Origin of the sequence: Cyanobacterium sp. T60_A2020_053, from assembly GCA_015272165.1 — a bacterium.
GTDB lineage: Bacteria > Cyanobacteriota > Cyanobacteriia > Cyanobacteriales > Cyanobacteriaceae > Cyanobacterium.
In genome coordinates this window covers 1-57,671 of sequence record JACYMF010000037.1, presented here as the reverse complement: position 1 = coordinate 57,671, position 57,671 = coordinate 1, and the positions used below count along the sequence as shown (strand labels likewise).

Sequence of the window (57,671 nt, the reverse complement as noted above, 5' to 3'; positions counted from 1 at the left end):
CTGGGGGGCGCTGAGGGCGTAAAATCTCCTGACTGCAATAGCATTAAATCAGCCACATTTGAGACGACATAATAAGTGGCTTTGATTTCCAGACCAAACTTAATGGTATCCTCATGTTTTAGCTCTTTAACTAAGCATCTCTCATCATTGATAAAAATGCCATTGGTGCTACGATTTCCCTGCAAATCACCATCTAACAACCAATAAGAAAAGGTACTATTTTTAGTGTCCGTACGTTTTAAAACAGTGGCGTGAAAACGAGAGACTTTTTTAGAACTAATAGGAATTGTATTGCGAGGGTCTCTGCCTACAGAATATTTCCCCTCGTCTAGTACAATGGTTTGACGAGACCTTTCATCTTCAATGACTAAAACATGGGTTAAACCTTTCAAGTTGTTATTTATGATCGTTCTGGTATTATCGCCATTCATGGGTATTTTTCGTCAATTAATCTAGGGTTTTTTCTATATTAGTCTGAAATTAAAGAGTGATTGTCTTGTTTTAAGAAATCGATAATTTCTTGGGTTGGTAAAGGGCGAGAAAATAAATTGCCCTGAATTTGCCCACAGCCAAAATCTCGAAGCAGGTCAATTTGTTCTAATTTTTCTACTCCCACAGCTACCACCCTTAAATTATAACCTTGAGCGAATGTAACCAGCGCCCTCACCAGAGTATTTTCCCGTAAAGAATGTTGATCCATTTTAGTAATAATACTCGGACTAATTTTCACCGCTCGGAAAGGATACTGTTGTAAATAACCGAGGGAGGAATTACCTACCCCAAAGTTATCCAAACACAAACCCACATTTAACTGAGATAATCGATTAATAGTACGGGTGGCAAATTCAGGGTTCTGTGACAAACAAGCCTCATTAATTTCTAATTCTAACTGTTGTGGGAGCAATCCTGTTTGTTCTAAAACTTTCTCTACGATTTCAGGGAAATTAGACTGATTAAACTGACGACCAGATATATTAACGCCAATAATCAATTTTGGCAATCCCTCTTCATTCCATTTTTGCATTTGAGCGGTGGCAGTTTGTAATATCCAGATACCGAGAGGCAACATAAAATCTGTTTCTTCCGCTAACCGTAAGAAATGTTGTGGTGTTACCTTCCCTAATTCAGGATGATTCCAGCGTAATAGGGCTTCTAAACCTTGTAATTTTTGATCCTGTGCATTTACTTGAGGTTGATAACAAAGGAAGAACTGTTGTTCTTGGATGGCACTACCGATTAAGTTTTCTAATTTTAGTAAACTAGCAGTTTTGGGGCTAATGGTGAAGCCCGTTAAGCCGTAACTTTGTGGCGTAGCGCCCCTCCCCTCATCCAAAGAATTAAGGGTATTTTTGATTAGAGTATCCGTATCATCACCATCAAGGGGATATACCACCATACCCACTGTTAATTTTAAATCAATATTACCTTTTTGTTCTTGTAAATATTGTTCTAAAACATTAGACATACGCTTGGCAATTTTAGCAGGGTCTCTAGGTCCTCTAATTCTGGAAAATAAAGCCATAAAAGTGTTATCATTCCAGCGCGCGGCTAAATCCCCGGCGCGTAAACAGGATTGGAAAGTTTGGGCAAAATTGCGGATAAATCGTTCTGTTTCTTTTTCTCCTCTTAAATCTCTAAACTCAGCAAGATTATGGATTTCTACCACAATCAAACTCATTAAATATTGGTATCTTTTGGCATTAGCTAAAGCGATGCTAAGTTGTTCTCGAAATAGTTTTTCATTGGGTAATTTAGTCAAGACATCATGAAAGTTGTCATAAATACTATATTCCGACTCTTGGTTGAGGGCGCTGGTTTTTTTCAGCACAATGCAGAAAATTTCTTTATTTTGGTAACTATTAACGCTGATACTACACTCTAAATTTAATAATGAGCCATCTTTACAGCGATGGAGATATTGAGTAACATAGTCCTGCTTTGTGTCGGTAATATTAGTTAAATCTTGGTTTAGTTTCTGTAAATCCGTGGCGATGATATTATAAAGGGTGAATTGTTGTAATTCGGCACTGGTGTAACCCACCATGCGACAATAAGTATCGTTAACCTCGATAATGCGTTTGTTGTTGGCATAAGCTAGAATTATGCCCTCAGAAGTTTGACGAATGATGGCGCGATACCTAGCCTCACTTTCTCGCAATTGTGCTTCCACTTGTTTTCTCTTGGTAAAATCAAAAACATAGGACCTAATTAATTTTTTTTCTGAGAGATAATGGACATATTGTTCAAATACTTCTGCGCCAATTTTTACTTCTCTGAGGAATAAATTACCCTGACGATTGTTATATTCTGACAATAAATCAGCTAGGATGGGGTGCGCTAGTTTATCATCTTGGATAGTTTCAAACTTGATACTGGCCGCTGGATTGAGATAAGTTATATTTCCTTCCCAATCTAACTCAATGATGGGATTGGGGCTTAACTCTGGAAAAGATGCTAACCTAATTAATTCTTCTTGGTCTTCTGCACTTCCTTCGTGGGTTTCCTCTTCTTTAGAAATTAAGGTTTGAGTCGCCGAATTAGTTAAAGTGCTACGGGCGCTGTTCATATTACCCAAATCATCAGGATTAAATAAATCTATACCCGACTCCGTAGCGATAATGTAGTAGTTTGCTTTCGCTTCATTAGCAAAACGAATACTATCCCCATGCTTTAACTCATGGGAAATTTTAGAATGTCCATTAATCAATAAACCATTGGTGCTTCTCTTGCCCTGCAAATCTCCGTCAATGATACGATAAGAATAACCTCCCGTTTCATCATCAATTTTCCTGATTAAAGTGCCATGGGTGCGAGACACTTGATAATCGTAGATAACGATGGGGTTATTAGAATCTCGACCCAAAGTATAGTTACTATCTTCTAAAGAGACGATTCTTCTGCCTTTACGGTCTTCAATAACTAATATGTGACGAAATTCTTGAGTTTCACTCATCGATATACACCTAGATAGTTTATGCTTAGGTTATTCTAGCTCACTTTTTGGCTGTCATTATTCCTTATCATTCATCATATTTGTTTTCTGATACGTTTATGCAGAATAAAACGGCATATACCGTAATAAACTGCAATAGCATTTGAGTAAAATACTCAAAAGGAGGTATCCCTCAAAGCCTTAAAAAATATTTTTAAGACACTTATGTTATCTGATTTAACAGACTGCTTCACCCACGGAAGCGTTAATAGTATTACTATCCTATTTTTGTAAGGTACTTCCCCAAAAGGGGCAACCAAAATCTCCCTTTATCGTACATCAAATATTACTTTTCTGAAACCGAAATCGAATACTTTCACAAACTTTTTATTTATTTGTCATTTTATATCCGTTTATATAGAAAATCTAAGATTTAGTAAATCTCTTCTTGTTTATGTGAAGAAATATTATTAATTTTGGCTCTCTTACTTTGAATATGTCAATTATTAGTTTAGTTAGGGAAAAGGGATGGGGAAAATTATGAATTATTAGTTATGAAGTTTTAATACTTGATCATTGGTGTGTAAATTCTAAAATATCCATTATCCATTATTCATTGTCAATTGTCCATTAGAGTTGTCCATTATTCGCCCTGTGATACAATCGAAACAATTATTATTAGCAATTTTTGATAAAAAATACATTACCAGAGAGTAAATCATGACATCATCTTCCATTGCCGTTAGAGAATTACCCCTATTTCCTCTTCCCGAAGTAGTTTTGTTTCCCGGGCGCCCTCTACCGTTACATATATTTGAGTTTCGTTATCGTATGATGATGAATACCATCCTAGAATATGATCGCCGTTTTGGGGTACTGATGATCGACTCTAGCAGTGGGGAAATTGCACCCGTGGGATGTTGTGCAGAAATTATCCATTTCGAGAAATTACCTGATGATCGCATGAAAGTGCTAACTCTGGGACAACAACGCTTCAGATTGTTGGAATATGTGAGAGAAAAACCCTATCGAGTGGGTTTAGTGGAATGGATTGAAGATTTATCTTCCCCTCATGATTTAAGAGGGAAAGCCTTAGAAGTGAAAAGTTTATTAAAAGATGTAGTCAAATTATCTGCTAAATTAACGGATCAAAAAATAGAATTACCCGAAAATTTACCCACTTCTCCTTCTGAGTTATCCTATTGGGTAGCCAGTAATTTGTATGGCGTGGCCTCTGAACAACAAGTATTATTGGAAATGAGAGATACGGCGGAGCGTCTTGACAGAGAAGCCGATATTTTGAATACTACTCGCAGTAATTTGGCAGCGCGCACCGCCCTTAAAGATGCTTTTAATTAGGGGTTGCTGAAAAAGTTAACTCTTGGGAGCAAATTAAAAGTACAAAGTAGATAATTATGAGATTTTAGCATCTAAATTTGTCAAATAAATCCCAGTTTTTGTTAAATAAAGAGGTTAAAATCAGTGGGTTGAATAAGTATTCAACCCCTACAAATTCTAATGAGCAAATATGAATATTAAGCAACGGTTAAAGCTTTTATTACAAGCGTCTTTTTTTAGTTTATTTGTTGTAATTAATGCTTTTAGTCCATCACAAATTAAAGCACAAACTGAAACATCTTTCTGTCGCCAAGATTTACCTAAAACTATCGATAATATTATTAATCAACCAGAGTTAAAAAAGGCAAATTGGGGAATTATTGTAAAAAATGGGGATAATGATGAAACTTTTTATCAACTCAATAGCGATAAATATTTTCTTCCCGCTTCTAATGCAAAGTTATTAATTACCGCCAGTAGCTTAATTAAATTTGGCAAAAATTATCAAGTAACCACCCCTGTTTATATACGGGGGAGTGCGCCGGTTTTAGATACTTTAATTATAATGGGTTCAAGCGATCCTACTTTAACCCATAACAGTTTAAAAAACATCGCTCAAAAGTTAAAAAAAGATGGCATTAAATCTATTAATAAAGTAATTGTTGTTGGTGATAACCAAACTGATAATTTAGTGAATGGCACTTGGGAAGTTTCTGATTTGCCTTTTGCTTATGCCCCACCAATTAGTAAACTTAATTTAGTAGAAAATGTAGTTTCTTTTAATGTAATTAGTAGAGAAAATAATCAATTACCAATCATTAATTGGTCAGATAATTTAGGGGGAAAGCAGTGGCGTGTTAATAATCAAATTTTAGTTAATAATAATATTAAAGATAGTCAAATAAAGTTAACAGTTAATTGGCAAAATTACCAAATTAATTTGACGGGGGAAATGCCTCCTAATTCAGAATCTCGTGATTGGCGTTTAACTATTCCTAATCCTAGTCAATATTTCCTTGATTCTCTGGTGAATATTTTACAAACTAATAATATTCTAGTCAATACTTCTCAGGTGAATGATAGTTATAATTTGTCAGATTATCAGTTATATCAAGAAATTAAATCACCAATTTTAAAAGAAATAATTGCCACAACCAATAAGGATAGTAATAATTTATACGCAGAATTTTTATATGATAATTTAGCTAATAATCAAGATAGTAAAATTGAAAGTTTAACCAAAATATTAACAGATTTAGGATTAGAAAATGGTAGTTTCTTCTTAAATGATGGCTCTGGTTTATCTCGTCAAAATTTAGTTACCCCCAGCGCCCTCCACACCGTTTTAAAATTGATGCAAAATGAACCAAGTTTTGTTAATTCCCTTAGTATTGCTGGAATTGACGGCACATTAAGCAATCGTTTTAAAGATACTATTGTTGAGGGAAAATTAAGGGGGAAAACTGGTACGCTGACGGGCGCTGTCGCTCTTGCTGGTTATTTAGACGGGGAAAATTTTGATAATTTAATCGTGACTATTATTGTTAATAATTCAAATCAGAGTGTCAGTATTTTAAGAGAAAATATTGATAAAATTATTTTGCACTTAGCTAAGTTAAAAGATTGTTAATCATTAACTAACATAAACAAGCGGTTAAAACATCCATAGTTTGTCCAGAAACGCTATATACCAGCGCTTCTCGATAAAGACGATTGGCAGGGTGACATGACAAATTAGCGCCCCCCTTACTACTCATTACCGCTTTTTCTGCACATTCATAAGCTAATTTAATCGCTTTTACTCTGAGTTGCAATTTTTCATGATAACTTAATTCATGGTGGAGGGCGCTGAACATTTCTTCTTCTAAATTAACCACTTTTGCAGTTAATTTCTCATCATAATTAATCCCTAATTTTCGGCAATTTTCTTTAATCAATTTCATAGTTGCAAGAGTATTACCTAGGGCAAAAAAACCATGATGTAGAATATTTTGTTGATCTTGCTGATGAATATTATTAGGGGGTTTAATACTAACTAAATTCTCTTGAGGAATAAACCAGTTAACCATTTTTCCTGTCACTGTATTAGTGCTAGACAGCGCCCCTAACCTCATAATTTCACTAAAATTAAGACTACTATCACCATGATTATGAGACGAAAAAGGCGTAATTGCCTTCAATTCTGAGCCATCAGGTAAAGTTGCACCCACAATAAAATAATCAAAAAAATTATAACCAGTAATCCAACTAATATCCCCCGTTAATTGATACCCATTGTTAACAGGTTTTGCACTTAACATTACCTTATCTCTACGGCGCAAATGAGAAAAACCCACACCACATAATATCTTCCCTGAGATGGAGGGCGCTAAATACTTTTCCCTTAAATAATAATTATCACTATTGGCAATTTGGTGGAGGGCGCTTTGATGTTGAGTTTGTAAAAAACTTAGAGCCCCTGAATATTGACTTATCAAGGTTTGCCAACGATAAAAAGCAGTGTTACTAAACTCCAAACCTCCTAAATTTTTAGGTACTTTTAAATTAAACCAAAGTGGATTAATAGTTTTTATTTCATTAACAATATTAGCTAATAAATAGCTATCAAAATCAATAATTTCTGCTTGTGATTTAACTTTTTCTTCCAAAAAAATCTCTAATTCTTGTAAAACACTTTCTTCTTTACTATCGATAATAAAATAACTTTTATTAGTAACTGAAACTAGCTTAATGTTTGCTCGAAAACTACCTTTATCAATTCTTTTTTGTACTTGAATATCTTTAATTTTTTCTTGATTTAAACCAAAAATATCAATTAAACTATCCAGTACTTCGTAAATATCAGCGATTTCTTCTTCTATTTCTTGACTATTTTTAGATATTAATAACTCTTGCACTTCTTCTAAAAGTTTATCTTTTAGAGCTTGTTGATATTCATGATCGCTAAAATTATCTATATTATATTGAAGATTATTTTTACTTAAAATATCAGGTATTTTATCTCTAATTAATTTATTGTAAATCATCATAATCACCCCAAAAATTTCTATAAAAAAGGGCTGAATATTATTCAGCCCCTACAATCAAACGTATTTCGGGCTTCTAGCCCGAAGACAAAAGAAAAGATTACATAAAACGAGGTTGATGCTGAATCAAATTAAGAAACTCCTCACGAGTTTTAGTCTCATCCTGAAACACCCCAATCATAGCACTGGTAACAGTCCAAGAACCCGGTTTCTGCACCCCGCGCATAGACATACACATATGAGCGCCCTCCATCACCACAGCCACCCCTTGAGGGTCTAAAATAGTTTGTACCGCTTCAGCAATTTGACGAGTTAATCTTTCCTGCACCTGTAAACGACGAGAATACATCTCCACAATACGAGCTAACTTACTTAAACCCACAACCTTTTGATTAGGAATATAAGCCACATGGGCGCGCCCCATAAAAGGCAACATATGATGTTCACAAAGACTAAAAAAGTCAATATCTCGCACTAACACCATCTCGTTATGACCTTCATCAAAAATTGCCCCGTTAACAAGTTGTTCAAGGGATTGACTATAACCTTGAGTGAGAAACTGCATCGCTTCAGCTACCCTTTTAGGCGTTTTTAAAAGTCCTTCCCGTTGCGGATCCTCCCCGATCGATTCCAGCATCTTATATACTGAATCCATCATCTGCTGTTTATTTTCTTCCTTCGCTTCCTGAATTTTAGCTTCCTGCCCATTATGGGTATTACGATCTGGGCGACTACTAACATTATTAAAAACTTCAGTAGTGATAGATTGAGAAGTAAGAGGATTTTGTTGAGAAGGGTCAGAACCGTTGGCAAATACTGTCATAATAAAAGAAATAAAATTACTAAATATGTGAGTTAGGAAATATCAGCTACTTGAAAATAGTTGATATGTAGTCTCAAGGACTTAAAAATTAATCAAAGCAACCTAAAGCGCTCCCAAACTAGGAGTAACGGTTAGATTTTCTATTACTGCTGACTGAGGTAATAAAACCGCCTGTAATATTGTTTCTGCAACCATTTCAGCAGTTAACATAGCACTGCGGTTTAACTCCACTTTCACCGTGTCAGTATCCCAAATAGGAGTATCAACAGCGCCCGGTGAAATAGTAGTCACTCGGATACCGTTACCTCTTTCCTCCGCCGATAAACACTGACTGAGGGTAACTAAAGCAGATTTACTGACAGAATAAGCACCCCAGCCGGGGAAGGGATTACTTGCAGCGATCGAAGCTACATTAATAATTGTGCCTTGCTGTTGTTTTTTCATGGTAGGTAACACCCCCATGATACATTGAAATACACTGGTTAAATTGAGATTGATCACCTGTTGCCAATCTGCAAGAGTAGTTTCTTGCAGAAAATTGGTATAACCAATCCCAGCGTTATTGACGAGAATATCAACGCCTCCCCACTGAATAACAATATTTTCTACTTCTGCTTGAACTTTTGTAACCTCCTCTAAGTCCAAAGCATGGGTTTTGACTTGTACTCCATAATCACTGACTATTTGAGCAACTTCCGCTAGTTTACTGCTAGAACGTGCAATCAAACTAACATTTATTCCTGCTTGAGCGAATTTTATGGCGGTGGCTTTACCGATTCCGCTACTTGCCCCGGTAATTATAGCGTGTTTCTGACTGGGGGAATTTTCCATAATAACGTTTATTTTTGGTCAATTTAAGGAATTTTTTGCTAATTTTTTTAGTCTCCAATTCCCTCACAGGATGTCAACACCCTGAATATTTCATGAAGTTTTGTAACAAAATTCACTTTTTTGATTATAACTTACTTTGACAAGAGATTGAGTAAAAGAACAAAGTGAAAAAGGCAAAGGCTAAAAAAGGGCAAAGTTAAAAGGGCAAAGGGCAAAGGTTAAAAGAGCAACTTATGAAAAATGATTATTACGGCAAAGTCTTTAATTTATAAGCATTTCTCCTGACTCCTCCCCTCACCACTCCACTTTTTCAGCAAAGCCTACTTATCACTCCCCCCTGTCCAAAAATTCTAACTCCTTGCCGAAGCGATAATAGCTTGAAGAATATCACCAGCGCCCTTCGCCTTCAATCTTTCCGCTAATTGCTTACCAATATCTTCCGCTTGATCTCTTTCACCAACAACAGTTTCTCTTAGTAAAGTTTGACCATCAAGACTAGCAACCATACCAACCAAAGTTAATTGATTATCCGTAATAGAAGTATTTACACCGATAGGCACTTGACAACCGCCCTCTAAAGTCCTGAGAAAAGAACGCTCTGCTAAAGTACAATCAAGGGTATCCTTATCTTCGATCACTTTGACCAAATCTAACACAGTATTATCACCGATACGACATTCAATGCCCAGCGCCCCTTGCCCTACCGCATGAAGGGAAATCTCACTAGGAATAACTTGATGAACTCGATCAGCCATATCCAAACGCTCTAAACCAGCCACAGCCAGAATAATCCCATCGTATTCCCCAGCATCTAACTTCGCTAAACGAGTATTAACATTACCGCGCACATCCTTAAAAGTTAAATGGGGGAAATGGTGGCGTAATTGTGCCAAACGGCGTAAAGAAGAAGTACCTATCACCGCACCATCGGCAAGGGTGTCTAACTGTTTATTAAGGTGCTTTTCATTAACAACTAAAGCATCAGCAGGATTAACCCGTTTAGTAACGCAACCTAGCATTAAGCCATCAGGTAAATTAGTAGGTAAATCTTTGAGGGAATGCACCGCAAAATCAACCTCATTATTGATCATGCCTACTTCTAATTCTTTGGTAAATAAACCCTTATCGCCGATTTTTGCCAAAGCTACATCAAGAATTTTATCCCCTTGGGTACTCATTTTTTCCACTTCAAAATCCACATCGGGGAAATGACTTTCTAACTCTTTTTTGACCCAATAAGTTTGTACTAATGCTAAATTACTTTTACGAGTACCAATAACGATGGTACGAGCTTGATCATTCATATAAATATTTTTTATAATAAGTTTTTACAACTCGATCTAGGGTATCAGAAAAGGAGTAACGTGAGTTCTCTCAGCAATCTTAGTTTCTTAAGGAAATGCCCAAAATCTGCAAATATTGATTCTTCCCAAAAAGCGTACAGCTTAGATTCGTTCAGGGTTGGAGAATTTCCAACACTGATGATTATTTTTAGCTGAAATTATCTAAAAACAAAAGTGGCAATATCAGTAGCACGAAGGATTTGAGCGGTAACACTGCCGATCACTAATTGACGGATACGACTATGACCATAAGCGCCCATCAATAACATACTAATATCATGCTCGGCGATATATTGAGCAATGGCATCTTCGGGATGTCCTTCTTTTAAGACAGCAATAGGGTTAAAACCAGCTTTGGTGGCTAATTCTTTTCCTTCCGCAAAACTTGCCTTGGCATTTTGATCGTGATTATTCTGAGCCACAGTAATCAAGTGTAGCTCCAAATCTTGAAAAATAGGAAAAGATGCCATGAAACTAATTAATTTTTGACAACTAGCACCGCCGTCATAAGCTAATAGTAAACTTTCTACAGGCTTAAATTCACGGGGAATAACGCAACAAGGTTTATGGCTACTACGCAAAATTCTTTCTACATTTGCACCTAAATGATTAGATGCAAACTGAGCGTTATCTCCTCTTTTCCCTAAGATAATTAAATCATTCTCCGTCTCAAACTCATGCAACACATCCACAAGAAAACCTGTTTTATTAATCAAACTGATATTAGTAATATCTTCCTGATGAAGGAAGTTTGCGGCTGCTTGTAAAATTAATTTAGATTTTTCGTGGTTTAAATGTGCTTTTTGGTGTTCTATCTCTACTAATTTCTCTAATAACTTTTGAGAAGTACCCAGATTAAGAGTACCGCTAAAATTATTAGTAGAGACAACTTGCTGAGAACGGATATCCGTCACAGATAACACATTCAGTTTACTATCTAATTTTTTAGCAAACCAAGCACCATAACGATAAATATTTTCAGCAAAATCTGAACCATCCGTACATAATAAGATACTTTTCATAATTAGTAATTTTCTCATAATTAGTAATTTTCTTGCTTACTCAGTGACCTGCCATTTTTTCTAGAGCATCGGGATCGTTATGAATTGCTAGCCTGTTTAATAGGGTAGCACTAGCTTCATTCAGACCAATCAAACTCACCTCAGCTCCATGGCGACGGAACTTGAGAACAACTTTATCAATGGCTGTGATAGCGGCTTGATCCCATAAGTGAGCATTGGTTAAGTCAATGATAACCAGTTCAAAAACTTCTTCAAAATCAAATGATTCTAAAAATTCATCAATGGCAATGAAAAATAGCTGACCAGAGATGCTGTAGGTACATTTTTGTTTGGTTTCATCCACATATTTGTCAACAAATACCAGTTGAGCAATATTTCTTGAGAAAAATACTGTACTTAGAACAATACCGATAATTACACCAATAGCCAGATTGTGGGATAAGATGGTAACAATTACGGTGGTAATCATCACCATCGTTTCACTACGAGGCACTTTTTTCATATTTTTAACAGAGGGCCAATTGAATGTACCGATAGCCACCATCATCATCACCGCCACTAGAGATGCCATGGGGATTTGTCGCACCCATTCTCCTAAGAAGAGGATAAACCCGAGCAGAAATACGCCAGAAACACAGGAGGATAATCTCGTGCGCCCTCCAGACTGGATATTAATTACGGATTGACCTAACATGGCACATCCTCCCATACCACCGAAAAACCCTGCAATAATATTGGCAAGACCTTGTCCTGTTGATTCTCTATTTTTGTCACTGGGGGAATCGGTTAATTCATCGAGGATTGACGCCGTCAATAAAGATTCTAGTAACCCCACAATAGCCATAGTGAGGGAGAAAGGAAAAATAATTTGTAGAGTTTCAAAATTGAGAGGTGCTTCGGGGAAATGGAAAACGGGTAAGGAAGTGGGTAATTTGCCCATGTCTCCCACCGTAGGCACGTCAAGATTGAAGATGATAGACACAGCCGTTAATGAAATAATAGCGACGAGGGGCGCTGGGACGATGGTAGTCAATCGGGGTAAAATGTACATGATTGCTAATCCCACTGCCGTGATTACATATACAGTAAGGGAAGCATTATTTAACTGTGGCAGTTGTGCGAGAAAGATCAAGATGGCTAAGGCGTTAACAAAACCAATAATCACAGCTCTAGGGATGTATTTCATTTGCTTCCCTAATTTGCACATGCCAAAGATAATTTGGAAAATTCCCATGAGAATAGTTGCCCAAAACAAATATTCGACACCGTGATCTTTTACTAAGTGGACAACCAAAAGAGCGATAGCACCGGTTGCTCCAGAAATTAAAGCTGTTCTTCCTCCAAATACGGCGGTTACTATAGCGATCAAAAAAGAAGCATAGAGACCGGATTGGGGATCAAGTCCAGCAATGAGAGAAAAGGCAATAGCTTCGGGAATAAGTGCTAAGGCTACCACTGCCCCTGCTAAAATATCATTTTGAATATTGGAAAGCCATTCTCTTTTTAAGGTGGTTGGGTTGATAAACATTTTTTCAGATTTTATTTAATTAGTGTATCAATCATCTTGATTGATATTTTTCGAGGAATGTCTGGGATGGTGATGACACATTAATAGAAAATAACTGAATAACTGGCATTGAATCAAGGTTAAGACCACAAAAGGATTAATTTTTGCTTAATCGACAATTATGGCAGTTTAATCACATACTTGCTGTTTTTAAGCCCTTTTCAGAAAAAACCTATCATATTCATAGTCAAATAGTCAAATTTTTTCCTGTCAAAATTAGACTAAGCGGGAGTTAGGAGGAGGCACATCTTGCCAGCGCCCGTCACCCAATGCTTTAACAGCTTCTGTGAGGTCAACTTTCCCCGTGTAAATAGCTTTACCCACAATAGCGCCCGTCACCCCCAAAGGTTCAAGGGTTAATAAACTCAATAAATCCGTAAGAGAACTAACCCCCCCAGAAGCGATAATGGGAATATCGGTAACTTGTGCCAACTCGCGCAAAGCCTCTAAATTAGGACCTACTAACGTGCCATCTCGATGAATGTCAGTGTAAATAATGGCGGCGGCGAGGGGTGAAATAGTTTGGGCAAGGGCGCCCGCCTCCACTTCTGAAGTTTCTAGCCATCCTTTGGTGGCTACCTTGCCATTGCGCGCATCAATACCGATGGCGATACGATGGGGAAAGGCTTCACATAATTCCTGCACTAATTCCGGGTTTTCTACCGCCACTGTGCCAACAATCGCCCTTTCTACCCCTAAATCAAATAAACGCTCCACCGAAGGGCGCTGGCGTAATCCCCCTCCTACTTGCACGGGAATTGATAAATGCTTGACAATTTGCTCAATAACTGATAAGTTTACCGTCTTTCCTTCTTTTGCTCCATCCAAATCCACAAGGTGAAGGCGAGGGGCGCCTTGGGCTTCCCACTTTTGGGCAACAGCCAAAGGGTTTTCATCAAATACTTGGGATTGGGCATAATCTCCCTGATACAAACGCACACAGCGCCCATCTAATAAATCTATTGCCGGTATTACTTCCATAACTTCATCATTAAGCCATATTTGCCAAGTCGCTATTATATCACCTGAGTTCCAGATAAAATTATCGATCGAAAATTTGGCGAGTTCAGCATTAACAGAAGGCTCAGTTGTTGGTGCTGTCATTGGTACGAAACTATTGAGTAAGGTTGCTGTCAAGGCAAGTAGTAAAGTCGCTGTAAAAAGTGGTACTTCCATTGTTTTATCAACCACTGCTAAATTGGCTGATCCTTTATTCGCTATTGGTTTTTTGGTATGGGATGTTTGGGATTATAGCAAAATGGTAGAAAAATCTCGTCCCACTTTAAGAAAAAATATTTTCGATTATTTAACAGAGTTAAAAAATTATACTTTGGATGATTCAACTGTTGGAATTGTACCCGCATTAGAAGAAATTGAAGCTCAAATAATTAAGAAATTGCCTTCTTATTCTTAATCTTTTTCAGAGATTTTATCGAATTTTTTTGATAATCTTTAAGATTAATCTTTATCAAGAATAATTATTAAAGCAAATTTTAGCTAAATTAGAAAGTCTTGAAAAAGAGCAAATAAATTTAAGAAAAGATTTAAAATAATTAAGATTTAAGTAACGGTGGAGGGCGCCCTCCACCCCAACCAAATATTATCAGAAAATGAGATTAAGGAAAAATTCGATAAATTTCTCGACGATGGGCAACTCTTTCAGAAACAATAATCTTATCCTTTTTATCAATGGTTAAACCAATACGATAATTACCTTCTCTAATCAGTATAACCCTTCATTTTTTCAATATAACCCAACACAAAAGGATTATCACATTCTAACTCTTGAAAAATAACTGTGGGGGCTACAAAGTAGGAGAGGATGAGAAAATCAGAAATAGACATGACACTACTTTTTTAGTAAACTCCAAACATGGAATTTAATTAGGGTCTGCCGAATAAATCGAAACCCTTGTCAAATAAAGGTTCAAAGTCTATTCTACATAACAAAAAGTGTCATAAATTGATTTTTTTCTTTAAAAATACTCTATTTTTTCTATCCGAATCAAAAATAATTGATACAAATGAGCAATTTATGAAAAATAACTATTTGGCTAAAGTCTTTAATTTATAAGTATTTCACCTGAAACCTGAAACCCGAAGCCTGACACCTCCCCTCACCATTGCACTTTTTCAGCAACATCTAATTACTCAAGACTAATTCAAAAAACGCTCAATATCTTTAACATTCATCGGTTTAGCAAATAAATAACCCTGCCCTAATTGACAGCCTAATTCTTGCAATTTTTCTAGCTGAGATTCCGTTTCGATACCTTCAGCAACTACTTCTAAATTCAAATCTTGAGCTAAACTAAAAATTGCTTCCACAATTCGAGCCTTAATAAAATTATGTTCAATATCAGAAGTAAAAGATTGGTCTAATTTTAAGCCATGAATAGGCAGTTTATGAAGATAACTTAAGCTAGAATAACCGGTGCCGAAATCATCAATCCATAACTTTAAATTACGGTCAATCAGCGCCCTCAACCGTTGCAAAGCAGAGCTATCATGTAAAATAGGAGAACTTTCCGTTATTTCTAGTTTAATATAAGCTGGATTAACCTTAGTTTCCTTAATTATTAAGTCAATTTGCTCTAAGAAATTATCAGCATTAAACTCTTGAGAAGATAAATTAACACTGATAAAAAATAGCTGATCAGGAAACTTATTAAGCCATTTCACCCACTGTAAACAAGCCTGTTTAAACATCCATAAACCGATGGGAATAATTAACCCAGTTTGTTCAGCAAGAGGAATAAAACTAGCTGGAGAAATGATCCCTTTTATCGGGTGTTGCCATCGAATTAAAGTTTCAAAACCATGAACTTTTTGATCAAAAAGATTAATTATTGGTTGATGAAAAGGGACGAATTCTTCTAAAACAATCGCCTGACGTAAATCATTTTCTAATTGTAATTCTGCTAAGGCTTCATTGTGCATTTCTGCTCGAAAAATCTGATAATAGCTGTTTCGACTAGATTTAGCACGATACAAAGCAGTATCAGCATATTGAATAATTTGAGCAGGAGTAACACTTTTTAAATCTTGATCACTTAAATTACTACTAAAAAATATGCCAATACTAATACCACAAAAAAGACGATGTTTTTCAATTAAAAAAGGTGGTTTAAAAACATCATTAATCTTTTCAGCTATTTTTATTAACTGTTTAATATTATTGACTTGATAACACAAAATAGTAAACTCATCACCGCCTAAACGTGCCACCACATGAGTATTTCCCAGCGCCTTCCGCAATCTTTTAGCAACTTCCACGAGGAGTAAATCCCCAATATGATGACCTAAACTATCATTAACCATTTTAAAACGATCACAGTCTAAAAATAGTAACCCAAATTCATATTTTCCTCGTTCATATTTTTTGATTTTATATAAACAATCAGTTAGTTTTTGTAAAAAGAAACTACGATTAGGCAAATTAGTTAAATAATCATAAAATGCTTGACGTTGTAACTTTTCCTGTGCTTCCTTATACTTAGTAATTTCTTCTACCGTGCCTTCGTAATAAAGTAAATTACCATTAATATCTCGTATGGCGCGCGCATTTTCCGAAATCCAAATGACTTTACCATCTCGACGATAAACTTGAGATTCAAAATTAGTAATTACATCATTTTTTTCCAAAGCCTCCATAAATTCTTGACGACGTTGGGGATTAACGTATAAACAATTTTCAATATCGTTTAAACTAGCCTTTAATTGAGTTGGATTATCATACCCATACATTTTGGCTAAAGCCTGATTAGCATTGAGATAATAACCATTAGTAGTAGTTTGAAAAATTCCCTCGATGGCATTGTCAAAAATACTGCCATACTTATTTTCCGCCTCTAATAGCGCCCTCTCCATGTATTTCAGACTGCTAATATCAGTAATAAACCCCTCAATACCCAAAACATTATTATCTTCATCGTAAACCCCTTCCCCTTTTTCCCAAATCCATTTTTCTTGATTATCTTTAGTAAAAATTCGATACTCAATGGTATAAGGTTTCTGGTGATTTATAGCATATTGGATAGTAGTAATCACCCGTTGCAAATCGAGGGGATGGGTAATTTGAGCTAAATTGATATTGTCATTTTTAATTAATTCATAGGGTTGGTATCCCGTTAATTTATCACAGGTATCGCTTATATAATCTTCTCTCCACTGTCTATTATAACTAATACGAAAAAACACTCCTGAAGTAGATTTAATTAAGCTGTTAAGCTGTCTTTGACTTTCTTGTAAATCTAACTCAATTTGTTTATGACGAAAAATATTACCTAATTGATGGGCAACTATTTCTACTAAAGAAAACAGGTTAGCATCAACAATGATTCTTTGGCGCAGAAAAAATACCAAAATGGCAACTATTTCATCATTAGCAACAATAGGCACAGCAAAAGCAGATTTGAGACGACAATTTTCTGCCATCTGACGGCGAGAGAATAAAGGATTCTTGTCAATATCATTCATCCATTCAATTTGTTTTGACTGCCATACTCTCCCGGGTAAACTGCTACCTTTTTTAAAACTTACAGCATGGCTTTTTTCTTGAAATTCTTGTAACGAGACATGATGAGGTGATAATTTATTTTTGTGAGGAGGAAACCATCCGATGGAATAATTCAGGCAGTCACCCCACAAATTAGGCAACCATGCTTCCCCAAAATCCCATCCAGTTAACTGACATACTTGTTCGATAGTATAGAGTAGCGCTGATTCAAAGTCAGGGGCGCTGGAAATAGCTTGAGACAGATTCAGTAACAGGGTTTTTTCCTGTTCAATTTTCTTTTTGTCACTAATATCAATAACAATGCCTTCTAAGTAACTTATTTCTCCATTATGGTCATAAATTGCCTCTCCTTGTTCACTCATCCAGCGCACTTCACCGTTACGATGAATGATGCGGTATTCTACATTATAAGAAGAACGTAAATCAACCGCTTTTTGTACTTCCTGCCATACTTGCAGTCGATCATCAGGATGAATAAGATTATTAAAGAAAATAGGCTCATCATCAATAAATTCTTGCACCGTATAACCTGTAATTATTTCACAACCACGACTGATATATTCCATGTGCCATTGAGGAGTATTGCGACAACGGTAAAAAATGCAAGATAAATTATCTAACCAAGACAAACTTTGAGTTAAATTTTCCGTTAATTCCCTTGTAGAATGAGGTAAAGATTCCATAAATAGGCGCTGATGAAAAAGTGGTGTCGTGAGAATAATGGAAAATTGACAATGGACAATTACACTGTATGTAATTGGCATTTGATGAAATTTGTTGTCGTGGGAAGAGATTTTAGGAAAATTTACAAGCTCCTACTCAGTGAGAAAGAACTTTACAGTTATTGTAACCTGAAATATTTAGTCAAATTATACAAAAAACTACAAAATTGATACTAAAAATAAATACAGAATTTTGTCAATGAGGTGAAGGGCGCTGATAATTCTGAAAAATAGACATGATAGGGCATCATAACTATAATATTATTTAAATTAACACAGTTTTTTATTTATCGGAGGAAAAATATTTGTCTAAATCAATGCGAGTGGCAATTTTAGGGGCGACGGGCGCTGTGGGTGCAGAACTAATTAACCTTTTAGATGAGCGCACCTTCCCTCTCAGTGACTTAAAATTATTGGCTTCTCCTCGCTCGGCTGGAAAAACTCTTTCTTTTCAAAACCAAGATTTAACCATTGAAGCGGTGAAAGAAGATTCTTTTAATAATGTTGATATTGTCTTGGCTTCTGCTGGAGGCTCAACTTCAAAAAAATGGGCGGATACTATCGTCAAAGCTGGGGCAGTGATGATCGATAATTCTAGCGCCTTCCGCATGAATCCCAATGTCCCTCTTGTGGTACCAGAAATTAATCCTGAAGCGTTACTAAGTCATCAAGGTATTATTGCTAATCCTAATTGTACTACTATTCTGATGGGAGTCGCTATTTATCCTCTCCATCAAAGACAAGCCATTAAAAGAATTATTGTTTCTACTTATCAATCCGCTTCCGGTGCGGGCGCTATGGCAATGGAAGAAGTGAAAAACCAAGCCCAAGCTATTCTTAACGGCGAAAATCCTCAAGCGGAAATTTTACCCTATCCTCTCGCCTTTAATTTATTTCCCCATAACTCTCCTATCCTCGATAATCACTACTGTGAGGAAGAAATGAAAATGGTTAATGAAACTCGTAAGATTTTCTCCACACCTCACATGAATATTAGCGCCACCTGTGTGCGTGTACCAGTGTTGAGGGCGCACTCTGAATCTATTAATTTAGAATTTGAGCAACCCTTTGCGGTAGAAGAAGCCAAACAAATTATTTCTCAAGCCTCTGGAGTGAAATTAGTGGAGGATTGGCAACAAAATTATTTCCCTATGCCCATAGATGCCACAGGAAAAGATGATGTCTTGGTGGGGAGAATCCGTCAAGATATTTCTCACCCAAATTGTTTAGAATTATGGCTTTGTGGCGATCAAATTCGCAAGGGTGCGGCTTTAAATGCCGTGCAAATTGCTGAATTACTGATGAATTAACACTACCTCCCCTTCTTCCCTTTCCAAAACAAATCCATTTTGATAACTACTTTAAAACAACCCTGCCAAAAAAAGGGGAATTATTAAAATAATCAGGAATAGTTGAGGGGCGCGGGATAAATGATCTTAGTATGAAGATAATTAACAATATTTATCAGAATTAAGGTCAAAATAATTAAATTATGGAAATAAAACGACAAGAAATATGGGAACTTACTCATAAGATAGATCGACTTTATGTTATCGTCAAACAACTAGGTAATCGCATAGGTTGGGAAGGGATAGAAGACTTATCCTTTAACATAAAAACCTCATCAGAAAATTTTGAACTGGTGAATGATTTTACTGCTAGACAGCAAGATTTAGCCATTAATTCATTATCACAAATAGAAGATAAAGTAACAAATTCTAAACAGTCTAAAAAAGGAAAAAAACATCAAGATATTTTAGAAGAAGAAGAACATAAAAAAAGACAAAACTCTCATCTTACCTGTGACGAAAATAGTATATCCTGTGAGGATCAAGTGCAAAGACTCACAGCCCAACTTACAGCTGCCTATCATCGTATCGCATCTTTAGAAGATCAGCTATTAGCTAATCGTACTATGGGAGAAACGAGAAATAATACCCTCCACGGCAATCATTAACTCAGATGAGGATAACTGCAATAAATGAGATGCCAGCGCACTTCCCCCAGCGCCCACCCCTTCTTTGACAAAACCTCGCTCATAGGCTTGTAAACTAGGATAGATGGAATTACTAAAATTCAACTGAGTGGCACAAAGGGGGATGTCTGCCACCATTTGTGCTAAAGCAACCGTATTACCAGTGGTATCTTCAGCTACCCAACGAGTCGTAGCCACAATGATATTATCAAAGTTAGCGCCCGTCACCCCATCCCTAACCAGTCTCTGCATTAAAGCTAATACCGCTAACATTTGTGTGCCACCTGCCAACATTACCCCTTGATAACCACTAGCGGAAAGCGCCATCCCTGCCACAAAAATTTGCATAGGATCACCCACCGCTCCGACTATGTCCAAAGCCGTAGCAGAAGATGGCAAATTGGCTCGTTGCAACCCCTCTTGGACAATTTTTTCCTTTTGACTGTGATTACATACAGGATGGCTACTATTGACCATACCGTTAATGCCCAGCGCCCTCAACACTCCCAGCGCCGTAGTTGTACCCCCCACCACACATTCACTTAAAATTAAATAACTATTAGGGTTTTCCTGCGCTAATTTTTCACCCCACATCAAGCCTTGTTGATATAAATGTTTAACCTGAGTCAAAGTCATGGCGTTGCCTGTGGAGAGACAGCGCGCTGGTTTTCCCTGCAAATCAATCACCGGCACAGAAGGAGTGACAGGCAATCCGGCATTAAAAATATAGACTGGTAATTGTAAAGTTTCCACCACCGCACGGGTGATAAAAGTGGGTGAAATGCCTTCAGACAAGGGTGGTAAAGGATAACGGGGGAGGGCGCTGACACCATTAACCAAAAATTCTGCATCGGCTACGGCGGTATAACGGCGAGATGACCCAGTGGCGCCCGCCGCCGAAATGCCATCAATTAAAGCTGTTTCAGTGAATCCTAGGGTGCAAGTGAAAATAGGGCGACAGCCATCATAACGGTTAAGCCATTTTTCCCCTTGCTCAAACCCATGATAGATTTTTATATCTTTATGAATCAAAATAACTACCAAATAAATTGTAAATCTAAAGTAAAATCTGGCAAAATATCTCCCCCTGAAATATTTTTTGGTTGCTGTAAAATTTCTTTACTTTTATCTTGATAATAAACCTCTATTTCTTTATTTTGACGGTTAATTAACCAACCTAATTGAGTGCCATTTTCTATATATTCTATCATCTTATTTTGAGTCTCTTTGAGATTATCACTAGGGGATAATAATTCAATCACAAAATCAGGAGCAAAAGGTAAAAATTTTTGTTGTTGAGAAGGAGTCAAACTCTGCCATTTTTCTAATCTTAGCCAAGAAGCATCGGGAGAGCGGTGGGCGCTGTTAGGTAATTTAAAACCAGTGGAAGAATCAAAAGCAATACCCCTTTGATTATTTCTACTCCATTTTTGTAGTTGATAAGCAATTTCAATGTTGCGATTGCCTGTTTCTCCTCCTGTAGGTGGCATGATAATTAAATCTCTTCGGGCGCTAAGTTCAAATTTTAAATCACGGTTTTTTTGGCATAACTGAAAAAACTGCTCATCACTACAACTAATTCCTTGAATATCAATGGTTAAATTTGTCATATTTTTTAGGACATTTTGCCGCTACTTTTATTCATTATAATAAACTACCATCACCAAATAAATTGTAAATCTAAGGTGAAGTCTGGCAAAATATCTCCCCCTGAAATTGCTTTAGGTTGCTGTAAAATTTCTTTACTTTTATCTTGATAATAAACTTCTATTTCTTTATCTTTACGGTTGATTAACCAACCTAATTGAGTGCCATTTTCTATGTATTCTATCATCTTATTTTGAGTCTCTTTGAGATTATCACTAGGGGATAATAATTCAATCACAAAATCAGGAGCAAAAGGTAAAAATTTTTGTTGTTGAGAAGGAGTCAAACTCTGCCATTTTTCTAATCTTAGCCAAGAAGCATCGGGAGAGCGGTGGGCGCTGTTAGGTAATTTAAAACCAGTGGAAGAATCAAAAGCAATACCCCTTTGATTATTTCTACTCCATTTTTGTAGTTGATAAGCAATTTCAATGTTGCGATTGCCTGTTTCTCCTCCTGTAGGTGGCATGATAATTAAATCTCTTCGGGCGCTAAGTTCAAATTTCAAATCACGGTTTTTTTGGCATAACTCAAAAAACTGCTCATCACTGAGACTAATTGCTTGAATATCAATGGTTAAATTTGTCATATTTTTTAGGACATTTTACCTTTATTTAATGATACTACTTTTTATATAATTAGGGTCTGCTAAATAAATCAAAAATGTTTATTCATAAGGGTTAATATCAAGTTCACTTGACCACTTACAAATTAGTAATATCAATATCTTAGTTCAATTTATTGAACGACATACTATTGGTTCCGTGTAATTCATTACACGGTGGGTAAATGACGAAGATATAATCTTTTGTAATAGACTATCCGAACATGATATAAAGCAGATTACGAAATTACACATACTACACAGGCATAGTAAAACCTCATAATTGTCAATTATCCATTGTCAATTTGTCCTCACGACATTAGTTTTTCAGCAACCCTTATTTATGAACCACACCGAGATATAATTCACCTACGAGAGGATTATTTAATAAATCAGCGCCCCTCCCCGTGATAGCATCCTTACCACTTTCTAACACATAGCCTCGATGAGCCATCATCAAAGCCTTTTTCGCATTTTGTTCCACCAAAATAATTGCCTTTCCTGTGGCATTAATTGCTTGGATTTGCTCAAACACACTATTCACTAAAATAGGAGAAAGCGCCGCCGAAGGCTCATCCAATACTAACAAATCAGGGTCTAACATCAATGCCTTACCCATAGCTAACATTTGCCTTTCACCCCCCGACAAAGTACCAGCTTTCTGCTTTGCTCTTTCCTTTAACTTCGGAAACATAGTATAAATTAACTCTTTTTGCCTATGACAAGAGCCAGACAAAATATAAGCGCCCATCTCCAAATTTTCAGCCACCGTCAAAGAAGCGAAAACATTAGCAATTTGAGGCACATAACACATTCCACGCCTAACAATTTCATTAGGTTTTAAGCCATTGATTTTTTCACCCTTAAAAATGATTTCCCCTTCATTAGGTGCTAATAAACCAAAAATAGTTTTAGCGAGAGTGGATTTACCTGCGCCATTCGGTCCAATTACCGTAACTAATTCTCCGCCCTCAACACAAAAATTAATACCTTGTAGTATGTTTAAATCTTTGATATATCCAGCGTAAACATTATTTACTTCCAGCAACTTACTCATAAGGGTTTGGTGAAATTAACTATAATTGGTAATTATCTTGTAAAACTTTAATTGTCCATTGTCCATTATCAATTGTCAATTTGCCTTCATGAGTTCACTTTTTCGGTAAACCCTAATTAAGATTAGGACATTTTTTGTAACTCTGGACGCTCCTCGGGTAATATAGCGCCCTCCACCGGACAAACCTGTAAACAAATGCCACAATCAATACAAGTATCAAAATCAATCCAATACCAATCGGTACCTTTAATATTTTTGCTTTCTCCCTCGTGAATACAAGCAACAGGACAAGCCGACACGCAATCCGCTACACCTTCACAAACATCTGTCACAATAGAATGGGGCATGATTTTATTTCCTCAATTTTGCTGATCTCAGTTTTTTATAATGCTGAAAAAATTAGCTTAATATATCTTAACCCGTTTTGTCATTATCGCAGATTGACAAGTTTAAAACTCTATCTTTTCAGACGTAAGCAAATTTAATGGTAGTCCAAGCTATCTTTTAATTTACCTTTGCCCCTTGCCCTTTTAACAACAATCATAATTAGCCTAAAAGTTGGCAGAAATGACGAAATATGAGAATATAATGAGGTTGTCTTTTTTGAGAAAAAAACCGATTACTCCTGAAGGGAGACTAACTAACTATATTTTATTGAATCTATTATTAATCTTATCTAAACTATGAAAGTTGGCGATCAAGTTAAAGTAACCGCATCTGTAATTGTCTATCATCACCCCGAATACAAAAAAACTGCTTTTGACATAAAAGGCATGGAAGGAGAATTAATCGAGATTGTCACCAATTGGCAAGGGCGCCCGGTGAGCGCAAATTTACCTTATCTGGTTAAATTTAACAAAAAATTCAAAGCTCATTTTCGAGAAGACGAAATAAGTCCTGTTTCTGCTTGATGAAAAAAGATGCTCCTAGAGGTTTTTAATTACTAACAAACCAATTAATAGCAAAAATATCCCTTTCTCCCTTGCTTCCTCTGCTTCCTCTGCAAAACAAATCAATTTTGTACCTGACTTTGAAAATGCCCTGCTTTCTCCCCTGCCAAAATTTAGATTTTTGGTTCGAGTTTACAAATCTCCTGCTATTTGAGGGGAATAGAAAAACGAAAAGTTGTACCGTGATGTAGTTTACTTGCAACCTCAATTTTTCCCCCCTGTAACTCCACCAAGCGCAAGGTAATCGCTAAACCAATGCCACTACCTCCAGAATAACTGCAACGGGAACGATCAGCGCGCCAAAACCGCTCAAAAATGTGAGGTAAATCTTCCTCACTAATACCTATACCCGTATCAGCCACCGTAATCCATAAAAATTTCCCCCTCACAGCAGTAGAAATGGTAATAAAACCAGATTCAGTATAGCGAATAGCATTACCTAACAGATTAACTAAAATTTGCTCCGTGCGATCACTATCCCCCATCACCAGAGGTAATGAAGCAGGATAATCTAACTTTAATTCTGGACCATCTTCCAATAATTGATCTCGAAATCGTCTCACTAGAGACTCTAACAAAGGTAAAACGTGAAAAGGTTTCACATTAATGGAAAGATAACCAGCTTCGGCTTTTGATAATTCTTGTAAATCACGGGTAAGGTTTTCTAATCTCCTCGTTTCCCTCACTAGGTTAAGGAAGAGGGGCGCTGAAGGCTCAATATCTCCCGATGCCAACTCTTCTAAATATCCCCTCACCACCGTTAAAGGGGTGCGTAATTCGTGGGTTAAATCGCTCACTAAATCCCTTCGTCTCGCTTCCACATCTTCCAGACTACTTGCCATGCGATTAAAACTGATACTTAACTGATTTAATTCAGCGATTTCGCTTTCCGGCATTCTTTCTTCCCAATGCCCTTTCGCAAAATTTTGAGTAATATTTTTCATTTGCATTAGAGGTTTCATTATTCTCTTACTCAAATAAAAACTAAGCATTCCAGCCATGCCACTACCGATAATTAATGACCAAGTAGCGCTACGATTCCACGCCGTTTCAAATCCTTCTATTAAATAAGTTTTAGCAGACCTAACCGTAATAAATCCTTTTTGTTCTAATTGTTCTAATCTTAAAACAAAAAATTGCGGTGAAGAAAATTTGGCAATTACAAAAAATGTACTCAAACCCACGACCATTACTGCCAGATGAGATAAAAATAACTTTGTACCTAAGCTGGTGGGTTTTTTTCCCATAAATAAATTATGTTGATGTATTTATTACAAAACTTGTGTTGGGTTTCGTTACCTCTACCCAACCGATAACTTTAGCTTAATTTTCAGGGGTTAACAGGAATTTTATCCCACAAGTTTTACTATTTGTTGGGTTTCGTTGCCTCAACCCAACCTACTGCTTTAACTTAATTTTAAAGCGTTAACAGGCACTTCATCCCAGCTACTAACACTTCTTAATACTGCTTTCCAACCTTGTTTCTGTTGCTCTGTAGTTAATTTTTGTTGCCAATCCTCATGACATTCTAAGGCGGCTTTTTCGTCACAACCAGCAATACAGGCTTGAATAATGCCACAACTGTCAATTTGTTCGTTAACCCAAATAGTCATATTCTATCCTTAGTAATTAATAGCTTCCTACTTTCATTGTAAGAATTTAGGGAGTTTTTTAACTTCATGTTAACAAAATTTAGGAATTGGTAATGAACAATTATTGATTTTACAGCATTTTAACTTTTGCTTTTCATTTTTCAATTAAATCTAATAATTGTTGTTGCTCAATAATTTTAATACCTAATTCTTGAGCTTTAGTTAATTTCGATCCTGCTTTTTCTCCTGCTAGTAAATAATCAGTTTTTTTACTAATCGCATTAGTCACTTTACCTCCTGCCTGTTCAATTAATTGTTTGGCTTCTTCTCTACTTAAACTTGGCAAAGTTCCTGTAATTACAAAAGTTTTTCCCTCTAAAATTAAACTACTTTCTCTATTACTAATAACTATTTCTTCTGTACTAAACTTTAAACCTAATATTTTTAAATCAGCAATTAAAGATTGATTAGAATTAACTGTAAACCATTCCAGCACTGAATTAGCGATTTCCTGTCCAATGCCATATACTGATTCTAACTGAGCATATTCCGCCGTTGCTAAATTATCAATATTTTGGAAATTTGTAGCTAAAATTTGAGCATTAACAGCGCCCACATACCTAATTCCTAAACCATATAAAACTCGCCAAAATGGTTGTTTTTTACTATTTTCAATCGCTTCTATTAAATTAGTAGCTGATTTTTCGCCCATTCTCTCTAAAGAAATGAGATCAGATACTTGTAAACGGTACAAATCAGCAATAGATTTTAATAACTTATATTCCATCAAAAGAGCGACAATTTTTTCGCCCAAACCACTAATATCCAGCGCCCCTCGCCCCCCCCAATGAATCAGGCTACCACGCAAAATAGCAGGGCAGGAATTATTAACACAACGGGTGACAGCTTCTCCTTCAGGGCGCACTAATTCCGAATTGCATTCAGGGCAATGACTAGGAAAATGATAGGGTTGAGCGTTTTCGGGTCGTAATTCGGGTATCACTCGCACCACTTCGGGGATAATTTCTCCAGCCTTGCGAATAATCACAGTATCACCCACCCTAACATCCAATTCTGACAGAAAAGACTGATTATGTAAAGTAGCTCTTTGCACCATAGTTCCTCCCACATTGACAGGTTTCATGATTGCCATGGGGGTAACAGCGCCCGTGCGCCCCACATTGACGGTAATTTGTTCTACGGTTGTGGGTACTTCATGGGCTGGATATTTATAAGCTATGGCCCAACGGGGAAATTTTTGGGTAAAACCTAATTGATTTTGTAATGATAAATCATTAATTTTAATGACTACTCCATCGGTTAAATAAGGTAGTTTTTGACGCTCATCTCCCCACTTTTCACAGTAATTAATAACACTATTTAAATTATCACAAACTTGATGATTTTGATTGACTAAAAAACCTATTTGTGATAAATAATCTAAGGCTTCTTTTTGACTATTAATGATTAGATCATTTTCGGGAATGTAAAGATTATAGGCGAAAAATTGTAGGCGACGGGCGCTGACAATTTGAGGGTCTAATTGTCTTAATGTTCCAGCCGTAGCATTACGAGGATTAGCAAATAAACTCTCATTATTTTCTGCTCTTAATTGGTTAATTCTGATAAATTCATCTAGTGGTAAAAAAGCCTCCCCTCTCACTTCTAAAATGCTTGGGTGAGGGGCGCTGTGTAGTTTTAATGGTATAGTTTTGATGGTTCTAATATTATGGGTAATATCTTCTCCTATTTTGCCGTCTCCTCTGGTTAAACCTCTTACTAATACACCATTTTCATAAGTAAGGGCAAGGGCGCTACCATCAATTTTTAACTCACAAATATAATCAAAGTTAACTACTTCTGTTAATAATTTTTGGCATCTTTTTTGCCAATCTTCCAACTCTTGAAAATTAAAGGCATTATCTAAACTATAAAGAGGTATATTATGAGAAACTGAAGGAAATTGACTGGATAATTTATCTCCTACTCTTTGAGTGGGGCTATCTGGAGTTATTAATTCAGGATATTCATTTTCTATAGATAATAACTCTCGATAAAGTTGATCATAAATACTATCTTCCATGATAGGATGATCTAACACATAATAAGCATAACTTGCTTTTTGTAATTGGTCTTTTAGTTTATCTACTTTTTCTTGATAATTCATTCTATAGCAGTCCTAAATTATTTTCTATTATAGTTATTTCGATTCAGATTGAGACAAATTTCAAAATTTTTACGTTGGAAATTGCCCAGTATTTGATATTTTGCGATTATTATTAATAGTACGAAAACTTGTCATTGTCATTTTAAATGACTATCTCTCATAGAGATTAAATATTATTCTACCCTTACAGAGATTGAGATCATAAAAAATAAATTTTTCTTGACTTTTTTTCTCTTTTTTGTCAATGTAGAACTTATAAAGAATATATTACTAATGCCTTTATATCAGACTAAAAGTAAATAGTTTTTTATTATTTAGACAATATCATAAATATCAATTTTTTGTAAAAAAAATTATAAATAAACAATAAATTTAAGATAATAATTTTCAATCCAACATAATTAACTATTCAAGAAAATGGTAAATATAACTTTAGAAGAATTAATCCAAGACATCGAAAAAGAAGCAAAAAGGGAAGAATTTCCTCTCGATTTAGCTATATATCAATCAGCGAAAAAAGAAGCCACAAAACCTATTTTATATTATGGTAATCTAAAAAGTAATATTTGCTTTTTCGGTCGAGATTTAGGCAGAGATGAAGTTATGGCTGGTCAACCGTTAATCGGTCAAGCTGGTACATTAGTTCGCCAAGTATTTTATCAGGCTATCCACCGAGAAAAAACTAATGAGCAATCTAAATTAAATACCATTGCAGAAAGAGCAATTTTAACGAATACAGTGCCTTATAAACCACCTGAAAACAAAGCCTATTCGGTAAAAGTTAAAAAAAGATTTCGCCCTTTTATTGAACAATTTTTAACCATTCATTGGCAGGGAAATCAAATTATTACTTTAGGCACAGAAGCCTTCAAATGGTATCAAAACTATAGCGATAAAGAAACTTTTAATAATTTTTGGAGTAATGCCGATCAACGTTATCATCAAAGTATTGAGGTGAACCTAATTGCCACTGATAAAGTGGGCAAATCCTACCAAAAAAAAGTTACCATTTATCCTCTTCCCCATCCTTCGCCCCTCAACCAACGTTATTACAATCTTTTTCCTGCCATGCTACAAGCTCGTTTATCTCAATTAGCTTTTTAGTTTGGTAAGATGAAGGAAACAAAACAAAGGTTAAAATATTCAGTATCATTATTGATTCACTATCTAAAGTTCAAAAATGTACTAACACTTTTTCGCAGGAGAGAAGATGTATTTTAAGTCTTTTCATATCTAAAATTAGCAAGGCCTATTTTCTCTCTATTTTCCTTTTCTATGTTCCCGTTTTTTATTCTTTTCCACATTTAGTATAAACTACAGTTAGTAAGCCAAAGTCTTTGATATATAACAATTTTAACCTTTGCCCTACACCTAACGATTGCATTTTCTCAGCAGACTTGATTTGGAATCGCTATATATGTGTTTTTTTTAAATAAAAATTGATTGATGATTCAAGAAAATTGTTTAGTTTTAGAACTTTAGGATTATAATTTACCCAAAACTATACTTTTTTAATAAAAAGTTTAAATTCTCTGTTTCTAATATATTAATAAATCGAAAGTTATGAGTGACACTGAGTTAAAACAAGAGTTGAAAGCAACAAAAATAGCCTATCAAAATGCCGTACAAAATGCTAACTTTCATGCTGGTTTTTTAGGTAGAGTAGCGCACGAAATAAGAGCGCCCCTCGGCAGTTTAATGAGCTTACATCAGTTAATACTTAATGATTTGTGCGAAAATCCTCAAGAAGAAAAAGAGTTTATCAAAAATGCTTATGACTATGCTAAAAAACTACTTAATTTGATGGATCAAGTCATCGAAGTATCTAAACTTAATGTAGGTAAATTATCTTTAGATTTAAAAATTATTAGAAGTAAAGAGTTTCTGGCTTCTTTAATAAGAATAATGGAAATTCAAGCCTTTAATGGTAACATCAATCTAGTTTTAGATCAAAATATGATTGATTGTTTTCTTTATGTTGATCAAGAAAAACTACTGCAAGGATTCTGTTATTTACTAGAGGTAGTTATCGCTCATTTTGAGTTAGCTACTATTCTTTTAAGTGCTGAAAGTCAAGATCAAAACACTACTATTAAATTATCATTACCCTATGATGAATATATTTTTAGTGAGTCAATTAATTTTAGTGAATTGCCTTTGACAGAAATAGAGAAACTTAATCAAAATCCTGAATTATCTGCAGGACTGAAAATGAGTTTAGCTTCTACTTTAATAGAAGTAATGGGGGGAAAAATTACTATTCAAAATATTATCCCCATTTCAACTACTTTAGAGGTATCGTTTCCAAACTTTGAGACTCGGTAAATAAATCTTCGGTATGAAGATAATTATTTTGTAATACCATTGTAGTAGTTTGGTTTTCGATAAAACCGATTTTACGATAGAAATTTTGTTGATGGGTAGTAGTTAAATAGACTCTTTCCACACGGTTAACTAAAGGATGACTAATAATAGTTTCTACTAATTTGCGCCCCAAGCCAAAGCCTTGATATTCTGGATCGATAACAACATCCCAAATGGTAGCACGATAAATCCCATCGGAAGTGGCACGGGCGCTACCGATTAGCTTTTGGTTATCCCACACCGAGACAATGGGATTACTGTGGGTAATGGCAATGCGTAAATCTTCTAAACAACGATTTTCTGCCCAAAAAGCGGTTTTATGATATAAAGCAAGTAATTGCAATAAATCGATTCTTTCTTTTTCTGTGGAAAATTCAATATGGCTAAAATTCATCTTGTTAACTCTCTAACAGACTGAAGCTGTCATAGATATTTTTAAATAACACTAATTCGTAGGGCTTGTTTGATAATATAGCGTTTTTCATGATAATGAGGTAAGTTGATTATTCTCAAGTCCTCCTTGTAAAGGGGGATTTAGGGGTATCGTCTTGTGCCTAATCTTCACAATAATTGCTATGATTAACTGAGCTAATAATTAACACCGTAATTTTAGCAAGAATAATGTGTTTTGTAAGACAATATCTAAATTATGTTGGTAAATGATGACATTCTAATGTTATTAGCTCTAAATCTAATTCTCACAGCGCCCTTCACCGTTATCTATCAACTAAAATTAAGATGAATCGAGGGCTAATAGTTAGTTTGACGGGCGCTGGATTTATCTATTTAATTCATAAATGTAATACGGGTAATATTTTTCTTAGAAAATTTCTTATATGAAACTTTATTTTTTCATAGGGTGAGTTATAATTTTTACCACCATATTTCTTACTTCCGGTATGACCAGATATTCCTTGAAATTTAGGCTCTATTTTAAAACGTTTGATAATATTACTTTGATTTTCTAAAGATTTAATTTTTTTAAAATATTCACTCTCTATACAAAAATAACTATTTGGTTGATTTGCTAAAAAATTAATGTGCAAATTTACTAGATTTTGCTGATAAAAATTTTTACTAAAAGCGATGAAACGTGTATCACAAAATGGAGATTTATTTTGATTAAACAAAATATTCTTAACTTTATAGCCTTGATCTTTATAATCACAAATACAATCAAAATTAGCAGGAATAGTTTTCATAATATCCATAATATTCCTCAGTATAATTCTACCTGTAACTTTGCCAAAATGAGTCACATTTTTGATTAATTGAGATTTACTTAAACCTTCTTGAAGTAATAAGCATTCTCCAAATCCTTTGCCTTTTTGACTGTGATAAAGATTAGTGTCTAAAGAAATAAATTCTATCTCTTTTTGGTAAAGATTATTCATTAATACAAGCTGTTGAAGATTATCTAAAGAACTTGCTGAATTTTCAATAAAAATAATTTTCCTTAAATCAGGATAATTACAAAGATAATATCTAAGTGTTCGCATATATTGTTGTTCTCGCACATTTTTATCAGAAGGATAAGCTTTAGGTATATTATCAACAGATATGGTAGCGGTAAGAATTAAAGCAAACTTATTTTTAATATCTAAAGACTGGGAAAAATAAGTAAAATTAGGACGATTATGAAACATTATTTTCTAAAATATTTTTTATGAGATAATTATAGTAACTGATGCCACGCAATCAAACGAGATATTAATAGTTTCAGAAGTCAAGTGCGAACGAAAATTTAGTATTTTAAAGTTTATTGTAGGTAACTTCAGATAGTAATATATTTTATGCCGATAGATTCACATAACAATAATTATCTCCATGTCCGACAAAATTATCATTAAAGGCGCCCGTCAACACAACCTTAAAAATATCGATTTAGAATTACCGCGCAATCAATTAATCGTCTTTACGGGGGTATCAGGTAGCGGTAAATCATCCCTTGCTTTTGATACTATTTTCGCAGAAGGGCAACGCCGTTATGTAGAATCATTAAGCGCCTATGCTAGGCAATTTTTAGGACAGTTGGATAAACCAGACGTGGATAGTATAGAGGGTTTATCTCCAGCTATTTCTATCGATCAAAAGTCCACTTCCCACAATCCACGCTCAACTGTCGGCACTGTAACGGAAATTTACGATTATCTCAGGTTACTATATGGTAGGGCAGGTATTCCCCATTGTCCCATTTGTGATCATTCCATCGCACCGCAAACTATTGATGAAATGTGTGATCGCATTTTAGCTTTACCAGAAAAAACGAAAATACATCTTCTAGCGCCCGTCATCCGTGGCAAAAAGGGTAATCATCAGCAATTATTATCTAGTTTACGCTCTCAGGGTTTTGTGAGGGTGAAAATTAATGGGGAAATTCGGGAATTGGCGGATAATATCCAGTTGAAAGCGCAACAGAAACATGATATTAGCGTTTTAGTTGATCGTTTGATGGTGAAATTCACTATTCAAGAAAGGTTGGCAGATTCTCTCTCTACTTGCTTAAAAATAGCTGAGGGGATTGCAATAGTTGAGGTTTTGGATCATCAAAGTGAGGCGGAGGGCGCTTTGGATGATGTTTCACGCAAAGGCGCGGAGGCGCAAAGGAAGGGCGCTGAAGTTGTGTTTTCGGAAAATTTTGCTTGTCCAATTCATGGCGCGGTGATGGAGGAGTTGTCACCCCGTTTATTTTCTTTTAATTCTCCCTACGGCGCTTGTCTAAGTTGTCACGGTTTGGGTAGTTTTAAGCAGTTTTCACCCCATTTGATCATACCCAATCCTCAAGCGCCCGTCACCGTTGCCATCGCTCCCTGGGTTGAAAAAGAAAACCCTTATTATCTCTCTTTGTTGCAATATGTCGCTAAGGAATATAATTTTAAGTTAAGTGCCAAATGGTCGAGTTTAACCCCCCAGCAGCAGCAGATTATCCTCTACGGCGATCAACAAATCCAAAATTTACAACATGGTTATTATCGTGGGGTGATTCCCATGCTGGAAAAAACTTACGCTGAAAGTAATTCTGACATTATTAAGCAAAAGTTAGAGCAGTATTTGGAAGAACAAATTTGCGAAACTTGTCACGGTAAGCGTTTGAAACCAGAGGCTTTGTCGGTAAGATTAGGACAATATACCATTGATCAGTTATCCAGCGCCCCTCTCCGTGATTGTCTCACCAAAATTAATAACATTAAACTTACTCCAAAACAAGCTCAAATCGGCGATTTAGCGTTAAGGGAAATCAAAGCGCGGTTACAATTTTTATTGGATGTGGGTTTAGATTACCTCACTTTGGATCGCCCTGCCATGACTTTATCGGGGGGAGAAGCGCAACGCATCCGCCTCGCTACTCAAATCGGTTCGGGTTTAACTGGCGTATTATATGTATTGGATGAGCCTAGCATCGGTTTACATCAACGGGATAATGATCGTCTTTTGGCTACTCTCAAAAAATTACGAGACCTTGATAATACTTTGATTGTGGTGGAACATGATGAGGATACCATGAAGGGCGCTGATCATATTGTCGATATTGGTCCTTTGGCTGGGGTTCATGGTGGTACTATTGTAGTACAAGGTACTTTGCAAGAGGTGATGGCTTGTGAAGATTCGGTGACGGGCGCTTATTTATCGGGAAGGCGTAAAATTGACATACCCACCACCAGAAGGGAAGGTAACGGCAAGTTTTTAACTCTGCAAAATTGTCACCGCAATAATTTAAAAAATATCGATGTGGAAATTCCCTTAGGGAAGTTGGTATGTATTACGGGGGTATCTGGTAGCGGTAAATCAACTTTGGTTAATGATTTGCTTTACCCTGCATTACAACATTACCTTAATCGCAATGTGCCTTTTCCTAAACAGTTAGGGGCTTTAGAAGGCATAGAAGCTATTGATAAGGTAATTGTCATCGATCAATCTCCCATCGGGCGCACTCCGCGCTCAAATCCTGCTACTTATACGGGGCTTTTTGACGTGATTCGGGAGTTATTCACCCACACGGTGGAAGCGAAGGCAAGGGGTTATAAGGCTGGGCGTTTTTCGTTTAATGTGAAGGGAGGAAGATGTGAAGCCTGTATGGGGCAAGGGGTTAACGTTATTTCCATGAATTTTTTGCCTGATGTTTATGTGCAGTGTGACGTGTGCAAGGGCGCTAGGTATAATAGGGAAACCTTACAAGTACAATATAAGGGTTATTCTATTGCAGATGTGTTGGATATGACGGTGGAGGAAGCGTTGCAGGTGTTTGAGAATATTCCGCGCGCTGTCAGTCGTCTGCAAACTCTCATGGATGTGGGTTTAAATTATGTCAAATTAGGACAAAGTGCGCCAACTCTTTCTGGGGGGGAAGCGCAACGGGTGAAGTTGGCTTCTGAGTTATCGAAGCGCGCGACAGGTAAAACCATTTATCTTATTGATGAGCCTACCACAGGTTTATCTTTTTATGATGTTCACCACTTATTAAATGTCTTACAAAAGTTGACTGATAAAGGTAATTCTATGGTGATAATTGAGCATAATTTGGATGTGGTGAAGGGCGCTGATTGGATCATTGATTTAGGTCCAGAAGGGGGTAATAATGGGGGTGAAATTGTTGCTTTTGGTACTCCTGAAACAATCGCTAAATCCCAAACATCTTATTTGGCTAAGTATTTAAAACATTTATTGTAATTTTTATTCAACCTAAATCTATTTATTTATGATTGCTCAACATTCAATTATTAAAATTATTAAAGAATTTTTGGTAGAAAAACAATTATTAAAATCTGAAAATACATCTATTACAGATTTTGAAGATTTTTTTATGTACTTAATAGAATCAAGACAAAAGTTTAATAGTGCTTACTTGCTTAACTATTTATGGAAAAATATTTCAGCGAAAGACATGGCAAAAAGAAAGACATCAGCCAGAGATTTAGAAGATTATTTATCTATAATATTTAATGGTATTATTAGTGATGAAACTAAAAGAGTTAATAAGCAAATTGATAACCAAGATATTTTTATAGAAAATCATTTTATCACTAATTTTGTACTATCTAATCGCCGTGAGAAAGGAGATTTAATTTTTGCAAATAATTATCAACTTTCTATTAAAACTTTAATTAAAACAAATAAAGAGATAAACTTAGGTTCTTTTGAAAAAACAGCTTTGTTTTATTTACTAGATGTTGAGGATTACTTAAATGAAAGAAAAGGGAAAGAAGTAAAAATTAATAATGAAACATTAACAGTAGGTTTAGGTTCCCGTAATTTATTAAAAAATTTATTAAAACTATTAGAGCATAATAATAAACTTAAAAAGTTTCAAGAAAGATTTATTGATATGGCTGAACATATATTTTCAGCAGATTTTCTAATTGCCATAAAAGATGATGAAATTATGGATTTGTATTTTTTACCTAGAAGAAAATTTATTAACTTGTTAAAAGAAATTATTATCGATATTGATAAATTTTTAATGGTAGTTAATAGGTGGGAGGGAAATTCTTTAAGAGTTGACCGAAGTAAAATTTTAAATATATCTAAGCATATAAAATTAGATTTTCGTTTTTTACAAGATTCAATTTTGAAGGATTTTTCTAATTTTGAAGAAAAAATATCATCTTTATTAGTAAAATATATCAATGACCCTCAAGATAATTACAAGCAATTAATCTTTGAAGAGTTAGATAAAATTATAAATACTATTGAGCAAAATAGGGAGGGAATAAGTTAATGAAAGTAGTTTCTTTATTTTGTGGTTGTGGAGGATTAGATTTAGGATTTGAAAGAGCAGGACATGATATTATTTGGGCAAATGATATAGATAAAAATGCTATTGAAACTTATAAAAAAAATTTTGATATTACAAAAACAAAATTAGTTTTAGATTCTATAGAAAATATTGATTCAAAAAAAATTCCTAATAGTGACATTATCATAGGAGGCTTTCCTTGTCAAGGTTTTTCTGTGGCAAATCCTTATCGAAAAGAAGAAGATACAAGGAATAAATTATATTTAGAATTATTACGAGTAATAACAGACAAACAACCTAAGTTTTTTTTAGCAGAAAATGTTACAGGAATTACTAATTTAGGTGGCTATGAAACAGTAGAAGATAAAAAGAATAAAACTGGAAAAGTTTTTAAAATGATTTTAAATGATTTTCAATTAGCTGGATATAAAGTTAATTGGAAAATTGTAAATTCTGCTGATTATGGTGTACCTCAATTAAGAAAAAGAGTAATTATTATTGGGGTTAGACAAGATATTAATTTTACTTATCAATTTCCAAAAATTATTTATAAAAAAGATGAATATAAAACAATACGAGATGCTATTTTTGATTTGCCGAGAGAATATTGCCACAAAATTAATAATCATCAAGGTTCACAACATAAAGTTAAAGTTAATAATTATTTAGGAAATAGACAGTTAGATTGGAATAAACCTTCGCCTACTATTTTAGGTAGAGGCGGAGGCACAGGTGGTGCTGTAATACATCCCCATCCTGACTTACATAGAAGACTGACAGTAAGAGAATGTGCCAGAATACAAACTTTTGATGATGATTTTGTTTTTTATGGTTCTAATGGTTCAGCCTATATTCAAATTGGCAATGCGGTGCCACCAAAGTTAGCTTATTATCTAGCCTCAAATTTTCCCATTTCTTGATAATAAAAAATTTAGGTTTTCAATGAATATAAATTGCTGTGGGGGCGACAAAGTAGCTGAAAAGATGGAAAATAAAAGAGTGTAAAGGTAATACTTCTGAGAAAATAGAATCTGTTGCACCAAAATATTCTTGATGTCAAAAAAATGTTTCTACTCCCTAATATTTATCAACAACATTTAAAAAATCAATTTAATTTACCTCAATATTTAACTGTTTGTCTCCTGCTCAATTTACTTCAAAACCTCAAAACTGTGAAGAATTATCTGATTGTCTGAAAATTACACCCTTTCCAATACCTGAAACCTGCGCTTATCAAACATTCTTGCATCGAACTGAGGTAAAAATTGGACTATTGACATATTTATTAAAACAAGCCAATTTATCGGAGTATTTATAATCGAAGTTTTCATCTAAATCCAGCGCCCTCCTAATGCTCCAATTTCTTTACTTAACCTACTAATTTGTAAATCAGTTTTTTGTTGAGATAACTCGGTTTTTGGTTGTGATTCTGTTAATTCTTGTTGTTTGATCGTTACTTCAGCTAAAATTGCCCACACATCATCTGCTGTTATTGCCATAATCCTTATCGCTGTCGTATTTCAACAGTTCAATTTTACCAATTTTTGGGTTGGATACGACTTACCTATTGGCAATCCTTTCTCTTTCTCTTACTCTTTGCTTTCTTACTCCCCTCTCCTATGGGAAAGGGGTTGGGGGTGAGGGCTTATTTCTTCTTCTTGAAAATAAGAGTAGCGCCCATTACGATCACAGTTGCCACCATCATACTAGGTTCAGGAGTGGTAACACTATTGAGAGGGGTAAATTGGGTTTTTCCTCCATCGACGTTGAACCAGTTGGGATCGCTATCCAAGTCAACTAACTGTGGAATAAAGGTAAAGTCCACAAAGCCACCAAAGAATAAACTAGGACCTGAACTCAAGAAGAGGGCATTAGCAAGAGTCACTTCCCCATCTGTGACAATGAAAGCATCTTCACCTCCCCCTGTGCGAAGAAAACTCCAATCACTTAATCCCTCGAACTCATCTGTAGGGGTATCAGTGACAACGATAGCTAAACCATTACCATCATTACTGCCGTTTTGTAAACCAGAAATCGTGCCACTGACAGTTTCTCCAACTTGCCCAGTAGAACCATTACCAATCACAAATGACCAATTAAAACTTAAACCAGCGCCCTCCGCCGAAGTTTGAGACATTAATAATCCTAGAGAAGCGATGCCGAGAGTTGCTAAAAAATTAAAAGCCCTGAAACCCTTATTTTTGTAGGGGGGGGTAATGTTTTTGACCATTTTTGACCTCATTATTTTGAAATTGTGACCTCGTTTTATCATATCTGCTGACAAGAAAAAAAGATCATTAATTAATTTTCTATTTCCCAATCCTCATACTGTAAATTATCTACACGACAAAACTCAGAAACATTATGATTAGCAGAATTAAAATAACGAATGCAAGTATTAGTATCTAACAAATAACTCACAATAAATCCTCTCTTTCTTGATATGCTGGTTGTGTTTCCCTGACTAAAGATTCACCTTGCCAACAACCAGAAGTAAGCTCAAAAAAATTAGCAGACCAAGTTTTATTTGCGGTGGCATCCTCTAAAATTGCCGTAATTTCTTCCTCTAATGTACGACTATGTAAAGTTGCTAAATTAGTTAATTTTGATAGTAAACTCGGCTTAATTTCTTTTAAAATAATCTCATTCATATTGATTGCAAAATCTTTATTTTAGAATATAAAATGCCAAGTATTTATTTTAGCAATTTTTCAGATAAGTTCTCAAATCTTTTGCTATGATATGTAAAATCACACTTAAAATTAATTAAATTTTATGAAAATAAAAGTAATTATACATTCAGCAGAAGAAGGTGGATATTGGGCGGAAGTGCCATCATTACCCGGTTGTGCCACTCAAGGAGATTCTTTTGAAGAATTATTACAAAATCTTTATGAAGCCATTGAAGGATATTTATTAGTCGATACAGAATCTTTAACATTAGAAGATAATTCAACAGTGTGGGAAATTGCTGTATGAAATCAATGACAGGCAAAAAATTAGCCCAATTATTAGAAAAAAATGGCTGGAAATTAATTCGGATACAAGGAAGCCATCATATTTACAGCAAAACGGATGTCAAAGTTAAAATTTCTGTACCAATTCATGGCAATAAAGACCTAAAAATTGGACTATTGAGATATTTATTAAAACAAGCTAATTTATCGGAGTATTTATAATTAAGGTTTTTGCTTCATCCAGCGCCCTCCACCCTTTCTCTTACTCTTTGCTTTCTTACTCCCCTCTCCTGTGGGAGAGGGGTTGGGGGTGAGGGTATCTTCTCCTGTGGGAGAGGGGTTGGGGGTGAGGGCTTTCCCCCCTTTTGAAGGGGGGTTAGGGGGGATCACTTATTCAAAGCATGATAAATCGCCCAAATGCCCAGCGCCCTCAAATAATGACTAGCGCGGAAAGTATTAACCGCCGTGATAGCTTCGGGAGTGCGGAATTGTAAACCATTATCATAAATTTGATTAACCACCGTTTCAGCAACTTGTAAACCTTCCTCTTTCATACCATTAAGAATCATAAAAGCAACGATACCAAAATTAATGCCAGTCCACACTTCCAAGGGGTGAGTATCATTTTCTTTCTCCGCGCTACCATCTGGCTTAACACCGTTAGCGATGCCGAATTTACCGCCGTGAAAATTTAGGTAACAGGATTGATAAATAGTTTGTAAAGTTGTTTTGACGTATTGAGACTCAACCACATCAGGTAAACCCAATAATTGCGCGTAATATTGCCCCGAAAGTTGATCAGCCATCACCACATCCGAACCGCTTCCCGTGTCAAGGCGATAATATTGACCATTCCACAAGGTATCATGATACAGCGCCCTCCCCCGTTGCAACCAATCCTCGAATAAAACCAAAGACGCTGTTATTTCTTCCTGCGCATTTTCACGCTCTAAATTAGGATTAACAGGGGGATTAGCCAACAATATATTACCGATGCGGAGGGCGCTTTCTAACGCCGTAATCCATAAACCACCACAATAGGCGCTGATGCCTTGTAAACGCCAATCATCAAAAGTTTGATCAGGCGCGCCCCCATTTTCAGGAATACCGTCATTATCCAAATCAAAACCTTTTAAATAGTGCAAAGTTTCCACCACACTATCCCAACATTCCCAGAGGAAATCTTGATCATTTTTACCCGTCAAGAGATAGTTTCGATATACCAAAAGGACAAAATCTGAGCCTAAATCCTTCCACAAATTACAATCCTGATAACTGGTATAATTACTTTTAACCCAAGGATGCTCATTAGGTGCGCCCAAATCGTGGGGAGTAGCGCCCTTCGCCTTTCTGATGGCACTTGCCCCGTTATAACCAATTACGCGCGGAGTATCATCTGCCGTGGGAATAGCACGAGAAAAGGCTTCCATCACGGCTTTTTCTAAACGGGGAAACAGTTGCAATAGTGCAAATGAACCATAAAGACGTACATCTAAACTTTCATACCAACGATAATCAATACACTCAAGGATACCAAACTGACCAACGGGATCAGTTTCCGTGGCAGCCGTCCATAAAGTTCCCCCCTGAGTTAATAGGTATAATTCATTAAATAAAGCCATTTTCAGCCATTCAGGGTAACGAGAACTATTTAAAATCGGTTCTTGCCACAATTTGATCTTATTTTGCCACATATCATGGTGTTTTAAACCCGTGCGAATCATTGCCCACACATTACGCCCGTTGCGCCCGAAAAAGTCCGTATAACGGCGAAAATAGTTAATTCCTTGAGCAAATTCTGTCACGGGAAAATCCCAACTTAAAATGAAAGGAATTTTTTTAGTTTTACCCGGTCTAATAGTAAATCTGATCGCTATTGCCCCGGCAATTTGTTCCGTAGGTTCAGCCGGTGTCTCGTCTTGGTAATCTGGTAATGAGCCATTATAAGCAAAGCGATCCCAAATTTCGCTTCCATCCCCCTTGGGGTTCCAACGGGTATGATAAAATACTTCTAACGTAGGATTTGTAGTGGTGGCAAATGCCCATTGTCCTTCCCCTTCCTTTGGTTCATCACCCATGCGAATGCGGTCAAATAAGCAACCTACACGGAAGGAATCTTGGATTAATTGGTTAAGATTACCTGTACTATCTCCCCAGCGCGGTTGATATTCATACACGGGGCTACCGTCATCTCTAACTTTCACGTCAAGGGATTTTATGGCATTAGTAAACCAACCGACGCTATTTTGCCACGATAATAAAATACTCATGGTGATGGGTTTATCGGTGGGGTTGTGGATACTCCACTCAAATACTGCTACGGGATAACTTGATTCTTGGTAACTTCCAGCCCAAACAGGGGAAAATTGCTCACATATCAACTGAGATTGAAATATTCCCTCATATTGAAACCAACTGCGAGGGTATAAAGCATGATAACTTCCCTTACCTTGAGGATACCATGACCAACGGGATAAACTGCCATCTTCAGGGGCATTAGTATTCAGGGCATAAACTTGGGCTTCTCCCCCTTCTGGTTGCTCAAACACCGCAAACTGACAAGCTGGGAGACTTTGAAAGGTATGATTTCCGCCATCAATGTGCCATAGGTTAAAATCGCCCGATGGACTTCTACCAATACATCCAGCGCCCATCCCCCCTAACGGCATTCCGTGATTAGGACCATCATCAAGGTTACTGGAATAACGTACAGTGTAGGGATTATCCCAAGTTTTACCTATTTCACACTGCCAAGCCTGAGACGGAATTTGGGGTAGTTCGATTTTTAACATAACCTATGGATTAAATTAACAATTAATAATTATAGTCGCTTGGGTGGAGGCACGAAACCCCACAAACAAAGATTTGCCCTCACCCCCAACCCCTCTCCCGCAGGAGAGGGAAGTAAGAGATTTTGGCATGGGGTGGAGGGCGCTGGTCATAAAAATAGATCAAAAAATAAGATAAAATAGTATCAGTTAGTACAAGATTAGTAATGTGAATATTTATGACAACTACCGCCGATGATGTTTGGAGACTATTAGCAGAATTAACAGAAGCTCAAAAAGAAACAGAGCAACGTTTTCAAGAAACAGATCGCCGTTTTCAAGAAACAAAGGATATTCTTAAAGAGCAATCTTTAGAAACAGATCGCCGTTTTCAAGAAACAGACCGTCAAATAACCCGATTAAGTAAAGAAATTGGTAATCTGGGGGGTAAATGGGGGCGCTTTGTGGAAAATATGGTAGCGCCCTCCTGCGAAACTTTATTCCTTAGTCGTGGTATTCCTGTGCATCAAGTTAGTCAACGGGTAAAAAAACGTCTTGATGGTGACATTCTCGAAATTGATGTGTTAGTGACTAACGAAAATCATGTTTTAGTGGTGGAAGTCAAAAGTAGTTTAGGTGTTAATGATGTGAAAGATTTAATCAAAGATTTACAGAGATTTAAACGGTTTTTTCCAGAATATAGTCAGAAAAATTTATATGGTGCAGTAGCAGGAATAGAAATGGAGGAGGGCGCTGATAAATATGCTTATCGTCAAGGTATATTTGTCTTAGGTCAAAGTGGCGAAAGTGTTGCTATTTTTAATGGTGATGAATTTCAACCCAAAGCATGGTAAACGGTGGAGGGCGCTGGGTTTGAAGTAACCATCGATAATGATCAATTACTTGAAAAGTTGAGAACTGTATTAGATATTTTGAGATTAACGTTTTTATCTTTTCACCATAATACAAATTATAATTACGAAAGTTAAAAAAAAATTAAGATAAATCGAAATTCGTTTCGTTCTTGTCAGGATTTACTATGATGTGATAACCAACAGAAAAATCAGATTATACCCTTTCATGATACCTGTCTCCTCTAATTTTAGCTTTCTACAGTCAGAGAATAAACAATTAACTCATTTAGCTTCTCTAGCTGAATACTGTTTACATCTTGATACCAATACTTGTTTAGTAAAACTTAGACAGTTTGGAGAGTTATTAGCTAAACAAGTTGCATTAAAAGTCGGTATTTCTATATTAGAATAGAGGGAAATAATGCTACTCACATTAACTATGATCAGCCTGATTATAAAACAGCTTTAGCTCATATTAAATACGCATGGGAATTAAGTATTTGGTATTACCGCTCATTTTATGATGATCATTTTCATTTCCAAGAATTTATTATTCCACCGAATCCTACCCTCGAAATAGAAAAGCAATTAAATGAACTAAAACAAGAAGCGGAGAGAGTTAAAAAACTAGCGGAAGCTGAAGTAAAAGAAAAAGAAGCCATAGGAATTTTACAGCAAAAAACAGAATCTAAATATCAGCAAATTTTGAAACAAAAACAAGATGCTATCGCACTCCTAGAATCTCAAAAAAAACAAGAAATAGAAAAATTAAAACAAGAAGCAGAATTCAAATATCAAGATGCTTTAAAAGAAATTGAAATTTTACAACAAGAAATTAACAAAACAAAATTAACAGAAGAAGAAATAAATCACCGCATCAAAAAAGCCATAGAAATAGAAGATAATATTAATAGTTTTACAGCAATGTTAATGGGTAATTTTGCTAATGATAATAAGGTAGAAGGCTATGAAAGCATCAGTAAAAAAATAGAAAATGTTACCACTGCTATAGATAAAATATCTCTTTTAATAGGTGATTATCAGCAAACAGAAATATCCTTACATGATGGAAAAAAACTTAAAGCAGGATTAGGTATAACTAGCGAAGCAAAAAATCTTCAAAAACGTTCAAAAGACTTAAAACATGGAATTTTTAATGTACTGGTTTTAGGTACATTTAGTAACGGAAAAAGTACCCTGTTAAATGCCATGTTAGGCAGTCGAAAACTACCAATGGATAATTGTCCTGCAACGGCTATTATAACAATGCTAGTCTATGGAGAAGAAGGAAAAGTTAAGCTACATTATAGTAATAATCAAGAGCCTAAATATATAACGTTTGAAGAATTTGATCAAGAATATGTTTTAGATATTGACGACCAAGAAACTCTACAAACAACTCATTATATAAATAGATTTAAAGACATTGAATTTGCTGAAATAGAGTGTAGATATAACTTATGTAAAGGGGGAGTTAGATTAATTGATTCTCCGGGTATTGGGGAGCAAATTTCCCGAACAAAATTAACCACAGAATTTTTACAACAATCCCACGCAGTTATCTTTATTTTTGATGCAACTCATCCATTGAGACAAGAAGAAAGAGAATTTATTGAAGATAATTTTAATAATAACAACAGCAACGAAAATATCTTTTTTGTGGTTAATAAAATAGACTTAGTTGATGATGATGATGACGACGATGATAATGACGGTAGAGAAAAAATAGGTAAATACTTTGCCAACTATCTCAAAAATTTATATTCAAATCAAAAAACAAACTTAGATCAAGAATTATTAAATAAACGATTATATCTAGTTGATTCTAAATCAGCTTTTAAAGGAAGAAAAAAAGAACCAATTAAGCAATCTTTAATAGAAAAATCTGGAATTTTAGCATTTGAAAAGGAACTAGAGAATTTCTTAACTACAGGAGCAAAATTTAGAGCAGGAATAAGCTCAGTAGTTGATTTATTGATATTAACCATAGATAAATTAGAGCAAAAAATAACTCAACAAGAAAAACTATTGGGTGAACCATTATCAGTATTAGAAGAGAGAAGAATCATCGCAGAAAAAAAATTAAAACTATTAGAAGAAAGAGAAAATAGAATTAAAGAAATTATCAATTTATACGCTAATAATATTACCGATAAATTATGTTTTGATATAGAAACTTATATCATGAAAATGAAAGATGATTGGCAATTTGACTACAAAGAATTTACAGAACTAGATCAGTTGAATTTTTTAAGTGTTGGGTCTATGGTATTTGATGAGTTAGTCCGTAATTCTACAACAAAAGCGATCAATGAAGATTTAATGAAATATTTAAAGTTTAAATTTGAAGAATGGGCTAATCGCATTCCTATTATCATCAACAAAGATTTAAGTAGTTTACAAAAACAATTAGATACATCTATTCAAGATTTCGCTAGAGAAATTTCTTTAATTGAATCTCTTTTTATTGGTGAGAATTTAATTGATGTAATTGAAAATCGTACGGATACTGTAATGCAGTTAATTATCAGCACTATATTAGGTGATTTCAGCACTATCAATAGTAGTTTAATGGGAGATAATGATTGGTCAAATTTCTTTTTAGAAACTATTAAACAAGCAGTATTAGTAACATTTATTTTATCAATATTTGGAGGTCCTATTGAATGAATTGCCTTAATCGCTGCCGAAATAACTCAATTTGTTATTAAGGGAGGAAAATCTAAAAATAAATTAATTACAAGTATAGGGAAAAAACTTTTTGAAAAAGTCGATGAAAAACTACCAGAACTACAATGGCGTATCAATGAAAAAATTAATGAACAGTTTACTAACTTGAAAACTCAAATAATTTGTACTATTCAAGAACAAATAGAGGAAGTGAGGAAAGAACAACAAAAAATAATCGAGGATAAAAAGAATAAAAAATTTTCTATAGAACAAGAAAAAATAAGAATTTCTGCTATTAAAAATGAAGTTATCTATTTATTTAATGAAATCTGTAAAAATGCCTACGATAAAGAATATTCTTTAGATGAAATACAGTGGCTTTACAAAGGGAAAAAACTTATAAAAAATTAGATAAAAATATATTTCTTGTCAAAAAATATTATGGTAAATCGCTTTTATGCTAATGACCCAAATTGTTTTGTTCCGCAAAATGAACAATTTAATTTTGTTTATTTTTCCCATGAGGTTAAATATATCGCAACTCAGCTCATAAGTATATCTGCTATTTTTAGTAAGATTAAATTAAGAACAGAAATACAAAACTTTGACTCTTTAATTAATCGCTTTTATGAATTACAATATGATTTGTTAACACACAAAAAAAGAATTTCTGTATTTGGCGTTTTTAAATCTGGCAAATCTACTTTTATCAATGCAATTTTAGGGAAAAAAATATTACCCAGTCGTACAAATAGAGCAACTGGTGTAATTACTACTATTAGCTATGATTCTAAAGAGTATGCCAAGATTCTTTTTGATTCTAAGATAGGAAAAATTTCGGAAATAATTGGTATCGATTCTTAAACAAGATGAATCAGAAATGGCGACTCATTATCAAAAAAATATCAATAATTTTAAACTTCAGTTAAGATATTTATTGGATTCTTTTATTACAGAAAGACTAATTTTATTACCAAGACTCAGTAAAATTCAAAAACATTTAAAAAATGTGGTTAGTCACTGTCAATTTAAAATTTTCACGGTGGAAGAAAAGATAAAAGAATTGGAAGATTTAAGGGAAAAAGTTTCAGAAAAAAGAAAACTTCACTTTGTGAAAAAAGTAGAATCAATTAGATTAATTTTAGAGAAAGAAAAACAATCTATTTTTAGTAATTTAAAAATTATAATAAATAAAATAATTTCTGAAGCAAAATATTTGATTAAAGAAGATAAACCGATGTGGGTAAATCAACTAAAAGAAGAATGGAATTTTGGAAATAAAACATTTATTGATTATTTAAACACAAGTATTATAAGGTCTAATGATAAAATTGATGAAATTAACATTTTTCCCGAATGGAATTACAGTAGCTTTTTACAGCATTTAGAGTTAAAAGAAGATTTAATTACTAATGTTAGTAACAATATAGGAAATTGGGGTACTTTCACTCTTAAATTTTCAAGAGATATAGAAAATTTTATCTCTAATAAAAATACTAGAGATGACATTTTTAATAATGTCAAAAAAGAAATTTTACAAAGAGAAAAAGTATTAAGAAATAGTGTTGATCAATATCTTCTTTTAATCGGGGAAAATGTAAAAATTTATGAGAGAAAGAATCAACCTAACATAGAACCATCTAAAGATTTACTTTCTCTTTATTATGATATGAATATCTATCAAGATATTATTCTACAATCAAACATTTTCTTAGATTTTATAGATAAAACTATTAATGATTTAAAAAACTGAAAATTATAATTATTTGTTTTAAACTTATGTTGAAAATAACTCAAGATAGACAAGATTGGAATAAACAGTTTGAGACTGTTTGGCAACCATTTGCAAAAAAGATTGTTAATACTTTTTCATCTGAATATCCCCAAAAGTTAAAGTTAATAAAATCTAATTTAGATTTGAATAATTATATTAACGACATCATAAAACATCATGTAAAAATATGGGAAATCGACAAAGAAGACCAAGCTATTTGGTTGGAAATTTTGGAGCGAGAACATCCTATAGTTGGTCAAGTATTTTATGATATTTTAAACATTGTGAAGCAAATAAGAGACAAAAGAATAGAAGAAGAAGTTAATATATTGATCAAAAAATTAACTCTTCAAATTGATGGTTATTATGAGATACTAGAGAGTGTTATTAAGGGCATTAAAAAACATTAATAACTTCTGAATATACCTAAATATTTTAAGCTAGGCTAGTTATCAATCAAAAACAGCGCCCTCCACCATTAGGCGTTGCTGATTTTCAGTAACTGCTAAACAAATGTAATAACTGATGTTAGGCAGTCAAAGGGGATATTAATGCTTTCAGAGGTTGAATGCGAACGAAAAATTAGTATTTTAAGTTTTATTGTGGGTAACATCAGTTACCCAATTTATTTTTTTCAATCAACAATTAAACAGAAATTTCATGGAGGAATCAACTATGTTACACTATCAAGTTATAAAGAAAAGAAGCATACCGAAGATTCCATATAAAATAAGGTTTAAGTTACACTGAAATAAAAGTTGATAATTCTTTCTCTATGCAACAAACAGGATTAAATATTTTAGCCATTAGCATTTTTACCATTACACTATCAGTACTTTTAGGCCCTTTAATTAATCTATCTCCTTTCATCCCGGCTACTATTACCTTTGTTTTACTGGGTTTAGTAACTATTGACACCCTTAATTGGCAAAATCAAGGCATAAATTTGTTGGTAGATATATTTGCATCTGCCGAACAAAAAGAAAGAATAATTTTTCATGAAGCAGGACATTTTCTCACAGCGCACGTCAACCAAATCCCCATTCAAAGCTATACCCTCTCAGCATGGGAAACTTTAACAAAAAAAAATACAGGTAGTGGGGGAGTCATCTTTGACACCGAATTTTTACAAGAAAACCCTCAAGATATGCGAGAAAAAAATTTGATGTTAGAAAGAGTAGGTGTAGTTTTAATGGCTGGAATTGCTGCTGAAAAAATTTTTTATGAATCATCTCAGGGAGGAGAAGAAGATAAAATCAAATTTCAACAGATTTATTCTCAATTAAGTGATGGAATAGTTAATGTTGCTATGCGCCAAAGATTAGCCATTTTACAGGCAACAACTATCATTGAAACTCATCAAGAAGCCTATTTAAAGCTAGTAGAATTGATGAAACAAAGAAAAACTGTCACAGAATGTCAAGAATTTTTAACTACAAAATTCTCCCTCTAATCAAAAGGAAATTTATAATCGACAATCAATAATTCAATAATTAACCCCCTCTTCCCTTTTCCTTAGTAAAAGTATATGATGTTATCAAAGAACTAAATTAAAGTTCACCGAAAAGATGAAATCAGCGCCCCTCCCCGATAATGAACAACAAAGAATCGAAGCATTATTACGCTATGACATCCTAGACACGGATTTTGAGGAAGTTTACGACGAATTAACCCAACTGGCTTCCAGTATTTGTGGCACTCCCATCACTTTGATTAGTTTGATTGATACCCATAGGCAATGGTTTAAATCAAAAGTTGGTTTACAACCAAGGGAAACCAATCGAGATATAGCATTCTGTAGTCATGCAATATTACAAAGCGAAGTATTTATCATTGAGGATGCCACCGCCGATGAGCGTTTTGCCGATAATCCCCTCGTCACAGGAAGCCCTTACATTCGCTTCTATGCCGGCGCCCCTCTCATCACTCCAGACGGCTTCTCTTTAGGTACATTATGCGCCATTGATACCGTACCGCGCCAGTTTTCAGCAGACCAAATTAAAGCCCTCAAAATTCTGGCTCGACAGGTAAGCGCCCAATTAGAATTAAGATTATCCTTCAGTAAATTACAAAACTACGCCAGACAATTAAGGCAAGTTAATGCCAGTAAAGATAAATTTTTTTCCATTATCGCCCACGACTTAAAAGCGCCCTTCAACTCCATGCTAGGATTTGCTGACATCTTGCAAAGCAATGCCGAAAATTTAGACATCACACAAATTAAAGACCTCAGTAGTGATATTTATAACACAGGCAAAAGCACTTATCGTCTTTTAGAAAATCTCTTACAGTGGTCAATGTTAGAAATTGGTAGCTTACCATGGAAGCCTACTCGACTCAATCTCAATGAAGTTGTTGACGATATACTATTAATGCTATCAGGAGTAGCAAGAACTAAAAGCATTTCTTTAATTAATAAAATTATCCCTGCACAAACTATTTATGGGGATACAAAAATGTTACAGTCTGTCTTGCAAAATTTGATTAATAATGCCCTAAAATTTACTCCCGAAGAAGGGCAGGTGACAGTATCATCACAGGTGGAGCATAATTTAATTAGGGTTATAGTTAGTGATACGGGAGTAGGTATGACCCAACAACAGGTTAACAAATTATTTAATATAGAACATTGTATCAGTAGAGACGGCACACAAGGGGAAAAGGGAACAGGATTAGGTTTATTATTATGTCAGGAGTTTGTCGCTAAAAATGGCGGTACAATGAAAGTTGAATCCCATATTGGTAAAGGCTCTCAAGTCAGTTTTACTATACCCAAAATTTAGAGAAAGGGAGATGGGGAAGCAGGGGAAGCGGGGGAGAAAGGGAGATGGGGAAGCAGGGGAAGCAGGGGAGAAAGGGAAGCAGGGGAGATGGGAAGAAAAGAAGACAGGGCAATTATGAATTATGAAATAATAATTTCCTTTGCCCTTTGCCCTTTGCCCTTTTTACCCATTATCAATTATCAATTATCAATTAATAATTATGCTTCGTTATGCTTATTTTCCCGGTTGTGTAGCCCAAGGCGCTTGTCGAGAGTTACACATTTCTACTGTTGCCATTAGTCAAGTATTAGAAATAGAATTAATTGAACTCAAAAAAGCCTCTTGTTGTGGCTCTGGTACTTTTAAGGAAGACTCTCAACTATTAGAGGATACTGTCAACGCTCGTAATATTGCCCTCGCTGAGTCCCTTAATTTACCCCTTTTAACCCACTGTAGCACCTGTCAAGGGGTTATTGGTCATGTGGATGAAAGACTGAAAGAGGCAAAACTTAACAACCCTAATTATTTAAACGAGGTTAATGGTTTTTTAACCAAAGAAAACTGCTCTCCCTATCAAGGCACCACAGATGTTAAACATTTATTGTGGGCGCTGGTGGGGGATTATGGTTTAGATAAGTTGCAAACAAAGGTCAAAAAATCTTTGGCTGGGTTGAAGTGCGCTTCTTTTTATGGTTGTTATTTACTCCGGGCTCAAAAAAACCTTCCTTTTGATGATCCTTTTCATCCTGAATCTATGGAAAATGTGTTTCGGGCGCTGGGGGCTACTCCTGTGTATTACGATGGTAGGATAAAGTGTTGTGGTTGGCCTCTAGCGAGTTATGCGACAAAGCAATCTTTTATGATGGCAGGAAATAACTTACTTGATGCTAAGGGGAAGGGCGCTGATTGTATTGTTACCCCTTGTCCATTATGTCATCTCAACCTCGATTCTCGACAGCCTGAAGTAGAGAAGGTAGTACAAGAAAAAATTGGCTTACCGATTTTACATTTACCGCAGTTAATTGGCTTGGCTTTGGGTATTGAACCTGATAAATTAGGTTTAGATCATCATGTGGTTTCGACTCAGGGAGTTTTGGATAAGTTATGTAGTTGATAAAAAGATATAAAAGAGATTTTTTCGGATTCTTGAGTCGAAATGCTACTCTAAAACAAAGAATATTAATTAAATTGTTATTAAGTAAATAAATGTTTAAGCGTTGTTTGATTTGTACTGATTTAACGGAAGGTTTGCAAAGACTAAGCAAATTTGTTGAGGATTTGGGCGCTGGTGGGTTGGAAGAAATTACCTTTTTTCATAGTGTACCTCTTTGGACTCAGGGTGAGATTCCCCGTGTGGATACTGACAAAATTAATGAAGCAAAGGCTTTTTTAAACAATAGTTTGCCTTCTATTCCTGATGGCATGACTGTTAATATTGAGGTTGCTTCAGGAGATGCTAGTAATACTATTTTGGAAGCAGTAAAAAAATTTAATTGTGATTTTGTTATTATCGGCACAGCTTTAAAAAATGCTATACAGAAAGGTATTTTTGGTTCTACTGCCACTAAGTTAACCAAAAAATTAAATGTTCCAATTATGATTTTACGTCCTCAGTTAATCTCTATATTTCGGGAAGAGGAGTTGGCTTTACGTTGTCGTCATTTGAATGATTTTTGGTTAATTCCTTATAAAGGAGGTAAATCTTCTAATTACTTAATCAAAAAAATTAAGCAGTATGCCACTGATAAAGTTATTAGTAAGGGTCACAAAATTTTATTATTAACCGTAATTGAAGACATTTCAAGGTCTCCTTTGTTAATTGAAGATAATTTTAATCGTGCGAAAAAAGAATTAGAAAAAATTAAGCAAGATTTAGATTCTTTGGGTATGGATGTGGATTATTTGGTGAAAAAAGGTGATCCTATTCCTGAAACTCTTAACGTAGCACTGGAATATGATATTAGTGCTATTGCTTTAGCTGATGATCATGATAATATTTTGTTGGATTGGACTTTGAGGACTTTTGGACAAGAAATTTTACACCGTAGTTGGTTTCCTCTCTTTTATATTCACTATGTAGAAGATTAGTTGACGCTTACCCGTTAAATCAAAGATTATAACGGGGGATTCTTGATTTATAGACATTTGACTAGACCAACTATATTTTGATTAATTTTCGTTAGTACGTTTTTTAAGGGTTGAACAATGTTCAACCCCCACGAAAATTTAAAACACAAACTATCTTAAACTAACATCTATTACAGACTCCACAGGATTGAGAGCTGATTGTAAAAAGCTACTACTACTAACAGAATCATTAGCAATAGTAACGATAGGATTGGACAAAATGCCAATAATAGAAGTAGCAATCACCAATAACACCAAAGAAATTTGCATGGGGCGCATACCAACACCACTCCAGCGCACGACGGGGTATTTTTTCACTACTTCGGACATCTCTTGAGGTTCTTTGACTACCATCATTTTCACTACTCGAATGTAATAGTAGATTGAAATAACACTGGTAACTAAAGCCGTTAAAACTAAGCCATAAAGCCCTTCTTGCCATCCTGCCCAAAAAATGTAAATTTTACCAAAAAATCCAGCTAAAGGTGGAATACCGCCCAAAGAGAGCAAACAGAGGCTTAATCCAAGAGTGAGTAAGGGGTCTTTTTGATATAACCCAGCATAATCACTAATTTTATCACTACCAGTCCTGAGGGCAAACAAAATAATACAGGTGAATGCGCCCAAGTTCATAAACAGGTAGATAAAGAGATAAAAAATCATGCTAGAGTAACCAGCTTGGCTGTCAGCAACTAAGCCAATCATCACAAAACCAGCTTGACCGATGGAGGAATAAGCTAACATTCTTTTCATGCTAGTTTGAGCCAATGCCACCACGTTACCTAATACCATACTAAGGATTGCCAAAGCGGTAAAGATAAACTGCCATTGCTCATCCATGGGATTGAAAGCAGTGGCTAGTAAACGAATGGCAACGGCAAAACCAGCGGCTTTTGAACCCACAGACAAGAAAGCAACCACGGGAGTTGGTGAACCTTCATAAACGTCTGGAGTCCATTGATGGAAAGGCACAGCAGAAATTTTAAAGGCAATTCCAGCGATAACAAATACTAAGGCAATGGCTAAACCGAGAGATTCTAAACCTTTACCAGGGGTGATGACTGAGGCAATTTCGGTAATTTTGGTTAAACCACCAGATAAACCATATAGTAACGATAACCCATAAAGGAAAATGGCTGAACTCGCTGCCCCAATTAAGAGATACTTTAGCGCGGCTTCGTTAGAGCGAGGATCGCGCTTCATGTAACCTGTCATGAGATAGGATGAAATACTTAACATTTCTAAGGATACAAAAATCATCACTAACTCTGACGCGCCACAGAGAAACATTCCTCCTAGGGTGGCAGTTAGCATGATGGCGATAAATTCAGACAGGGATGTGCCAGTATTTTCGATATAAGTCACCGACATGGCGATGGTGATAGCGGTGGAGAGCGCTATGATAATACGAAAAACAATACTTAAATTGTCACCGATAAAAGAGCCTAGGAAAGATTGGGGATTAGGGCTATCCCAATTCCAAATTAAAGCGCCCACCGCCCCAACCAAACCAATCATAGCGAGATAAGGAAGAAGGGAAGCTGATTTACGCCCCAATATTAAATCAACGATTAAAACTAATAATAAAGTTGTGATGACGATTCCTTCGGGTAAAATCGTCATGGCATTTAACTGACTAGCAATCTGACTAGAAAAATCCATGTTTTACTTGCTTCTAAAACTATCAATAGTTAATCTTAACTGAAAATACCTCTACTTTTTCCTATAAACTAAAAATGCCTTGAGTATTTGCCTTTTTTGCTCTTTACTTCAAAGCGCCCTTCACCATAATCCCTCACCCCTAACCCCTCTCCCACAGGCGAGGGGAATAATCCAGCGCCCTCCACCCCATGCAAATATGAAATGACTATCGTTTAATATCGCCGCGCAATAAATTTCACGGCTATCGTAATTTCGTTTAATAAATTAAACTCTTTTATTATTCATTGATTAAATAAAAAATCAAACTACCATTGCTCAGTTAGAAAAATATAACCCTTAAAAATAACATCTTAGTTCAATTCATTGAACGTGATACCATTAACCGTGTAATTCATTACACGGTGGGGAAATGCGATAAACCATAGCATCTAAAAGCCTTGTTTGGGTATCCGTTTGAGCGGTGATTTTTTCTTCTAACTCATCACATAATTTCATCATTTTATCCACTTTCTCTACTATTCTTTTTTGTTCTTCTAATGGTAGAAATCCCACGACAAAGGATTCGATTAATTCTCTTCTTACCCCAGCCCCTCTCCTGTGGGAGAGGGGAAATAACTTTATTTTTCTACTAAGACATATAAGAAACTTTCTAATTTTGTTAGGGTTTTAATCATATCTTGGCATACTTCCTCATGGGTGACGGGCGCTAGGGTTAATAAATTAATGGGTTTAATTTGTTGCCACCGTTTCACTAAATCTTGAAAACTTTGTTTTCCTTCCCACAAGGATAATAAACAACTTGCCGTATTACTTTCAATCTCAACATTGCCTTGGGCTGTTAAAGTGATAAATCGATTCAAATAGCAAGATTGTTGGCTTTTAATGGCTTCTATGAAAGCATTTTTTACGGTATCATTCCTTAATTGTGGATGTAGGGTGACGTGCGCTTGTAACCAATCATCGAAACTCCATGCCATTACCGATTCTTGCGGAGGTAGAGAAGCATCACCATTAACACACCAAAAATCGATTAGGCGATGAATAGGATTTAATAACTCATAGATATGTAATTCTTCCTCAAGGGAAATATTTTCTAAGCCCATTTCCCAAGCATCAGGCAAATTTTCCTTATTTTGAAATAAATCACGCACATTCCAACTACGCCAATCAGTCATAGATAGAAATTGTAAATTGGCATCTGCCAGCATGGTAAAGACTTGGGGGATGGTATAACCCTTATCACTCTGTAGCAGATAATTCATTAAAACACTACTTTTGAGCTTGTCAGCATTAGTTATAAAAGGGGCAAAACCGCTTTGCCAAAAACCCTTAGCACCAACATTATTTTTTAAATTAGTAAAAGTTTCCTTAACTATTTCCACCTCAAAATCATCGGGGTTATCTTCCATCAACCCCATCGTTTCAAATAATTCCTGCATATTCAACAGGTGAAATCTTTGATAATAGTTATGAAAATTTGTTCTCAGGATACCATTTGCACTCAAAACAGATTGCAACATTTGTAAACCTTCGGCTGGATTAGGTAATAAATAAATCACCTCATCACAGTTGATGTAGTCGAATTGATAATTTAGCTGGGAAATTTCATCAAGACTAATGGCATGAAATTCACAATTACTAATACCGTGATATTTAAACCTCGCTTCGGCAATTTCAATAGATTTCGGAGAAATATCCACCCCGACAATTTTCGCCCCCGGATTAGCATTGGCGATGGTTTGAGTTTTCCAACCGCTACCACATCCTGCATCGAGAATAATTTTATCTTGACGCTCAATAATTTTTTGTTGTGCTAAATAATAGGATGTGGTGATGTCATGAACAAAAAAAGCGTTATAGTCAAAAGTAGGTTTTTGTTCGATAGGGATATGAGGATAGGGGAGATTATCGTATTGCTCGATAATTTTTTCTTTGACTTGGGCTAAGGATTCGGGGTTATTCATGAAATTTTACAGTCGAAAACCTCGTCTATATCAGACGGCTTGACGCTCATTATTTTATCAGAATTTTGTTGGCTTATTTTTGTCAATTCCTATTTTGTGAGAAAAACTTCTATTTTTTTGTTTAAGTGCTGATGCAAAATAGATTGTCTATTTTGAAATTAATAAAATTTGTTTAATAATCTCTTGCCCGTTGCGTTTTGCCTGTTGCCTTTTGTAAGGTAAACATACAATTAATTTTGCCTACTTAATTTTGACTTTTTTGCCAAATTTTAACCACACCATTCACACCACCAGCCACTAAAATCTCTCCATCTTCGCTTAAAGATAAAGAAAAAATACGATTATTATCACTGATATTGAGATGACCTAATTCTTTACCTGTCAAAACATACCAAATTTTAATTAATCCATCAACTCCACCGCTATAAAGTAATTGATCGTCGGGATGAAAAATTAACTCCATTACTTGTCCATGATGGCTTTTTAACTCCATAGTTGGGGAAACTTCCTGAAAAACCTCGAAAATACTAGGGGGAAGATACCACATTTTGATCATACCATCAGCGCCCCCCACCGCTACATATTCCCCTGAGTTACTAATAGCCAAAGATTCCACCGAAGCCAGATTACCCACTAAAGTACATAGTTTACCAGCGCCCTTCATCCCCCAAATGGAAATAGTGCCATCACCGCCACCACTGGCAATAATGCCCACTCGATCATTAATAGCTAAAGCATTAATGGCACCATTATCATCATAATAACTACTAATTAGTTCACCATTACTTAAATTCCAAATTTTGATAGTTTGATCATAACTACCACTAATTAATAAGTTATTTTCGGGCGCTATGGCTAATCCATGAATTGAGCCATTATGCTCAGTTAAAGTTTGTTCTAAAATTAGCTCATATTGGGATTTTGACTTACTTTTTAATGACCATATTTTTATATCTTGATCAAGACTTCCTGTAGCTACTCCTCGATGTAAATAATTATTTTGATTAATAGCTACTGTTAATAATCCCTGCTGAGACCCTGAAATTTGATCAATTTCAATACCTTTTTCTATAGACCAAATTTTTAATTGTTGATCCCAAGAAATACTAAATAAATATTGTTTATCATTACTAACAGCTAAACCTGTTATGGATTCTTCATGGGCATCAATAATACTAATACATTTCCAAGCAATTTTCGGCGGTGGCTGAGGATTATATTCACTAATTTCTGGATTTATTGTCGCTTTTCCTGGTAAATTAATTTGATTAACCGTATCAGGAATATCAGAATAATTAACACTTAAAAATAATAACTTTTGCTCAATAGTGTTAATTCTGCCTTCTAAATCATGGTTTTTAAAATAATTGATGATACTCCCTAAAGATTCATTAACGTTATTCATATCTCGCTGTAAAGAAGCAATAATTTCATCATCGGAAAGAGATATGGATGGCGGAGAAAAAGGAGGAGGAATAAGGGCAGATTGTCTTTTTAATTTTTCAATTTCCGTTTGGAAATATTCGACTTTTTCGGTAAACTTATTTAACTGAATTTTTAAGGCGGCAGCGATGCGCTTCTTCGTGCGATTTTCTAAAGATATACGATTAATTAAATTAACCATTAATACTAAAATGATAATTAATAAAAGTAGGGGATAATTACGCAAATTATTATTAGTAATTAACATTATAAATAACATGAAATTTAAGGCATATTCTCCCCATTGTAGCCTAGTAAAATTTTTAAAAATCATGATATTTTCCTTATTATTTTGTTCTAATAATAATCTTAATTGAGAATTAACTAATTCTCTTAATTCGTGTCGAGAGTCTTGTTTTTGCATAGTTGTATCGTCACTCACCTAGTTTCCCTCCTTCTCTGGGATAATACCTGTACTTTCACTGACATTCAATTTTAGCG

53 protein-coding genes and 2 pseudogenes (1 of these 55 running past the window's edge) are annotated in these 57,671 nt (G+C 35.2%); 25 read left to right on the top strand and 30 right to left on the bottom strand.

Annotated features, from left to right (window positions below):
- Positions 1-431 carry the beginning of an EAL domain-containing protein gene (locus tag IGQ45_05800; protein ID MBF2056735.1) on the bottom strand. Its footprint begins 2,122 nt before the window's first position, so 431 of the gene's 2,553 nt are visible here — the first part of the coding sequence; its start codon is at positions 429-431; the stop codon falls past the left edge of the window.
- Between the two features lie 38 nt (positions 432-469).
- Positions 470-2,953: an EAL domain-containing protein gene (locus IGQ45_05795; GenBank protein MBF2056734.1), complete on the bottom strand. Its 2,484-nt coding sequence runs from the start codon at positions 2,951-2,953 to the stop codon at positions 470-472.
- A 699-nt stretch (positions 2,954-3,652) separates the two neighbouring features.
- Between IGQ45_05795 and IGQ45_05790 the strand changes: the two genes are divergently transcribed.
- Together IGQ45_05790 and dacB are read left to right on the top strand one after the other, a co-directional pair.
- Complete coding sequence (locus IGQ45_05790) at positions 3,653-4,291, top strand: LON peptidase substrate-binding domain-containing protein (GenBank protein ID MBF2056733.1); 639 nt, start codon at positions 3,653-3,655, stop codon at positions 4,289-4,291.
- A gap of 169 nt (positions 4,292-4,460) precedes the next feature.
- Entirely contained in the window at positions 4,461-5,900 is a 1,440-nt protein-coding gene (gene dacB, locus IGQ45_05785; GenBank protein MBF2056732.1) for a D-alanyl-D-alanine carboxypeptidase/D-alanyl-D-alanine-endopeptidase, read from the top strand.
- A gap of 7 nt (positions 5,901-5,907) precedes the next feature.
- Here the strand turns inward: dacB and IGQ45_05780 are convergent, their stop codons facing one another.
- The 7 genes from IGQ45_05780 to hisA form a co-directional block, all read right to left on the bottom strand.
- Positions 5,908-7,299, bottom strand: coding sequence for a hypothetical protein (locus IGQ45_05780; protein MBF2056731.1), 1,392 nt, complete (start codon positions 7,297-7,299; stop codon positions 5,908-5,910).
- 97 nt (positions 7,300-7,396) lie between these two features.
- Positions 7,397-8,119 (bottom strand): GTP cyclohydrolase I FolE, encoded by a 723-nt coding sequence (gene folE, locus IGQ45_05775; protein ID MBF2056730.1) that lies wholly within the window; start codon positions 8,117-8,119, stop codon positions 7,397-7,399.
- Positions 8,120-8,221: 102 nt separating this feature from the next.
- Positions 8,222-8,950: an SDR family oxidoreductase gene (locus IGQ45_05770; GenBank protein MBF2056729.1), complete on the bottom strand. Its 729-nt coding sequence runs from the start codon at positions 8,948-8,950 to the stop codon at positions 8,222-8,224.
- Between the two features lie 350 nt (positions 8,951-9,300).
- A complete protein-coding gene (gene hemC, locus IGQ45_05765; protein ID MBF2056728.1) occupies positions 9,301-10,254 on the bottom strand; it encodes a hydroxymethylbilane synthase in 954 nt (317 codons plus the stop codon).
- A 197-nt stretch (positions 10,255-10,451) separates the two neighbouring features.
- Positions 10,452-11,315, bottom strand: coding sequence for a universal stress protein (locus tag IGQ45_05760; protein ID MBF2056727.1), 864 nt, complete (start codon positions 11,313-11,315; stop codon positions 10,452-10,454).
- A 40-nt stretch (positions 11,316-11,355) separates the two neighbouring features.
- Positions 11,356-12,843 carry a SulP family inorganic anion transporter gene (locus IGQ45_05755; GenBank protein MBF2056726.1) on the bottom strand — a complete coding sequence of 496 codons (1,488 nt, stop codon included), beginning with the start codon at positions 12,841-12,843 and terminating at the stop codon, positions 11,356-11,358.
- A 255-nt stretch (positions 12,844-13,098) separates the two neighbouring features.
- Positions 13,099-13,863: a 1-(5-phosphoribosyl)-5-[(5-phosphoribosylamino)methylideneamino]imidazole-4-carboxamide isomerase gene (gene hisA / locus IGQ45_05750; protein ID MBF2056725.1), complete on the bottom strand. Its 765-nt coding sequence runs from the start codon at positions 13,861-13,863 to the stop codon at positions 13,099-13,101.
- 136 nt (positions 13,864-13,999) lie between these two features.
- Here hisA and IGQ45_05745 point away from each other — a divergent pair, with 136 nt between their 5' ends.
- On the top strand, positions 14,000-14,296 hold the full coding sequence (locus IGQ45_05745; protein MBF2056724.1) for a hypothetical protein: 297 nt from the start codon (positions 14,000-14,002) through the stop codon (positions 14,294-14,296).
- A 202-nt stretch (positions 14,297-14,498) separates the two neighbouring features.
- Here the strand turns inward: IGQ45_05745 and IGQ45_05740 are convergent.
- Positions 14,499-14,727 (bottom strand): annotated as a pseudogene (locus IGQ45_05740) (type II toxin-antitoxin system RelE/ParE family toxin).
- A 312-nt stretch (positions 14,728-15,039) separates the two neighbouring features.
- Positions 15,040-18,165 carry an EAL domain-containing protein gene (locus IGQ45_05735; GenBank protein ID MBF2056723.1) on the bottom strand — a complete coding sequence of 1,042 codons (3,126 nt, stop codon included), beginning with the start codon at positions 18,163-18,165 and terminating at the stop codon, positions 15,040-15,042.
- A gap of 263 nt (positions 18,166-18,428) precedes the next feature.
- On the opposite strand from IGQ45_05735, the gene IGQ45_05730 reads away from it, so the two are divergent.
- Complete coding sequence (locus tag IGQ45_05730) at positions 18,429-19,433, top strand: aspartate-semialdehyde dehydrogenase (protein MBF2056722.1); 1,005 nt, start codon at positions 18,429-18,431, stop codon at positions 19,431-19,433.
- Between the two features lie 182 nt (positions 19,434-19,615).
- The gene (locus IGQ45_05725) at positions 19,616-20,080 is read left to right on the top strand and encodes a hypothetical protein (GenBank protein ID MBF2056721.1); all 465 of its coding nucleotides are present in this window, start codon (positions 19,616-19,618) and stop codon (positions 20,078-20,080) included.
- On the opposite strand, the gene IGQ45_05720 is transcribed toward IGQ45_05725, so the two are convergent.
- From IGQ45_05720 to IGQ45_05700, 5 genes are all read right to left on the bottom strand, one after another.
- Entirely contained in the window at positions 20,024-21,115 is a 1,092-nt protein-coding gene (locus IGQ45_05720) for a TIGR00303 family protein (GenBank protein ID MBF2056720.1), read from the bottom strand. The two genes, IGQ45_05725 and IGQ45_05720, sit on opposite strands and share 57 nt — an antisense overlap.
- 20 nt (positions 21,116-21,135) lie before the next feature.
- On the bottom strand, positions 21,136-21,708 hold the full coding sequence (locus tag IGQ45_05715; GenBank protein ID MBF2056719.1) for a Uma2 family endonuclease: 573 nt from the start codon (positions 21,706-21,708) through the stop codon (positions 21,136-21,138).
- Between the two features lie 50 nt (positions 21,709-21,758).
- Positions 21,759-22,331: a Uma2 family endonuclease gene (locus tag IGQ45_05710; GenBank protein ID MBF2056718.1), complete on the bottom strand. Its 573-nt coding sequence runs from the start codon at positions 22,329-22,331 to the stop codon at positions 21,759-21,761.
- Between the two features lie 352 nt (positions 22,332-22,683).
- On the bottom strand, positions 22,684-23,403 hold the full coding sequence (locus tag IGQ45_05705) for an ABC transporter ATP-binding protein (protein MBF2056717.1): 720 nt from the start codon (positions 23,401-23,403) through the stop codon (positions 22,684-22,686).
- Positions 23,404-23,525: 122 nt separating this feature from the next.
- Complete coding sequence (locus IGQ45_05700; GenBank protein MBF2056716.1) at positions 23,526-23,750, bottom strand: ferredoxin family protein; 225 nt, start codon at positions 23,748-23,750, stop codon at positions 23,526-23,528.
- 336 nt (positions 23,751-24,086) lie between these two features.
- Between IGQ45_05700 and IGQ45_05695 the strand changes: the two genes are divergently transcribed.
- Complete coding sequence (locus IGQ45_05695) at positions 24,087-24,314, top strand: ferredoxin-thioredoxin reductase variable chain (protein MBF2056715.1); 228 nt, start codon at positions 24,087-24,089, stop codon at positions 24,312-24,314.
- A 185-nt stretch (positions 24,315-24,499) separates the two neighbouring features.
- Here IGQ45_05695 and IGQ45_05690 read toward each other — a convergent pair whose 3' ends face one another.
- The 3 genes from IGQ45_05690 to ligA all read right to left on the bottom strand — a co-directional run bounded on the left by IGQ45_05690 (position 24,500) and on the right by ligA (position 28,112).
- Complete coding sequence (locus IGQ45_05690) at positions 24,500-25,600, bottom strand: HAMP domain-containing histidine kinase (protein MBF2056714.1); 1,101 nt, start codon at positions 25,598-25,600, stop codon at positions 24,500-24,502.
- Between the two features lie 159 nt (positions 25,601-25,759).
- Entirely contained in the window at positions 25,760-25,966 is a 207-nt protein-coding gene (locus IGQ45_05685; GenBank protein ID MBF2056713.1) for a glycogen debranching protein, read from the bottom strand.
- Between the two features lie 133 nt (positions 25,967-26,099).
- On the bottom strand, positions 26,100-28,112 hold the full coding sequence (gene ligA / locus IGQ45_05680) for an NAD-dependent DNA ligase LigA (GenBank protein ID MBF2056712.1): 2,013 nt from the start codon (positions 28,110-28,112) through the stop codon (positions 26,100-26,102).
- 417 nt (positions 28,113-28,529) lie between these two features.
- Between ligA and IGQ45_05675 the strand changes: the two genes are divergently transcribed.
- Entirely contained in the window at positions 28,530-29,216 is a 687-nt protein-coding gene (locus tag IGQ45_05675; protein ID MBF2056711.1) for a uracil-DNA glycosylase, read from the top strand.
- Positions 29,217-29,675: 459 nt separating this feature from the next.
- A complete protein-coding gene (locus IGQ45_05670) occupies positions 29,676-30,437 on the top strand; it encodes a HAMP domain-containing histidine kinase (GenBank protein MBF2056710.1) in 762 nt (253 codons plus the stop codon).
- Here IGQ45_05670 and IGQ45_05665 read toward each other — a convergent pair.
- Together IGQ45_05665 and IGQ45_05660 are read right to left on the bottom strand one after the other, a co-directional pair.
- Positions 30,397-30,870, bottom strand: a complete 474-nt coding sequence (locus IGQ45_05665; protein MBF2056709.1) for a GNAT family N-acetyltransferase — start codon at positions 30,868-30,870, stop codon at positions 30,397-30,399. The genes IGQ45_05670 and IGQ45_05665 overlap by 41 nt on opposite strands.
- A gap of 397 nt (positions 30,871-31,267) precedes the next feature.
- Positions 31,268-32,122, bottom strand: coding sequence for a hypothetical protein (locus IGQ45_05660; protein MBF2056708.1), 855 nt, complete (start codon positions 32,120-32,122; stop codon positions 31,268-31,270).
- A gap of 175 nt (positions 32,123-32,297) precedes the next feature.
- Between IGQ45_05660 and uvrA the strand changes: the two genes are divergently transcribed.
- From uvrA to IGQ45_05645, 3 genes are read left to right on the top strand one after another with little or no spacing between them, the layout of a single operon-like run.
- Complete coding sequence (uvrA, locus tag IGQ45_05655; protein MBF2056707.1) at positions 32,298-35,144, top strand: excinuclease ABC subunit UvrA; 2,847 nt, start codon at positions 32,298-32,300, stop codon at positions 35,142-35,144.
- 28 nt (positions 35,145-35,172) lie between these two features.
- Positions 35,173-36,192: a hypothetical protein gene (locus IGQ45_05650; GenBank protein ID MBF2056706.1), complete on the top strand. Its 1,020-nt coding sequence runs from the start codon at positions 35,173-35,175 to the stop codon at positions 36,190-36,192.
- Positions 36,192-37,130 carry a DNA cytosine methyltransferase gene (locus IGQ45_05645; GenBank protein ID MBF2056705.1) on the top strand — a complete coding sequence of 313 codons (939 nt, stop codon included), beginning with the start codon at positions 36,192-36,194 and terminating at the stop codon, positions 37,128-37,130. Before IGQ45_05650 ends, IGQ45_05645 begins: the two co-directional genes overlap by 1 nt.
- A gap of 417 nt (positions 37,131-37,547) precedes the next feature.
- On the opposite strand, the pseudogene IGQ45_05640 reads toward IGQ45_05645, so the two are convergent.
- The 3 genes and pseudogenes from IGQ45_05640 to IGQ45_05630 all read right to left on the bottom strand — a co-directional run bounded on the left by IGQ45_05640 (position 37,548) and on the right by IGQ45_05630 (position 38,861).
- Positions 37,548-37,709 (bottom strand): annotated as a pseudogene (locus IGQ45_05640) (DUF3782 domain-containing protein).
- Between the two features lie 146 nt (positions 37,710-37,855).
- A complete protein-coding gene (locus IGQ45_05635) occupies positions 37,856-38,440 on the bottom strand; it encodes a hypothetical protein (GenBank protein ID MBF2056704.1) in 585 nt (194 codons plus the stop codon).
- A gap of 187 nt (positions 38,441-38,627) precedes the next feature.
- The gene (locus tag IGQ45_05630) at positions 38,628-38,861 is read right to left on the bottom strand and encodes a hypothetical protein (GenBank protein MBF2056703.1); all 234 of its coding nucleotides are present in this window, start codon (positions 38,859-38,861) and stop codon (positions 38,628-38,630) included.
- A 124-nt stretch (positions 38,862-38,985) separates the two neighbouring features.
- Between IGQ45_05630 and IGQ45_05625 the strand changes: the two genes are divergently transcribed.
- Complete coding sequence (locus tag IGQ45_05625) at positions 38,986-39,189, top strand: type II toxin-antitoxin system HicB family antitoxin (GenBank protein ID MBF2056702.1); 204 nt, start codon at positions 38,986-38,988, stop codon at positions 39,187-39,189.
- A complete protein-coding gene (locus IGQ45_05620) occupies positions 39,186-39,389 on the top strand; it encodes a type II toxin-antitoxin system HicA family toxin (GenBank protein ID MBF2056701.1) in 204 nt (67 codons plus the stop codon). The genes IGQ45_05625 and IGQ45_05620 overlap by 4 nt, the downstream gene beginning before the upstream one ends.
- On the opposite strand, the gene IGQ45_05615 is transcribed toward IGQ45_05620, so the two are convergent.
- A complete protein-coding gene (locus IGQ45_05615) occupies positions 39,390-39,557 on the bottom strand; it encodes a hypothetical protein (GenBank protein MBF2056700.1) in 168 nt (55 codons plus the stop codon).
- Positions 39,554-41,959 carry a bile acid beta-glucosidase gene (locus IGQ45_05610; protein ID MBF2056699.1) on the bottom strand — a complete coding sequence of 802 codons (2,406 nt, stop codon included), beginning with the start codon at positions 41,957-41,959 and terminating at the stop codon, positions 39,554-39,556. Before IGQ45_05610 ends, IGQ45_05615 begins: the two co-directional genes overlap by 4 nt.
- 39 nt (positions 41,960-41,998) lie before the next feature.
- Between IGQ45_05610 and IGQ45_05605 the strand changes: the two genes are divergently transcribed.
- The 12 genes from IGQ45_05605 (at position 41,999) to IGQ45_05550 (ending at position 52,083) form a co-directional block, all read left to right on the top strand.
- Positions 41,999-42,139 carry a hypothetical protein gene (locus IGQ45_05605; protein MBF2056698.1) on the top strand — a complete coding sequence of 47 codons (141 nt, stop codon included), beginning with the start codon at positions 41,999-42,001 and terminating at the stop codon, positions 42,137-42,139.
- 35 nt (positions 42,140-42,174) lie between these two features.
- On the top strand, positions 42,175-42,789 hold the full coding sequence (locus IGQ45_05600; GenBank protein ID MBF2056697.1) for a DUF3782 domain-containing protein: 615 nt from the start codon (positions 42,175-42,177) through the stop codon (positions 42,787-42,789).
- Between the two features lie 226 nt (positions 42,790-43,015).
- The gene (locus tag IGQ45_05595) at positions 43,016-43,201 is read left to right on the top strand and encodes a hypothetical protein (GenBank protein ID MBF2056696.1); all 186 of its coding nucleotides are present in this window, start codon (positions 43,016-43,018) and stop codon (positions 43,199-43,201) included.
- A gap of 293 nt (positions 43,202-43,494) precedes the next feature.
- Entirely contained in the window at positions 43,495-45,459 is a 1,965-nt protein-coding gene (locus IGQ45_05590; protein ID MBF2056695.1) for a dynamin family protein, read from the top strand.
- Between the two features lie 165 nt (positions 45,460-45,624).
- Positions 45,625-45,870, top strand: coding sequence for a hypothetical protein (locus tag IGQ45_05585; protein ID MBF2056694.1), 246 nt, complete (start codon positions 45,625-45,627; stop codon positions 45,868-45,870).
- A gap of 30 nt (positions 45,871-45,900) precedes the next feature.
- Positions 45,901-46,323 (top strand): dynamin family protein, encoded by a 423-nt coding sequence (locus IGQ45_05580; GenBank protein MBF2056693.1) that lies wholly within the window; start codon positions 45,901-45,903, stop codon positions 46,321-46,323.
- Between the two features lie 16 nt (positions 46,324-46,339).
- The gene (locus tag IGQ45_05575) at positions 46,340-47,212 is read left to right on the top strand and encodes a hypothetical protein (GenBank protein ID MBF2056692.1); all 873 of its coding nucleotides are present in this window, start codon (positions 46,340-46,342) and stop codon (positions 47,210-47,212) included.
- A 26-nt stretch (positions 47,213-47,238) separates the two neighbouring features.
- The gene (locus IGQ45_05570; GenBank protein ID MBF2056691.1) at positions 47,239-47,643 is read left to right on the top strand and encodes a hypothetical protein; all 405 of its coding nucleotides are present in this window, start codon (positions 47,239-47,241) and stop codon (positions 47,641-47,643) included.
- A 365-nt stretch (positions 47,644-48,008) separates the two neighbouring features.
- Positions 48,009-48,686: an ATP-dependent Zn protease gene (locus IGQ45_05565; protein MBF2056690.1), complete on the top strand. Its 678-nt coding sequence runs from the start codon at positions 48,009-48,011 to the stop codon at positions 48,684-48,686.
- Positions 48,687-48,801: 115 nt separating this feature from the next.
- Positions 48,802-50,016: a GAF domain-containing sensor histidine kinase gene (locus tag IGQ45_05560; GenBank protein MBF2056689.1), complete on the top strand. Its 1,215-nt coding sequence runs from the start codon at positions 48,802-48,804 to the stop codon at positions 50,014-50,016.
- A gap of 199 nt (positions 50,017-50,215) precedes the next feature.
- Entirely contained in the window at positions 50,216-51,109 is an 894-nt protein-coding gene (locus tag IGQ45_05555; protein MBF2056688.1) for a CoB--CoM heterodisulfide reductase iron-sulfur subunit B family protein, read from the top strand.
- A gap of 92 nt (positions 51,110-51,201) precedes the next feature.
- Positions 51,202-52,083, top strand: coding sequence for a universal stress protein (locus tag IGQ45_05550; protein MBF2056687.1), 882 nt, complete (start codon positions 51,202-51,204; stop codon positions 52,081-52,083).
- Positions 52,084-52,233: 150 nt separating this feature from the next.
- On the opposite strand, the gene IGQ45_05545 is transcribed toward IGQ45_05550, so the two are convergent.
- The 4 genes from IGQ45_05545 to IGQ45_05530 all read right to left on the bottom strand — a co-directional run bounded on the left by IGQ45_05545 (position 52,234) and on the right by IGQ45_05530 (position 57,612).
- Entirely contained in the window at positions 52,234-53,784 is a 1,551-nt protein-coding gene (locus IGQ45_05545) for an NAD(P)H-quinone oxidoreductase subunit N (GenBank protein MBF2056686.1), read from the bottom strand.
- Between the two features lie 378 nt (positions 53,785-54,162).
- Entirely contained in the window at positions 54,163-54,336 is a 174-nt protein-coding gene (locus tag IGQ45_05540) for a hypothetical protein (GenBank protein ID MBF2056685.1), read from the bottom strand.
- Positions 54,337-54,401: 65 nt separating this feature from the next.
- Positions 54,402-55,748, bottom strand: a complete 1,347-nt coding sequence (locus IGQ45_05535) for a methyltransferase domain-containing protein (GenBank protein MBF2056684.1) — start codon at positions 55,746-55,748, stop codon at positions 54,402-54,404.
- 244 nt (positions 55,749-55,992) lie between these two features.
- Positions 55,993-57,612: a WD40 repeat domain-containing protein gene (locus IGQ45_05530; GenBank protein MBF2056683.1), complete on the bottom strand. Its 1,620-nt coding sequence runs from the start codon at positions 57,610-57,612 to the stop codon at positions 55,993-55,995.
- Between the last annotated feature and the right edge of the window lie 59 nt (positions 57,613-57,671).

Excerpts from the sequence above, each read along its gene's own strand:
- IGQ45_05795 (MBF2056734.1), bottom strand. The coding sequence starts at position 2,953 with ATGAGTGAAACTCAAGAATTTCGTCACATATTAGTTATTGAAGACCGT.
- IGQ45_05790 (MBF2056733.1), top strand. The coding sequence starts at position 3,653 with ATGACATCATCTTCCATTGCCGTTAGAGAATTACCCCTATTTCCTCTT.
- dacB (MBF2056732.1), top strand. The coding sequence starts at position 4,461 with ATGAATATTAAGCAACGGTTAAAGCTTTTATTACAAGCGTCTTTTTTT.
- IGQ45_05780 (MBF2056731.1), bottom strand. The coding sequence starts at position 7,299 with ATGATGATTTACAATAAATTAATTAGAGATAAAATACCTGATATTTTA.
- folE (MBF2056730.1), bottom strand. The coding sequence starts at position 8,119 with ATGACAGTATTTGCCAACGGTTCTGACCCTTCTCAACAAAATCCTCTT.
- IGQ45_05770 (MBF2056729.1), bottom strand. The coding sequence starts at position 8,950 with ATGGAAAATTCCCCCAGTCAGAAACACGCTATAATTACCGGGGCAAGT.
- hemC (MBF2056728.1), bottom strand. The coding sequence starts at position 10,254 with ATGAATGATCAAGCTCGTACCATCGTTATTGGTACTCGTAAAAGTAAT.
- IGQ45_05760 (MBF2056727.1), bottom strand. The coding sequence starts at position 11,315 with ATGAAAAGTATCTTATTATGTACGGATGGTTCAGATTTTGCTGAAAAT.
- IGQ45_05755 (MBF2056726.1), bottom strand. The coding sequence starts at position 12,843 with ATGTTTATCAACCCAACCACCTTAAAAAGAGAATGGCTTTCCAATATT.
- hisA (MBF2056725.1), bottom strand. The coding sequence starts at position 13,863 with ATGGAAGTAATACCGGCAATAGATTTATTAGATGGGCGCTGTGTGCGT.
- IGQ45_05735 (MBF2056723.1), bottom strand. The coding sequence starts at position 18,165 with ATGCCAATTACATACAGTGTAATTGTCCATTGTCAATTTTCCATTATT.
- IGQ45_05725 (MBF2056721.1), top strand. The coding sequence starts at position 19,616 with ATGGAAATAAAACGACAAGAAATATGGGAACTTACTCATAAGATAGAT.
- IGQ45_05715 (MBF2056719.1), bottom strand. The coding sequence starts at position 21,708 with ATGACAAATTTAACCATTGATATTCAAGGAATTAGTTGTAGTGATGAG.
- IGQ45_05710 (MBF2056718.1), bottom strand. The coding sequence starts at position 22,331 with ATGACAAATTTAACCATTGATATTCAAGCAATTAGTCTCAGTGATGAG.
- IGQ45_05705 (MBF2056717.1), bottom strand. The coding sequence starts at position 23,403 with ATGAGTAAGTTGCTGGAAGTAAATAATGTTTACGCTGGATATATCAAA.
- IGQ45_05700 (MBF2056716.1), bottom strand. The coding sequence starts at position 23,750 with ATGCCCCATTCTATTGTGACAGATGTTTGTGAAGGTGTAGCGGATTGC.
- IGQ45_05695 (MBF2056715.1), top strand. The coding sequence starts at position 24,087 with ATGAAAGTTGGCGATCAAGTTAAAGTAACCGCATCTGTAATTGTCTAT.
- IGQ45_05690 (MBF2056714.1), bottom strand. The coding sequence starts at position 25,600 with ATGGGAAAAAAACCCACCAGCTTAGGTACAAAGTTATTTTTATCTCAT.
- IGQ45_05685 (MBF2056713.1), bottom strand. The coding sequence starts at position 25,966 with ATGACTATTTGGGTTAACGAACAAATTGACAGTTGTGGCATTATTCAA.
- ligA (MBF2056712.1), bottom strand. The coding sequence starts at position 28,112 with ATGAATTATCAAGAAAAAGTAGATAAACTAAAAGACCAATTACAAAAA.
- IGQ45_05675 (MBF2056711.1), top strand. The coding sequence starts at position 28,530 with ATGGTAAATATAACTTTAGAAGAATTAATCCAAGACATCGAAAAAGAA.
- IGQ45_05670 (MBF2056710.1), top strand. The coding sequence starts at position 29,676 with ATGAGTGACACTGAGTTAAAACAAGAGTTGAAAGCAACAAAAATAGCC.
- IGQ45_05665 (MBF2056709.1), bottom strand. The coding sequence starts at position 30,870 with ATGAATTTTAGCCATATTGAATTTTCCACAGAAAAAGAAAGAATCGAT.
- IGQ45_05660 (MBF2056708.1), bottom strand. The coding sequence starts at position 32,122 with ATGTTTCATAATCGTCCTAATTTTACTTATTTTTCCCAGTCTTTAGAT.
- IGQ45_05650 (MBF2056706.1), top strand. The coding sequence starts at position 35,173 with ATGATTGCTCAACATTCAATTATTAAAATTATTAAAGAATTTTTGGTA.
- IGQ45_05645 (MBF2056705.1), top strand. The coding sequence starts at position 36,192 with ATGAAAGTAGTTTCTTTATTTTGTGGTTGTGGAGGATTAGATTTAGGA.
- IGQ45_05635 (MBF2056704.1), bottom strand. The coding sequence starts at position 38,440 with ATGGTCAAAAACATTACCCCCCCCTACAAAAATAAGGGTTTCAGGGCT.
- IGQ45_05630 (MBF2056703.1), bottom strand. The coding sequence starts at position 38,861 with ATGAATGAGATTATTTTAAAAGAAATTAAGCCGAGTTTACTATCAAAA.
- IGQ45_05625 (MBF2056702.1), top strand. The coding sequence starts at position 38,986 with ATGAAAATAAAAGTAATTATACATTCAGCAGAAGAAGGTGGATATTGG.
- IGQ45_05620 (MBF2056701.1), top strand. The coding sequence starts at position 39,186 with ATGAAATCAATGACAGGCAAAAAATTAGCCCAATTATTAGAAAAAAAT.
- IGQ45_05610 (MBF2056699.1), bottom strand. The coding sequence starts at position 41,959 with ATGTTAAAAATCGAACTACCCCAAATTCCGTCTCAGGCTTGGCAGTGT.
- IGQ45_05600 (MBF2056697.1), top strand. The coding sequence starts at position 42,175 with ATGACAACTACCGCCGATGATGTTTGGAGACTATTAGCAGAATTAACA.
- IGQ45_05595 (MBF2056696.1), top strand. The coding sequence starts at position 43,016 with ATGATACCTGTCTCCTCTAATTTTAGCTTTCTACAGTCAGAGAATAAA.
- IGQ45_05580 (MBF2056693.1), top strand. The coding sequence starts at position 45,901 with ATGGTAAATCGCTTTTATGCTAATGACCCAAATTGTTTTGTTCCGCAA.
- IGQ45_05575 (MBF2056692.1), top strand. The coding sequence starts at position 46,340 with ATGGCGACTCATTATCAAAAAAATATCAATAATTTTAAACTTCAGTTA.
- IGQ45_05570 (MBF2056691.1), top strand. The coding sequence starts at position 47,239 with ATGTTGAAAATAACTCAAGATAGACAAGATTGGAATAAACAGTTTGAG.
- IGQ45_05565 (MBF2056690.1), top strand. The coding sequence starts at position 48,009 with ATGCAACAAACAGGATTAAATATTTTAGCCATTAGCATTTTTACCATT.
- IGQ45_05560 (MBF2056689.1), top strand. The coding sequence starts at position 48,802 with ATGAAATCAGCGCCCCTCCCCGATAATGAACAACAAAGAATCGAAGCA.
- IGQ45_05555 (MBF2056688.1), top strand. The coding sequence starts at position 50,216 with ATGCTTCGTTATGCTTATTTTCCCGGTTGTGTAGCCCAAGGCGCTTGT.
- IGQ45_05550 (MBF2056687.1), top strand. The coding sequence starts at position 51,202 with ATGTTTAAGCGTTGTTTGATTTGTACTGATTTAACGGAAGGTTTGCAA.
- IGQ45_05545 (MBF2056686.1), bottom strand. The coding sequence starts at position 53,784 with ATGGATTTTTCTAGTCAGATTGCTAGTCAGTTAAATGCCATGACGATT.
- IGQ45_05535 (MBF2056684.1), bottom strand. The coding sequence starts at position 55,748 with ATGAATAACCCCGAATCCTTAGCCCAAGTCAAAGAAAAAATTATCGAG.